This is a genomic window from Actinomycetota bacterium (genome assembly GCA_035640355.1).
Taxonomy (GTDB): domain Bacteria; phylum Actinomycetota; class UBA4738; order UBA4738; family HRBIN12; genus CALGFI01.
In genome coordinates this window covers 1-57,098 of sequence record DASQWI010000027.1, presented here as the reverse complement: position 1 = coordinate 57,098, position 57,098 = coordinate 1, and the positions used below count along the sequence as shown (strand labels likewise).

Below are 57,098 nucleotides of genomic sequence, written 5' to 3'. Positions count from 1 at the left end.
GCTTCTCTGCGGGCGGTCGCTCTTCCGTCCCATCGTTGCCCGCCGTCTCGCCCTTCGCGCGGCGGCCGCGTTTGAACGTAAAGAGGAGAAGCAACAAGGACAGTCCCAATCCAACCGCCGTTCCGATCCGGATGATGTTCAACACGTCGGCGTCGATCTGCACCTCTGACGTGACTTCCATGACGGCGAACGACGAAGCAAACGCCATCGCAAACAGGAAGGACAGGACCACCCATGGCCACCGTCGCGGGCGCCCGGCAACGTGTCCGAACATCGTTCCCCCCAAATTGATTGGTTCGAGGGTCGATATCGGCGCCGCGACGAGGCGCGCGTATCCGCCCTAAGGACCATTTATCGGTCTAGATGTATCGGTCGGCCCGTCGGCTTCAGTCGCCCGGTTGGCCGACAACGGACCGGTCAGACGAGTGTTGAGTTCCCGCCGAGGTGACAACGGCCCGAGATCACGAGCGCCGTCCCTCTGCCGAATCCGCGGCGATACGGAACGCGGCTGCGACGTTTGCGAGACTCTGCTTCTCGATGACGGCCTTTTTTCTGAAACGGCCGACGATCTTCGCCGTCGCCTGCAGCCGATCCAACGCTCTCCTCACATACGTCGGCGCGTACCCCACCAGCTGCTCTCCGGTCGTCAGCACCTTCTCCAGGAATGGGACGGGCACAGTTACCGTGCCGCCGTCCTCCGCCTCCGGGAGTATCAATGCGTAGATCCGATCGGCTTCGATCCTGGCGATCGTGGCGATGTCCAAACGCAGGCTCACAGGGGACCTCTCTTCCTTCCCTTCGCTCCTCTGCCGTGTTTCATTAGTCTCGGCGCGATGTCCGTCCGACCTGATCCGATGTCGTCGAGATGGTGGAGGCAACTGCGGTGAACGAGGTCCCGTCGGAGACGCGCGCCGGCTCCGGAGCAGCACAGGCGGCCCGGCGGTCCCCACTGAGCGAGATCCTTGTCCGAGGGTGGATCGGGGGGCTGATCCGTGGCGGGCTGGCCTTTGTGGCGATCGCGGCGGTGGGCCAGGCCGCGGCGTTCGCAGTGAGCGCCGTCGAGCAGCAGCAGCAGGTATCGGTCCCCAAACTGGGATGGCTCTACTTCGGGTGGTTCCACCATGCAGCCGTGAACGTTGCCATCACGACCGGCTTGAACTTCCCGGTTGAAGGTGCGCCCGGGGGCCCGTCCGGTGCAGCGGGACTCACCGGCGGGGTCGGGCTCGCGATGATGCTGGCCACCTTCCTCGCGATCGCGATCCTCTACAGAGGGGGCCGTGCCGTCGCGGATCGGGCGGGAGGCACCGGGGTGGCCCGCGTCTTCCACGGGATGAAGGTGGCGGTCGGATACGCCATCCCTCCGTTCGTGGTGTCCGGGCTACTGACCGTCGACGTCCCCATCCCGCAGAACTCCCTGGTGGCGGGCAGCCTTCAGATGGACTCGTGGAGCCTTTCCTGGCTCGTACTGCCACTGCTGCTCGGGGCGGCGGCAGGCGCTGCCGGCGGCCTGCGCTCGGGGCGTTTCGAGCTCATCTCGCATGAGCCCTGGGGGCGGAGGGCGGCGGGGGCCATCGCCGGCGGTCTGCGCATGTTCGTTCTCGGCCTGGTGCTGTCGTTCGTCGGTTTGGTCGTGCTGGCGGCGGTCCGCCCCAGCGCCGGCAGGGCCTACTTCGCAGCGATCTCCGGACCGCCTGCCGACCAGACCGCCGTGATCGTTGCGCATCATGCGCTCCTGCTCCCGAACCAATCCATGTGGGTGTTGGTCCCGGCGATGGGCGGCTGCGACGGTCTGTCGGGAGGAGGCGTCTCCGCGACCTTCCTCTGCTACTCGAAGTTCCCTACGTCGGTTTCCGTAAGTACCGACGGCTCGAATGGCGACGCGCTGACGGTACGGACCGACTTCGCGACGGCGCCAACCGGCTACTTCCTATTCCTCCTCGTTCCCGCGCTTTCGGTCGTGCTCGGAGGGCGGTACGGCGTCAGGAAGCGCGCCCGTCTCAGGTCCGAGTCCATCGCGATCGGGGCCGCGTCCGGCGTGGTCTTCGCGGTGCTCGTGTCGGTTGCCTCCTGGCTGGCATCGGTTTCGGTATCGCTTTCGTCTGCCACCGGCGGCATCCCAGGTAACTCATCGGTTCTGATCGGGCCGGGCGTTTTGATCGCGGGACTGCTCGCGCTCCTCTGGGGCGTCCTCGGCGGTGCGATCGGGGGATGGCTCGGAGGGAGGGAGTTCCCGCCCACGGAGCGGCTCACCACGCCCTCGAGCTTCGCAACCGAACGGTCGTAATCCTCAATCAGCGTCGGTCTGTCGGAATGCGGCGCCGCGTTGCTGCGTAGGCGTCGCGGGGGAGCGGAGCCAGAGACGGCCGTCGACCGATGGCTAGATGCTGACCGCATCGATCCGAGAACGCACTGCGCGGCTCAGGCGATCGAAGCACGATGCCGATGCTTTCGGCACCATGGATGCCGGCGTTCGCGTTCTCGTGGTCGGCGACGGCGACACGATTGCTCCGGGCCTAGCGCGTCACGTGAACGGCCGGTTCGACCTTTCCGTGGTCGGCTCGGCGGCCGACGTCGAGGCTGCGATCAGCCTCTGTACGACGAATCGTATCGATGTCGTGCTGGTGGATCTCGATTCCCTTGGTCGAGCAGGCGTCGACGCGATCCGGCGTCTGCGCTCGGAATGCCCGGAGGCGAAGGTGATCGCCCTGACCGCGAACGAAGCCACTGAGCTGATCGTGGAGGCGCTGACCGCCGGTGCGTCGGGGTACGCCCAGAAGTCAAACGGGATCGAGCGGCTCGCCGAGGTCATCGGGTACGCCGTCGGCGGCGAGGTGGTGATGCCGGAGGCGGACCTCGTCCACGTGCTGAACGAGCTCCATCGGACCCGAACTCGGTCGCAGGTGCAGGAGCGCGCGCTCGAGCGCCTCACGGCCCGCGAGATGGACATCCTCCGCGAGCTCGCGGCTGGTCGCGGAACAGGGGAGACCGCCGAGGTGCTTGGGATCAGCCCACTCACGGTCCAGAGCCACGTGAAGCACATTCTGGCCAAGCTCGGCGTTCACTCGAAAGTGGAGGCCGTCACGCTGGCCTGGCGCGAAGGGCTCGCACCGATCCCGCCCGGCCCAGTTGGAGCGGCTCGAGCGGAGCTCCGGGGAGGCTGAGGGGTCACCTGGGAACCGGTATGGCTCAGGGATCTCGGACGTCGCCGGATCGCCGATCGCCGTCGTTTCGCGTCGTGATCATCGACGACGACGTCGTCCTCCGACAGGTCGTCTCGATCGCTTGCGCCGCAACGGCAGGGCTCGAGGTCGTGGGCGAGGCGCAGGACGGCGAAGAGGGGCTCGCCCTCTGCGAGCGCGTCGCTCCCGATCTCGTGGTGCTGGACTTGACCCTGCCGAGGATGGGCGGGCTCGAAGTGGCAGCCCGCCTGCGCGAATCCCGGAGCCCGGCTCGCGTCTTGATATTCACGGCCCGAGAGGACGGTGAGACCGTCCTCGCGGCCATGCGGAGCGGTGTCCACGGGTTCCTGGCGAAGAGCGCCGCGATCGACGACGTGGCGTCGGCCATGCTTGTCGTCGCCCGCGGCGAACCCGTCTTCCCACCCGAGCACGAGCGGGCCGCCGTTCAGGAGCTCGGCCGGTTGGCACGTGCGGCACGAGCCGTTTCACCGACGCTCACTCGGCGCGAGATCACGATCCTGCAGCTGCTGGCCGACGGGCTCACGCTGCGGCAGGTGGGGACGAGCCTTGGGATCTCCCATCGCACCGTCGAGTCGCACGTCACCAAGCTGTATCGCAAGCTCGGGGTCAAGACGCGTGTGCAGGCGATGGCCCAGGGCGCGTCGCTCGGCCTCATCGAGTTCGGCCGCACGCGCTAAACCTCGCGGGTCGGCGCATCGACGGCGCAAGTGGTCGAAGAAGCCGCCGATACATCCGGGGAATGGCGAAGGGGACGGGACGAAAGTTGAGCGCGGAGCGCGTGCGACCGCGACTGGGTGTGGTCGTCGTGGAGCCGCTCGCCGTCGTGCGCTCCGGCCTGGGCAAGCTCATCGGCGACCGGCAGGAGATGGAGGTCCTTGCCGAAGCGGGCTCGGCCGACGACTGTCTCGAAGCCATGCGACGGGTCCGGCGCAGTCGGCCAGTCCTCCTGGTGGGCCTTGGACTTCCCGGCGAGCGCGACTCCCTGTGGTTGATCGGGACGCTCCGTGAGAGCTATCCAAAGGCCACGATCCTGGTATCGGGGGCGGGGGCGGATGCCGCGACGATCTCCCGGGCGATGTTCATGGGAGCCGATGGGTACCTGGACAAGAATGTCGATCCGGCCGAGTTCCTCCAGGCGATCCAGCGGGCAGCTCAGGGCGAGGTGGTTATGGCCGGCACGCCTGTTGACCGAATGGCGCCCATCGCCGACGGCATCGACAGCAGGCGACAGATCGCGCATCGGCTGACGACGCGCGAACAAGAGGTGTTGAGGGCCGCTGCACGTGGTTTGACCTCGCGCGAGATCGCACGCCACCTCGGCGTTCGCGAGAGGACCGTCACGACGCACCTCGGTCGCATCTACGGGAAGCTCGGCGTCAACAGTCGGGTTAGTGCGGTGATCGAGGCGGCCCGGTCGGGTCTCGTCGCGGTTGACCTCTCTGAAGGCGCATAAGGATTCGGTCAAGGTGACGGGGCAAGTCCCACGCACGGGGGATCGCCTCGCCCATAGGGCCTACAGTCAGCCTCGATTTCCCCTCTTTCGTACCTCCGTGCGCAACCTTTCCCCTGGAGAGTCGTTATCGGTACTGGTTGCCCCATTGAGGTGGGGGTCGAAGAGGACAGGCGCGGGGAAAGCGGTGTGCGGGAAGAGGTTTGACCCGCACGGGCCCGGGATATTAGGGTTTCGAAATTCCCCGCCTTGGATGGCTTTGTGCCGCGTGCGCCCCTAGGTGAGGCGGCTCGAGCCAGAAAGGAGTGGAGAGAAGGGAGACGCATGGAACTTGGAGTAAGGGTAGGAAAGCCGATTTGGAAAGAGAGGACAGCGTTATGAGTTTGACGAAGCGTCGAATCAGTCGACGCGCAATGGGAGTCGTAGTCGGGGCGTCTCTGCTCGTCCTTGGCTTTGAGGCTCCGGCCTTTGCGGCCGAGCCGACGGTGGGGACGTTCACGCCGACCAGCGGCCCCGCGACCGGAGGCTGTGTGCTTGTGCTCACGGGAACGGGCTTCGACGACTTTCCTGTGAGTGCCGGCTACACGGTGAACTTCCTGGACCCGGCGAACGTGGCCACCCCGGCGAATGATTTCTTGGTCATCGACGATGCCACGATGTGGGTCGAGACTCCGCCCCTCCTCGCGGGTACGGCTTTCACGATCGAAGTCACTACTCACGCGGGTGGGACCCCCGCCGAAACGACAGGCACGTTCCTTTCCACGAATGGCGCCGGTGCATGCGCCCCGACCATCGCATCGTTCGTGCCGAACTGTGGCGTGGCTGGCACCACGGTCGTGATCACAGGGACGAACCTGATTCAGCCTGGGTTCGTGGGAGCCGACGTCTTCTTCAACCCGTACGGGGCGGGACAATTGGCCACGCACACTGTCCCCGACGTGGATGATGTCACGTCGCTCAGTGTGATCGTGCCATCCGGCTCCGCCGATGGACCGATCTCGGTGGACACTGGAGTTACCGCCAATCCGGTCTTCAGCACCGAGTCCTTCCAGGTGCCGCCGCCGGATTGCACGGCCGGCCCGACTACGCACGCGAGGAGCGTCTCGCTCAGCCTGCGGAAGCACCTCATCGCCAAGGGCCGGGTGACGGTCGCGGACGACACGGCCGAGTGCATGGCAGGGGTTACGGTCAAGGTCCAGCGCAGGAAGAAGGGTGGCGGCTGGAAGAACGTCGCATCTGTCACCACGACTGACGCTGGGAAGTACAAGGCGTCGATCAAGGACAGGCCTGGCAAGTATCGGGCCCTGGCGCCTAAGCTCACGCTGGAAGATGACAGCGTCTGCTTGAAGGATGTCTCACCTCGCGTGAGGCACCGCCACTAGTCTCTCTCCGAGAGGCTCGCACAAGAGAAACGGCCCCCTCCGGGGGGCCGTTTCTTCTTGTTTGGCGGTGACCAGCTCAACCTCGTCTTCCTGTTCGGGGGACGGGAGGAGCAATCCGATGCGTGGCGTGGGAAAAGTTGACTCGCCAGGAGAGGTATGTAGAGTCCGCACCACTTCTAGCGGAAGGTGAGGATAGACCATGAGATTTGTCAAACGGCGCATGGGCCGGCGCGTGGCTGCGGTCGGCGTGGCGACGGCATTGCTCGTGCTCGGCCTCGAGACGCCAGCGTTCGCAGCCGCCCCGACCATCACGAATATCTCGCCGACGAGCGGCCCCGTGGGGTGTGTGGTCACCATCACGGGCACGAACTTCAACAACCCTAATGTGACCGACGTCGAATTCAACAACACCAACGCGGCGTCGTTCAGGATCGATTCGGGCACGTCGATCACCGCGGTGGTAGGTACCGGGACGACGACCGGTGCGGTCGAGGTCACGAACGCCGACGGGACCGACTCCGGCCCAACCTTCACGGTCGCTAACACGACCTGCCCGACGATCACATCGTTCACGCCGACGTCGGGACCTGTCGGGACGTCGGTCACCATTACGGGAACGAACTTCACGGGGGCGACCTCGGTCACGTTCAACAACGTGGCCGCAACGACGTTCACCGTGAACTCGGCGACGCAGATCACCGCCACCGTGCCTACGACCGCCACCAGCGGCCCGATCAGGGTAACCACTCCCGGTGGCACTGGGTCCAGTCTTACCAACTTCACGATAGCTGCCCCGACGATCACCTCGTTCGCGCCCACGTTTGGGGCCGTTGGGACATCGGTCAAGATCACGGGGACGAACTTCACGGGGGCGACCGCGGTCACGTTCAACAACGTCGCCGCCACGACATTCACCGTGAACTCGAACACGCAGATCACGGCCACCGTGCCTGCGACCGCAACCACCGGCCCGATCAAGGTGACGACCCCAGGTGGCTCAGTGACCAGTACGACCAACTTCACGGTGAGCACACCTCATACGAGAAGCGTCACGCTCAGTCTGAAGAAGCACCTCGTCGCTCGAGGGAAGGTCACCGTGGGAGACACGTTCACCGCGTGCGTGTCGGGCGTTCCCGTCAAGATCCAGCGAAGGAAGTCCGGCAACTGGAAGACCGTGGGCAGTACGACAACATCTGCGAGCGGGTCCTACAAGAAGAAGGTTAAGGACAAGGAGGGCAAGTACCGGGCGAAAGCTCCGAAGTTCACGCCGAACAGCGGTGTTGACGTCTGTTTGGTCGACACCTCACCCGCTCGGAAGCACAACCACTAGGCCCCAATCGGAGAGACTTCAGAGAAGAACCGGCCCCCTACGGGGCCGGTTCTCTTTGTTATTTCTCCGCGTGGCCCTCAGTCGCGCCGATGTGGACTGGTCTCGACCGCCTGGAAGACCGGAAGTACGGGGCTTAGGTCGCGCTCGTCCTCCGGCTCGGCGGACGATCCATCGAGTTTCGCCTTGTACCAGTCGGCGGCTCGGCGTGTCGCCTGTTCATACGCATTCCACAGCTCGTCTTCCGGCAACGCAGACCCCCCTGTCTCGTCTGGGGCGTCGTGGAGGTCTACGCTCGACTGGCCGGAGAACTGGGCACCCTCTCTCACCACCAAGAGCTTCGATCGGATCTTCCCCACCAGCCGGCCACCGGCGGCCAGCTCGGTCCTCGTTCGCGCACGGATATTGCCCCTGAGCTCTCCACCCATCACCACGTTCTCGGCCCGGATATCGGCCTCTACGTGGCTGTGAGAAGAGAGGATCACGTCGCCTCGCGCGGCGATCGTCCCCCTGGCCTCTCCGTCGATGCGGATCGACTCGGCTGACAACAGGGTTCCCTCCAGCTGGGTCCCACGTCCCACCACGGTCATCTGAGGGCCGAGGGTTTCCCTGATTCCGGGTTCGTCCGGCTCGTCCAGATCCTGTCCGTCCTGCGGGTCTCGTCGCCTCAACATCGCTCAGTCTCCTGACGTCGGGCTTTGCTCGTCTGCTCGGGCATCGTCCTTCCCGCTCTCACCCTTTAGGGAACGATCACGCCCTAAAGATTCGGGTCGCGTGGTCCGATGGCTCTGCCAAGCGGTATTGCAGCGTACGTGGTCGCGAGGACAGGGTGCGAATGGATCTAAACGAGGACCCCGGCGCGCACCGAGGTGCACCAAGTTTCGTGGGGACCCCCCGCCTGAAATTCGTCCCCCCGCCGGAGCTTCCAACTCCCGAGTACGCGACTCTCCAAGAGCGGGCGAAGGCGCTGGGGATCGACGCGCTCGTTTGGCTCGCCGCGGCCGTTCCGCTCGCAATCCTTTTTGGAGGCATCAGCTCGTCGAACGGGCTCCTCTGGATCAAGTTCAGCGGCCCTCCGATCCTCATGGCGACAGTCCTGTGGCTCGTCTACATGATGCTGATGGAAGTGAGGTACGGGGCCTCCATCGGCAAGCGTGCCAGGGGGCTCCGCGTGGTCATGGAAGACGGGAGCCAGGTGACCGCGGAAGCCACGCTGATCCGCAACCTGATGAGATTTCTGGACGCGTTTCCGTACGTCGTCCCCTACCTCGTTGGAGCGGTGGCTATCTCGAACTCATCGACCATGCAGCGACTGGGCGACCGGACCGCCGAGACCATCGTGGTGGTTGCCACGCCCGACAGCTCCGCGCCCTCGTCCTGAGCCCCCGGCGAGCCACGGGCTCGTTGAGAGGGAATCCAGCGAGCGGCATAGCCCCCGAGGCCCAGCCGATAGCCGCCTAGCCTCCCCGCCTGGCCCCAAAGGCTTTCCCGCTCTCACACACTCCGTCCACCGGGCGCTCGCGAGTCGTGGTCGAGGCTGTCCGCTCCCGGCCAACCCTTTCGAACGTCCTCCCCTGCCCGCATGGCCCGGAAGCCCGTCGGGGGACTCATTCTGAGGAAATGGACTATCGGCCGATGGCCGGAGCCGACCCCCGTCTGGAGGATAGGGAGGTTCAGCCCGGATAGCCGGCGATGGGCCGAGTTTCGCGGGGAGGAGGCGCATGACCAACCGAGGCACCGTGTTCGCGGATTCGGTCTCGGCCATGTTGAAGCTGGCGCAGTCTGACCCCGAGCAGGCCCGCGTCGCGCTCTTGGCCCGCGGAGACCAGGTGCTCGCGGCGCTGCGCGAGTCCCTGCTGCCTGCGGCGAAGGAGTCCGAGCGAGTCGTCGCCCTGATCGACCTCTACCTGCAGGCGACCTTCGAGATGCTGTTCGAGGCGGCGCGTTCTGACGACCGCATCGAGTTCGGCGAAGCCGAGATCAAGGCGTGGGAGGTGGCCGACGTCTTGGACAGAGGCGCCGAAGGAGCGAGGCACGGCGATCGTGACGCCTTGCTCGCGTCGATGCGCGCGGCAGAGTCGATCCTCGGCATCGCCGCCTGACCTGCGATTGCGCTTGAGCGCCTGAGGGCCGCCCGGGCACTCCGAGGTGGCTACCCGTCCTGGACGTCGGGGTTCGGTGGGGGGTCCTCCGGGATCACCGTCACGCCGTCGTCCTCGGATGGAGCCGGGGTCTCCGTCGACTCAACAGGTGCTCGAGCGAGGTCGTCCAGGGACGCCAACTGTGCGGTGAGGCCGTCGACGGCGGTCGCGACCGGGCGAAGGGCGTCGTCGATACCTCGGCCGATCTCCAGTGCTTGAATCTTGATTTCGTCCAGGGCGGCTTGCAGCGAGGCGATCATCGGCGCGGCTCGATCTCGCCATGACGTCATCGATTCGATGTCCCGCTCGATCCGCTCTCTCTCGACGTCGACGGCGCGGAGCTCCTCGTCCGCACGGACCCGAGTGGAATCAAGGATGTTCGCGACCGCCTGTTCGGCGACCTCGATCACTGCGGCCAGCTCGCTCGCGGTCTTCGGGGTGGGCCGCTCCTCCTCGCTCGGTTTGGCCGGCGCCGCGATTGGCGTTTCGCTCTCGATCAGCTCCCGATAGCCTTCGACGAGGTGTTCGAGTTCGGTCATGCGTTGCTGCTGGGCGATCACCGTTGCCTTGTACTCGGCAGCCTCGTCGAGGGCCCGTTGCAACGACTCATCGCTCCCCGGCACCTCGGCGGTCGCCAGGCGTTCCGCTTGCGCGTTGCGCAATTCCTCGAGCTCGTTGCGCAGGGGGAGAACCTCGGCTTCCAAGGACTCGCGCTGAGCAACTGATCCCTGGAGATCCGCGGTCAGCGACGTAGAGAGCTCCTGAGCGGCCGCGAGCTGGCTCTCGAGCTCCGCGAGCCGACCCTGCGTCTCGGCCAGCTGGGACGACACGCTCTCCAGCTGCTCCGTCACGCTGGCGTCCTTCGAGGCGCCGTCGAGCAGTTCTTCCTTCTCGGAGAGCACCTCCTCGACGCTCTCCGAGGTGTAACCGCCAAAGAGCCTGCGCTTGAGTTCGGCCATCATGCGTCCTTCGGGAGGGCCGTGGCCCTGGTTTAGGGATTATCGGCGCGACCCGCGGGCGGTTCAAACATTTTCGTGCCGGCCTGCTACCGGCCCACGAGCCCGAATTCCGGGGGAGCTGACGGCTATTCTGAGCTCGGCCCGGGTGCCGGAACAGGCGAGACGGAGGTGCCTTAAAAGCACCGGTCCGAAAGGACGTGTGGGTTCGAGTCCCACCCCGGGCACCGACCATCGCCGAGCGTCCGCTCCGGGTCCTCTCCGCCTAAGATCGGCCCGTGCGCCAGTCGGGAACGGTCGAGCTCGCCACCGCGAAGATCTACTACGAGGTCGAGGGAGCCGGCCGTCCGCTGCTGCTGATCCACGGTGGGCTGGGCAGCTTGCGAATGTGGGACGGCAACGTGCCAGCGTTCGCGACGCGCTACCAGGTCATCCGGTACGACACGCGCGGGTTCGGGCGCACCGAGACAGAGGACGTGGAATTCACGAACGGCGATGACGCCGTCGCGGTGCTCGACCATCTCGGCGCCGGATCCGCTTACGTCATCGGTCAGTCGCGTGGAGGAAGCATCGCGCTCGACATGGCGATCGATCGTCCCGACCGCGTCGACGCGTTGATCAGCGTCGCCGGCGGGATCAGCGGGTTCGAGTGGGAACCGCCCGCGGGAACCGAACCGCCACCCTGGGACGAGATGGAACGGCTATGGAACGACAAGGACTGGGACCGGCTCGCGGAACTGGAGACGCGAGTGTGGGTCGATGGCTGGGGGCAATCGAGCACGCGCGTCGACCCCGACGTCCGTCGCACAGTCCACGAATGGATCTTGACGACGTACAAGCAGGAAAAGGTCGAGGGGAAGCCGCAACGCCTCGACCCACCGGCTGTCGAGCGCCTCGATCAGGTGGACGTCCCAACGCTCGTGATGGTCGGAGCCGTCGACGCGCCGGCCGAGGTCGAGGCGGGGCACCATCTGGCCAGGTCGGTGACCGACGCACGGCTCGTGGAGTTCCCCAATGTTGCCCACATGATCCACCTGGAAGAGCCTGAGCGATTCAATAGCGTGGTGCTCGAGTTCCTCGACGAGGTCGAACGGCGCCGTCGGCCGCCGGGCTGAGATTCCGCTCGAAGAGCATGCTTCTCGATGACATCGCTCGGACGTCGACGGCGCTCGCCGCGACCTCGGGACGCCGGGCGAAGATCGACCTCATAGCCGATTGCCTACGACGGCTCCGACCGGACGAGGTTCCCGTCGCGGTTGCCTATCTATCGGGGCAGCTGCCGAACGGAACGATCGGCGTCGGATGGGCTTCACTCCGCGATCTTCCGGAGCCGGCGGCGACGCCGACCATCGAGCTGCTCGACGTCGACGCCGCGTTCGCACATGTCGCCGCGGCGACCGGCAAGGGCAGTCAAGCGGCGCGTCGCCGCGAGATTGCCGAGTTGTTCGCTCGTTCGACCGAGCCGGAACGGCGGTTCCTGGTAGGCCTGCTGCTCGGGGAGCTGCGGCAGGGCGCCCTCGAAGGGGTGATGGTCGAGGCCGTCGCCAGGGCGGCCAACGTACCCGTGTCCGAGGTCCGACGAGCGCTCATGGTTGCGGGAGATCTCGGGCCGGTGGCGGCGGCCGCGCTCGCCGACGGATCGGCAGGGCTTGCGGGTTTCCGGCTGGGCGTGATGCATCCCGTTCAACCGATGCTCGCGCAAACCGCGGACGGCATCGACGATGCGATGCGGCGTGTTCACCCGGCGGCCGTCGAGTGGAAGCTCGATGGGGCGCGTCTCCAGGTTCACGTGTTGGACCGCGAGGTCCGTGCGTTCACTCGGAACCTCGCCGACGCGACCGACCGGGTGCCGGAGGTCGTCGATGCCGTCGGACGCCTCGGTATGCGGTCGACGATCCTGGACGGCGAGGCGATCGCCCTCCGGTCGGATGGACGACCACATCGGTTCCAGGTCTCGATGAGCAGGTTCGCCAGCAGGCTCGACGTCGACCGGCAACGCGCGACGACGCCGCTGTCCACCTTCTTCTTCGACTGCCTGCACATCGACGGCGAGGATCTGATCGACCGGCCGGCGCGTGACCGGTTCGAGGTCCTCGATGCCCGGTTGCCGGCTGACGTTCGCGTGCCGAGGATCGTCGCGGAGACCGACGCGCAGGCCGAACCGTTCCTCGATGACGCGCTGGCCCACGGACACGAAGGCGTCATGGTCAAAGCACTCGACGCGCCTTACGAGGCCGGGCGCCGCGGCGCGGGCTGGCTGAAGGTGAAACGCGCCAACACGCTCGATCTCGTTGTGCTCGCCGCAGAGTGGGGCCACGGTCGCCGACGCGGGTGGCTGAGCAACTTGCATCTCGGCGCTCGGGATCCGGAATCCCGCGGGTTCGTGATCCTCGGCAAGACGTTCAAGGGAATGACGGACGAGATGCTCGCCTGGCAGACGGAGCGGTTCCTGACGATCGAGACGGGTCGCGACGACTACACCGTCTACGTGCGCCCCGAGGTCGTCGTCGAGGTCGCCTTCGACGGCCTCCAGACGAGCAGTCGATATCCCGGCGGCCTAGCTCTCCGGTTCGCGCGGGTGAAGGGCTATCGGCCCGACAAGCGGCCCGAAGACGCCGACACGATCGACACCGTTCGCGCCATCCACGACGGCCATCCCCGAGGCACGTGATGTCGACGACGAAACGAGCCGACAAGCCGACGCTCCTGACGCGCACGTTCCTCACGGTGGCCGCGGCCGAGCTCGCCTACTTCACCGCCGACGGCGTGCTGCTGCCGGCGCTGCCGCGCTACGTCGAGGGACCGCTCGGCGGCGGCAATGTCGCCGTGGGGCTCGTGGTCGGAGCTTTCAGCCTTACCGCGTTCTTTCTCCGGCCGTGGGCGGGTCGGCAAGCCGATCGTCGTGGACGCCGCATCTTGATGGTCGTCGGGGCGTCGATCTTCGCCCTGTCCGTCGCCGGCTACCTCTTCGCCACGTCAGTTCCGGCGCTGGTCGCGATGCGCCTTTTGACCGGCGCCGGTGAGGCGTTCTTCTTCGTCGGCGCCGTCAGCGCCAACCTCGATCTCGCCCCGCCGGAGCGCCGGGGGGAGGCGATGAGCTTCGCGTCGCTCGCGCTCTACCTCGGGATCGGTGTGGGTCCGCTCATCGGGGAGGCCGTGATCGGGTGGCTCGGTTTTCGCGCGGCCTGGCTCGTCGCGATCGGGCTGGCCGCCGTTGCCGCGGCGCTCGCGTCTCGCCTGCCATCGATGACGCCGGCACACGCGACGGCGCCAAGAAGACCGCGTCTGATCCATCCCGCTGGGCTCCTCCCGGGGTTCGTGCTGCTCACTGCGATCTGGGGGATGGCCGGGTTTCTGGCGTTCGTACCGCTCTACGCGCTGGACCTGGGGATGAGTGGGGCCGGCCTCGTCCTCGGGCTGTTCTCCGGGATCGTCGTCTTGATCCGGAGCGTCGGCGCACGGATCCCGGATCGACTCGGGGCGTCGCGCGCATCGCGGATCGCGCTGGTCCTCTCCTCTATCGGCCTGGCAATCGTGGGGCTTTGGCGAGAGCCCGCCGGGCTCGTGATCGGCGCGGCCGTGCTCGGGGTGGGCGTGGCACTGTTCACGCCGGCGCTGTTCGCGCTGGCGGCAAACTCAGTCGAGGCCGTTGAGCGCGGCGCGGTCATGGGTACGACGAGCGCATTCTTGGATCTGGCGTTCGGGCTCGGCCCCGCGACGCTCGGCTTCGTGGCGGCCGCGATCGGCCGGAGCGGAACCTTCCTGGCAGGTGCGGTGGTCGCCGCGGTCGGACTCGTGCTGGTGATCGCGACCGGCCTCGGCCGCCCAGTGCGCGGGGTTGCGCCGGATGAGCAACCTCGGGTCGCTGAAATCGAGGCGTAGCCCTCCTCCCGGCCGGGTAACCCTCCCACCCAGGAGGTGAGGCATGTCCGTCGGAATGCTGCTGTTGAGGATCGTGGTAGGGACGCTGTTCATCGGGCACGGGACACGAAAGCTGTTCGGCTGGTTCGGCGGGGACGGGCGCCAGGGTACGGCCGAGCTCGTCGGCTCGCTTCGGTACTACCCACCCAAGACCGTGGCGATCGTTCTCGGGCTTGCCGAGACCATCGGCGGTGCGCTCCTCTTGCTCGGTCTTCTGACGCCCGTCGGCACCTCGCTGATCGTGGGCGTGATGGTGAGCGCGATTCTGGTCGTGCACGCCCCCAAGGGCTTGTGGAACGCGGATGGAGGGGTGGAGCTTCCTCTCGTCTACATCGTCGCGTCCTTGGCAGCGGCGGTGGCCCCGGGCCGCTTCTCTCTCGACAACGCGCTGGGGATCGGCTGGAACGGCCGCGTCGCGGCCGTCGCGGCGCTCGGCGTGGGGATCATCGTTGCCGTGGGCCTCGCCGTTCGGCGGGACGTCGTCCGGCCCGAGCCGGCGACGGAGGAGCTGCCAACCCAGGAGCATCATCGGGCGGCGTAGTCAGCGTGCAAACACCTAGCGGGCGATGGACTCGATCAGGTCCGCCGCTTGAGCTTTTCCGTCGCGGCGGCGAATCTCCTGGCCCTCCTTGGCCATCCGCTCGCGCAGTGCGGTGTCGGCGAGCAGACGGTCGATCGCCTCGTGAAGCTCGCGGTCCTCGAACGCGTACGTATCCAGGCGCGCTCCGTAGGAGAGCTCGTCGACTCGCTGCGCGTTGTCGTACTGATCCCAGAAAAGGGGCAGGACGATCATCGGTTTCCCGAAGTGGAACGCCTCGGTAGTCGTGTTGTTCCCCCCGTGCGTGATGACGAGGTCGACGAGGGGCATGATCGAGGTCTGCGGGACGCGTGCTGCGCCCCACATGTTGTCGGCCAGCTCGATCTCGTCCGCCCGCGGTCCCATCGAGACGAGATAGCGATGCGGCGTCCTCGACAGGACATCGACGAGTCGACGCATCAGCTCCACATCGGCGGAGCCGAGTGAGCCGAGCGACAGGTAGACGAGGGCGCCGTCGCCGCTGGCTAGGGACTTTGGGACCTCGAACGGCTCCTCGGTCTCGCGCACGCTCGAATCAACGCGTCGCCACGTTTGCGTGAGCGGCTGAGATCGCCGGTAGTCGGCGAGCTCCGGATACAGGTACACGTTGAGCGCGGCCGACTCGTGGATGAACTCCAAGTCGGGAAGCGGGGGCGCTGCCTGTTCCCTCACCCAGGCGTCGAACGACGTCCACAGCTCGCGGTGCGTCCGTTCGTACTCGGCGCGGTACTCGTTCCATTCCGAGCGGTCCGCCTCGGGGTAGCCGCTGAAGGTCGGCGGCAGCGCCGGATCCTTCATCTCCAGCGGATTGCAGCTCATGATGCGGACCCACGGCGCGCCGCTGGTCATGAGCGCCGGGAAGCAACACACGTTGTCCTCGACGATCACGTCGGGCTTCGTGCGATCGATGATCGCACGAAGGCGGGACTCGCAGTACTTCGCGCCGTCGATCAGTGACTCCCACACCGGCCTGATGAACGTCTGGAGTTGCTCGATCGTTGGTTTGCGGAACTCCGGCGCGGTCTGGGTGATGAAGTCGGTCCAGAATTGGCCTGCCTCCTGTTCCTCGTCGGCGGGAGGTGCCAGGTCAACCAGGTCCTCCTCGAACCCCAGGGGCTCCAGCCGGCCCTTCCACGACGCCTCGGCGGCGAAGACGACGTGATGACCGCGCCGCTCGAGGACCTTGCCGATGCCAACGCAGTTGTTGGTCGGCCCGTAGGCGCTCTCGGGCATGAACAGGACGGTAAGCCGGTCACCCATAGCGGAGGACCAGCGTCCGCATCACCTCACCGGACGACGATGGTCCCGGTCATACCGGCGTGGATCGTGCACCTGTATCCGAAGGTGCCGGCACGGCGGAACCGGCGCGTGTAGCGTTCGCCGGGCTGGAGCGTCTCGTTCCACTGCCCGCCGTTGGAGGTCGTCGTGTGCGTCACGCTGGCGCGGTTGACCCATCGCACGCGATCTCCGCGCGCGATCCTAATGCGCCCCGGCTGGAAGACGTTCCCGTCGACCATCCGGACCCGGTGGGTCTCGATCGTCCCGAGCGGCTGCTCGGCGGCCGCCGTCGGCACGACGAGCGCGAACGCGAAAACGGCGATCACGGCGACACGGAGCAGGGTCTTCACGACTACACCACCTCCCGGCGTCGATTCACTGGTTACTACGGACGTCGGTGCCGACGCGATTCCGGGGGTCTCACACGAGCTTGGCGGTCAGGTCGATCTCCGAGACCGCACCGAGCGCCAGCGAGATCGGGCAGTTCTTCCTGGCCCCCTCGGCGATCTCCTGGAATCGGTCCTCATCGATTCCGGGGACGGACGCCTCGCTCGTGAGCTGAATACGTGTGATGGTGAACCCGGAGTCCCCCTTGTCCAGGTGAACGCGGGCAGTGGTGGCGATGTGCTCGGGCGTGAAGCCCGCGCTCCCCAGATCGCCGGACAGCTTCATGGAGAAGCACCCGGCGTGAGCGGCCGCGATCAGTTCCTCGGGGTTTGTCCCCGATCCTTCCTCGAATCGTGATGAGAAGGAGTACGCCCCGTCGAAGGCTCCCTCCCCGAACCGCATGTGCCCCGAGCCCTCACGCAGGGTCCCCGTCCACTCGGCGTCGGCTGTCCGAACCGGCATGACGCACCTCCCATCTGTGGGTCGAGAGTTCGACCCTACCGAAATGCGCCGCGCCGGTTAGAGCGAGGGCTGGCAGACCATCAACAGGAACTCGTGCGGGTCGACCGCGTCGGCCTCGAGCGTCGGGTCGACAGGGTCGCCTTCGTACGGGTGCCATTCGAAGTGGACGTGCGGCGCGCCGGTGTTGCCGGTGGCGCCGACGTACGCGACGACGTCTCCGGCCTCGACCGGTCCGAGCTGGCCGTAGGCGGAGTTGTGGGCCATGTAGACGTAGCCGTACTCACCGTAGACGTTGACGGCCATCCCCCCGAGTCTGTTCGGTGAGGCTTCGGCGATGCCGTCGAACGGCGCCACCACCGGCGTTCCCATCGGCGACATCATGTCGTTGCCCTGATGGATGTGGTCGCCTCCGCGCTTCTTCGACCGGTGAACCCAGATGCCGAAGTCGTCGGCGATCGCGTTCGGGCCCTGGATGGGGCAGACGGCGAACGGCCGGATGCTCGAGATGTGCTCGAGGATCTCGTCCTTCCGTTGTCGCAGCATCGCGCTCAGCTCTCGCGACCGCGCCAAGCGGTCGCGGAGCTCGGCGCGATCGACCTCGAGTTGCTGAAGCGCGAACTCTCGCGCTCGCTGGAGGCGTGCCATCTCGGTTCGCGCACGCGACAATCGCTCGGCGTTCTCGTTCACCTTGCGCGCGAGCACCTCGTCGCGACGGTTCATCTCCGTGAGGAACGACATCCGCGCTGCGGCATTTTGTGCCGACGACGCGGTGAGCAGGTACATGACCGGCGCGGCCGGCCCCTGGATGTAGACCTCGCGGTTGCGCTCGTCGAGCTGCTCTTGGAGCCGGAGCATCCTGGCTTCAAGTAGGTCGAGCTTGCTCTGGAGCACGGCCATGCGCTCGTCGGCTTCGTGGATCTGGTCCTGGCTCTGCGAGATGCTCGTGGCCAACCGGTTCATCTCTCGCTGAAAGATCCGGAGCTTCTTCTCGCGAGCCCGGATCTTCGTCTTGGTATCGCGAAGCTCGTGCCGCGCCTCGCGCAGCTCCTTGTCGTCGGCGCCCCACACGACGTTCGTTGACGCACCAAAAAGCAATACGGCCGCCAAGGCGGCCGCGACGAACCGACGTGCGTTGCGGGCGCGACGCATCGAGCGCGAACTGTACGGCGCTCTCCGGTCTCCGCGCTACGGCGAAACGCCCTAGGCCTCGAACGTTTGATCGTCGCCATCCGGTGGATCGACCATATGGGCGAAGGCACTGATGCGCCTGGGTGATACAGTCGCTCGTCCCGCCTGCTGGCGGGTGATTTCGGGGTCGACGGCGCAACTTTCCGGCTGCTCGGGGCGTTGCGTTATGGAGGCCTACCTTGGTCATTCGGCTCAACGACGTTCGCCGCGGCACAGGGGAGTACGACTCCCTAGACGACCGCATGCTCGTCCTGGACTTCCAGGCCGGTAACCCCGAGGCGTTCGTCGAGATCCACAAGCGCTATGGCGGGCTCGCTCGTCACGTTTGCCGACGCCTGCTGGCGAATCAGCACGACGCGGAGGAAGCCCTCCAGGAGACGATGATCCGCGTCTTCCAGGGCCTCTACCGGTTCAACGGTCGGTACAAGCTCCAGCCATGGATCTCCCGGATTGCGACCAACGTCTCGCTGGACATGATCCGCGCGAGAGCCCGGCGTCCGGTGCACGACGACAATGCCGTCGACGAGCACGATCACGTCGACCCGGCGGACCGGCCCGAGGAGGCCTTCGAGCGCTTGGTGCAGCGCGACCTGGTGCTCTCGGTGCTTTCCGATCTCCCCGACACGCACCGACACGCGCTGATCCTTCGCGAGCTCGAGGGCCGCTCCCATCGCGACATTGGTGCCGCCATGGGGATCAGCTCTTCGCAGGCGAAGGCGTTGATCCACCGGGCGAAGGGGAGCTTCCGAAGGCGGTGGATGCAGAAGGTGGCCGAGCGCGGCGGTCTCGCAGGCGTGGCCTTCCTCCCGCTGCTCTGGCTTGTGCGAGTGGCCGACACGGTCCGACGCGTGGCGGATCGCGCGGGACAGACCTTCCAGGCCGCGCAAACGGCGGTGCCAGAGGTGGTCACGTCCGCCGCGACCCAAAGCGTCGTTGCCACGACGAGCAGCAGTGGGTTCGGCGAGCGGGTGATCGCGGCCGGGATGACCCTGCTCGTAGCCGGAGGTGTGACGGTCGGGGCCACCGCCATCGCCAAGCACGATAGAGATGCCGATCGCCAGGGCGCCCGGGCCACGGCGTCGCCTGCTGTGGTTCAGCCGTCGCCACAGCCACCCAAGGTGATCGAGCCGAAGCCCGAGCGAGAGCGAGTGATCGAGAAGTCCACGCCAAAGGAAGCCCTGGTCCCGCCGTTGGTGATCGAGGCGGAGGAGGTGGTCGAGCCCAGCCCGACGGTTTCACCGCCGGTTACTTCCGAGACGCCTTCGCCGGTACCGACGGAGTCGCCGTCGCCGGAGCCGACGCAGGAACCATCTCCCGACCCCGTCCCAACGGTCCCGCCGCCGCCGGCCTGGAGCTTTGACACTGTCGGACTCGGAGCCGGCCAATTCGAGCGGACCTCGTCGAAGGTCACCGGCAGAGCGGGACAGCAGGTGGTCTTCTCGGAGACCGCCGTCGCGCCGCGATCGGATAGCGGCGGTTCACGGACGGAATGGGTGCATGTGGAGTACTGGGGCTCGATGATCGACTCGTCCGGCATGACGGGGCTGTGGCTATGGGTGGACGCGCCAGACGGCACCTATCGCTTCGACGGGAGGGGATTCCTTACCTCCGTAAGCGGCGCCAAGGGCGAGGGGGTCACGTATGAGTTCTCGGGGAGCTATGCACTGGCGGAACAACAAGATTCCTCAGTCGACCCCGCGACCACGGATACTCTTCCGCTCCACGGGGGAACGTTCGTACTGCGACTTCGGTTCTGGCTCGACGGAACGTCGTTGTACTCAGTAGGCATGAAGCTGTCGGAGGCCTGAACCGTCTCGATGCGTCGGCGGCGCTTCGTCGGAACCAGACGATCTCCGGCGGGGTCTATTGGGTCGCCCCACTTCTGTGACACTGGTTGCCCCGACTGGACGTTGGTTTGCCCCAACTGCAGGTGATGAATAGGGTTAGCGCCTCAGCTCGGCAGGGAGGGGGACGAGCGCATGTTCGATCGACGGTATCCCACTGAAGGTGAAACGAGACGCCGACTGGCTTCGATCCTCGTTCTATCCTCCGCGATCCTGCTGATCATGCTGGTGTTGGCGCCGCCGGCCTCGGCCGCGACGTGCGACAACACCCCGGCCTCCGATCTCGACGTTACGATGGCGGCAAGCGAGGCACTTACCTTCACTGTTGGGACCAGCAATGAGATCCGGGTCAACGGGAACGACACCGACAGCGCTCCTTGTGACGCCGCAATCGTTCTCGACACGGGCGATATCACGGCGATCGACATTGTCGGGACGAATGGCAACGACTCAGTAACCATCAGCCAGGCGGGAACCGCGTCCTGGCCCGATGCGATCAACTTCTCGTTTGACGGTGAGGGCGGAACCGACACGCTCACGATAACCGGCGACACGGCAGCCGATACCATCGTCTTCGGCAGCACCGCGATCAATCTCGACGCCACGGGGAGCAATGACATCACCGTGAGCGACACCGAGACGTTCGTCGTGAATGCCGGTGACGGGGGTGACACGGTTTCAGGTGCAGGTGCAGGCACGCCGACCACGGGTAGCGCCTTCGCTTCGGCCATGACGATCAACGGCCAGGCGGGAGGCGACAACCTCACGGGTGGCAACGGCAACGACACCATCAACGGCGGCACCGACACCAGCAATGACACGATGAACGGCGGGGCCGGTACCGACACGCTGACATACGCCGGGGTCACGAGCGCCGTCACCGTTACCCTCGGTACGACAACCGCTCAGAACACCGGAGGAGCGGGGACGGACACGATCTCGAACTTCGAGAACCTCACCGGCGGCTCCGGGGCGGACACACTGACCGGTTCCACCATCAACAACACCATCAGCGGCGGTGCGGGCAACGACACGGTCAACGGCGGCGCCGGTAACGACAGCCTCTCGGGCGGGGATGGCGACGACACCCTGATCGGCGGTGCCGGGAACGACACGATCAACGGCGACGCAGGGACCGACACCGTGAGCTACACAGGCTCGAACGCCGCCGTCACCGTGAACCTCTCGCTCGCGACGGCCCAAAACACGGTTGGCGCGGGCACCGACACCATCACGAACACGGAGAACGCTACCGGTGGCAACGGGAACGACACCCTTACCGGCACGACGGGAACGAACGTCCTGAACGGGGCCAACGGCAACGATGTCCTTACCGGCGGCGACGGCAACGACACGCTCACCGGCGGGAACGGCTCGGACACCGCGGCGTATGCGGGAGCTGCCGCCGCGGTGACCGTCGACGTGTCAGCCGGAACCGCTTCGGGTCAGGGCTCCGACACGCTGTCCGCGGTTGAGAGCGCGACGGGGTCGACGCACGACGACACGCTTGTCGGGAGCAGCGCTGCCAACACGCTTCGTGGTGGAGGCGGTAACGACAACCTCTCAGGAGCCGACGGCGACGACACGCTCGGCGGCGGAAGCGGGAACGACACCGCCAATGGCGGCACGGGTAACGACTCCGTCAGACTCGGGGCCGGCGACGATGCCTCCCGTGGCGGCGGAGGGAACGATGCCCTCCGAGGAGGCAGTGGCAACGACGCCCTGCGGGGCGGAGCCGCGAACGACACCCTCCGTGGGGGCGCCGGCAACGATCGCCTCAGGGGCGGTCCGGGCAACGACACCTGCAAGGACGGCCCGGGGAGAGACTCGGTCGCCGGCTGCGAGAACTGACCCAAAACGAACGGTGTGGGGATCGGCGTCGGTCTTCGGATCGAGGCCGATCCCTCACCCTTCGGCTACGTGAACCGTAGGCGGAGCAAGAACGCGTCCCGGTCGCCCGCGTAGTTCTGACCTTCGAAGGTTCCATGCGTGGTGCCCGTGACGTACAGCGACGTGGCATCGATCGCCGCACCGTACGCCTGGTCGAAGTCGATCGTCCCGAGCTGCATGGTCCAGATCGGAGCTCCTCCCTTCCGCATATAGCGGCTGGCGAACACGTCAGTCTCGCCGAGCAGGCCGGGGTCCGTCGTCAGGGCTCCGAGCGTCGATCCGACGACGTAGACGCCGCTTCGCACAGCAACGATCGCTGCGGCATCGTCGTCGGCCGCGGTCCCGAACTGGTCGCTCCACGTCGGGGAGCCGTTGGAATCCATCGCCTGAACGAACGCGTCCAGACCGCCCGAGGCCTCCTGGTCCGGGAATGTCCCGCTCGTGGATCCGCCCACGAACACCCGCCGCTTGAATCCTGCAACCGCTGTGGCGACGTCATTGCCGATCGTCCCGAACTGCTGCGTCCATGCCACTCGCCCGTCTGACCAATACGCGCGGACGAAGGCGTCCGAGTCCCCGACCGAGGAGCCGCCCTGCAGCGATGCGTCCGTCCATCCGGCCGTCACCGGATGGATGCCGCGGAGGCCGAGTGCGCGGATCTCGTCCGTCCCCGCGCTACCGAACTGGCGGATCCACACGCGGGTGCCGCTAGGCGAAAGCTTGGCTATCCACGCGTCCCGTCCCCTCGCCCCCGCTCCCGGTCTGACAACTCCGTCCGTCCAGCCGGCCACGTACACACCGGATGCGGGTGTAGCGGCGATCGCCGTCGCCTGCTCGTCGGCTCGCGTTCCGAATTGTGTGAGCCACTCGAGATGGCCGGACGAATCGAAGCTCGCCACGAACGCGTCGTCACGACCGCGGGCGGTCTCACCCGGCAGGCGTCCGTCGGTAAAGCCGCTCACGTACACCCGGTTGCCGGCCGCGCTCGCGGCGAGGGCCTGGTCGATCCCCGTCGACCCGAACAGTCGCGTCCAACGGACCTTGCCATCACTGTCGTACGCGCGGACGAAGGCGTCCGACAGGCGGCGGTAGGCCTGAGTGAGTTGGTAGTTGGTGAACCCGGCGACGTACGGACCGCCGCGCCCGGCCGTCGCCGCGTACCCGAGGTCGTACCGGCTGGTGCCGAACTGACGCGCCCACGCCAGCGAGGCCGACGAGTCGACCCCCCCACAGTGAATGCCTTCCACCAAGCATGTCTGGACGAGCTCGTCCAGGCGCTCCTGCTGCCACGTGTTCCAGAAGTCGGAGTGCATGGACCAGTAGGGACCGCTCGAGAGCGTGAGCCCCACCGACCCGTCCGCATTCGTCGGGTTCATGACCCCGTAGTGGATGCGTTGGCTGAGGCGAGGAAGGACGTGCGGGAACCCCGCTGGGCAGACTCCACCGACCTCATACGCCACGCTCCCCAACTCGAGACCGACGCCGTCCCAGCAGTTGGGGAGATTGACGATCGCGATGATCCCGTCCACGAACGCGTACTGCGACCACGGCGAGCAGTCATAGGGAGCGTCGCGACGGGGCGTCCTCACCTCACGGGTCTCCCCGCAGTACCACTGGACGTGCGGATTGTCACCGGCCGAAACGGCATCGCGGTTCCCGCCGATGACCTTCAACCCGGCTGGAATCGTCTCGGTGTGCTGTCCCGCGTTCCCCAGGTAGTAGATCCGCATGGCTTTCGGCTCGATCCGCTTGCCGTTCATGAATGCCGTTGGTGCCCAGTAGGGGGCGGTGTCGCTCGACGGCCGGCAGGTGGTCCGGCTGGACAGGAGCTCGCTGACCGTCGAAAACGCGTCGGCGGACCTGTTGCCGAAGAAATCGTGCGAGTGTGAGAGGCCGGGTTGGCCGGGGAACACGATCGGATCGTCCTGCAGGGTGTGTGTGTACCTGCAACGGACGACGAACTGCCCAACGCCCCCCGCCGCTTCGGCCTCGAACGGTGGCGTCACCAGGGATGCCAGCAGGAGGCTGCCAACGACGACGGCAGCGATGACGCCGACGCGTCGAGAGCGATCCACCGCGGAGGTGGGCCAGGGCACACGCTTCACGGCGGCCCATCCTAGCCGCCACCTGGTGGGCTGAGGCCTCCGCAGCAGGACGAGCATCGGCCTCGAATCCTCGCAACCTTTGGCCGTCTGAGCACGTTGTTTACTACAGAGAACACGCTCCGTGTTGCGTTTGCCAGGAGGCGAATGTCACGGCGCTGCCGGAAGGAGGGGGCCGGATGACTGTCGCCATTGCGCGGATCCCACGAGGGAGCAGGCGTTCCACGGCGCTCTCGACCGCTCTGTTGACCCTTAGCGTCCTGGTGGTTCCGATGGCCGGTGTTGCCGTGGCCAATCACGGCTCGCGAACGCTCCAGCTGACGCCGGAGACCGACGACAACCCCGTCGCCACTACCCACTCCGTAACCGCCACGTTGGACGCCGCGGCGGACGGGACCTCGGGCACGATCGAGATCGACTTCGAGGTGAACGGGCCAGGCGACCCGGATACGCCCGATGCCTACTCCCCGGCGACGCCCGACTTCACGTGCGACATCACCTCTGGGAACAGCAGCTGTTCCATCTCGTACTCGAGCACGGTCGTGGGCACGGATGAGATCGACGGCTGGATCGATCACGACAAGGACAACGCCACGCTCACCGGTGAGCTCGACCAGGCCGAGGGGCCCGACGCTGGGAACCCGTCCGTCGAGGAGCCGAGTGGCGGTGTCGACGCTCCTGGCGGCACGGCGGAGCCGGACACCACCGACGTCGTGACGAAGACGTGGGTCGCGGCTCTCCCCGCGAGCACAGTGTTGGACTGTGACGACGCGAGCGGCAACGACACGGAGACCAACCCCGTCACCGGATCGGGGTCGCGAGAGACCTACACGTGCACCGTCATCGACACGGCGCCCAATCCCGACGCGCCGGTCTCCGGGGCGAGGATCGACGCCGAGAACCTGAACGGCGCGAACGACCCCGACAACTCGGCGGCTGCGGGCACATCCGACTTCAACGACGCCTGCACGACGGGTGGGAACGGCAGGTGCACGGTCACCATCGCAGCGACGGAGTCGCAAGCCGGGGCCGCCGACATCTGCTTCTGGATCGACGAGGACGTCGACAACGTCTTCAACCCCGCCGGCGCGGAGAACGACGGCGGAGAGTGCGAGGAAGCGGTCGATGCGACCGAGAGCGACGACAAGACCGACACGGTCATCAAGACCTGGGGCAGTCTGGAGGCCCGGAACGTCGACGCCAGGCCCGAGGAGGCTACGAACGCTCCGGGAACTGTCCACCGTGTCACGGCCGTCGTCACCGACCGAGAAGGAGCCCCCGTTCAGGGCGTGAGCGTTACGTTCACCGAGAGCGGAGTCGGCACGTTCGTGGGCGGCGGATCGACGGTCACCGCGACGACCGACGACAACGGACGCGCCACCGCGGACACAACCACGCAGACGACCGAGACCGGGACCCAGACGATCACGGCCAGCCTGCCGACCACGGGAGGTGTGGACGAGTGCGAGCGGGCCGCTGGCGATCCGGCCGGCGCTCCCGCAGGTAACTGCAGCGACCAAGTCACCAAGACCTGGGACGTGTGTCCGGGTTTCGAGGGCGACAGCCGAAACCAGGTCATCGGGACTGCCGGGGACGACGAGCTTGTCGGGTCCGCGGGCCGGGACGTCATCTGCGGCCGCGGCGGGGACGACGTCATCCGCGCCCGCGGCGGTCGGGATCTGGTTCTGGGCGGTGCCGGTGATGATCGCATGAGAGGCGGTCGCGGCAACGACAAGCTCCGGGGTGGCAGACGGCCCGATACTGCGATCGGCGGTCGCGGTATCGACGTGTGTCGAAGTGCGCGGGTGAAGAGAGGCTGCGAACGATAAGCCGCAGGCGTGTCTGACCCTGCTGCTAGATTCGAGGCGTGGACGCCGCCGTGTGGACCGCGATCGGGCTACTCGCCGCTACGTCGCTTGGATCGTTGTTGTACCTGGGATCTCGGATCGACGCTCTCGGTTTCGCTCTCGGTTCCAGGGTCGACGGACTCGGCTCGAGGATCGACGGACTCAGCTCAGGGATCGACTCAAGGATCGACGGACTCAGCTCAACGATCGACGCACAGGCGGCACGACTGGACGCTCGGATCGATGCGCAGGGCACCGATTTGGGGCGTCGTTTGGACCGTCTCGAGGCGAACATGTCCGCCCTGACGACAGTCGTGAACACCTTGGCGACAGGGCTGAACGCCCATCGCGAGCGTCACGCCGGCTGATTCGGGCGTTCTACTGCTCGCCGGGATCCGCGCCGGGCAACACGAGCACCGCAGTCGTGACCCGTCGCTGTTGACCTTCGGACGGCCGGTTCACGACGTCGCCTTTGACCACCATCGTGCTCGAGCCGCCGCCGTCGAGGTTCAGCGCGTCGACGGCGCCGAGCTTCCGCATGGTATCCGCGAGCTCGCGAAGCGTTGAGCCGACCGACCATCTCGGCTGCCGGCCGTCGATCACTACCAGCAGGAGACGTTGGTTGGACGTCCATCCGATTGCCGTCCGGGGGTTGCGATTGCAGAACGTGGTAAAACACGGGTCGAAGGCGACCTGTCCGTCCTGAAGGAGCACGGGCAGTCCACCGATGACGTCGAACACGTCGTCCCACCCGAGTGCCCATCGAACTCGCATCGACGCGCCCGGCGTCATCGCGAGCAGCTGCGTCGCCTCGTCCGTGGCGGGCGCCGCCGAGAGCACCACACCGCCGCTTCGCGGCATCGCAGTTTCCGGACACCCAACCTCGTCGACGACGTGATCCACGAAGACGCCTCCCGGATCGGTAGCTGGCGACGTCTGCGGCAGCAGGCGAACCGAGCATGTGAACGGAGGCGGGGCCTCGAGCGAGCCACCCAGCGGGGAGAACGCCACGATCTCGCCCGGCGTCGGGCCCCCGTGATTCCACCGATCGATCCTCAATGTCTGTCCGGTGGTCTGGTTCGTCACCGTGACGTCCATTCGAGGCGTTCCCACGAACGCGTCCGTCTCGTCGCGTCGAAGGGCGAAGAACGCCGAGCCCGGTCCGGAGGTCTGCACGAGATCGCCGTCCTGCGCGAATGCGTGAACCATCCGGCCGACGTTGCGGACGCTGAAGTCACCGTTCGTCGCGGCCAGCGCGTCGTGCGCCCTGGCGATCCCGCTCGTCTCACGCCGCGCGGGCATCCTGGGCTTGGCGAGCGCCATGTCGACCGTGACGGCCTTCGATGGATCGATCTTCAGTACGAACGTCCGGCGCGGGACCTGCCGTTCGACGATCCGGGTGAACAGCACTCCCGGGGCGATCTTCTTCGTCCGGACGATCGGACGGAGCGACTGAAGGAGGTCTCGGTCACCGGCCTCGCCCGATGGGGACGCGGCCAGCGCGACCAGACAGGCCAGGGCCGTCGCCAGGAGCACCGAACGTCGGATGGTAGGTTTCACGGCCGGTCATCCTAGAGAGGTCTGATGCGTCGAACCACTCCCGTGCTCATCTTGCTCGTGGGCGTCCTGACGGCGGGGGACATCGCACCCGTTCGTGCTCAGATCACGCCCCAGGCGTCGGCGAACGGCCTGCTGGCATTCCGCTCGGACCGGGACGGGGACGCCGAGATATTCACCATGAGCGCAACCGGGGAGGGGCCGGTCAACCTCACCGACAACGAGGGGATCTCGGATTTGCAGCCCGAGTGGTCACCGGACGGGCGGCAGATCGCCTTCGTTCGACGCAAGCCTGAGACGGCCCGACCCGACCTGTTCGTCATGACCGCGGCCGGCAGAGGACGAACCCGCCTCACCAGGACGCCGGCACTGGAGCGTGACCCGTCGTGGTCGCCTGATGGAACGCGCATCGTCTACGCATCCCGGACAACGCCTGGCGCCCCCCTCCGCATCTTCGTGGCGAACGCGGACGGCTCCGCGCCCGATCAGCTCACGACGCAGGGGATTGGGTCCGCCGACCGATCGCCCGCCTGGTCGCCCGACGGCGCGAGGATCGCGTTCGTCTCCGATCGCGACGGCGGCTTTCCGGAGCTCTACCTGATGAACGCCGACGGCAGCGGCGTAAGACGGATAACAGTGAACTCCTTCGTCGACGGCAACCCGACCTGGTCGCCCGATGGCTTGAGCATCGCCGTCGAACGGTGCTGTCCGAACGGTTCGTCCGAGATCTACGCGATCGACGTCGCCACGCGGGTCGAGGTGAATCTCACGAACAGCCCTTCGCAGATGGACTTCGACCCCTCGTGGTCGCCCGACGCCACGACGATCGCGTTTGTCTCGTTCGTCGTGGGAGAGGGCAACGTCGACATCTGGTCGATGAACGCCGACGGCTCGAGCCCGGTGCGCCTGACGACTGACGCAGCCGTCGACCTGTCGCCGGACTGGCAGCCGCTACCGGTGTGAACGCTACGCGCCGGTGCGAGAGCTGACGGCTATTTCGAAGCGCCGCGGCGCTCTTTGGGGAACAGACGCGGGATGAAGTGGACGTCGTCGTACCGGTCCGAGGACCAGGGTGCAACGGGCGCCATGGTGAGGCGCGCCAGCCCCACGAGCGCGGAGTCGTAGTTCACCCGCCACCCTGCGAAGTCGCGCCAGCACTGATCACGGTCGGTTCGCACGCGTACGCCCCGGTTCGCCAGCCGGTCGTACACCTCGTCGAACTCCTCTCGCCTGATCGAGATCGGATCGTCCGGCCGAGGGTCGTGGTCGACGGGGATCTGGAAGAAGTCGGCGAGATGCCTGAGGCACAGGTATCCCGAGCGGATCATGTACTGCGGCTCGGGTATCCGGGGCGTGTCGATGGACGAGTCGTACAGCGACGCGGCGTCCAGGATCGCGCCCGCCGCGGTGATCCACGATTGGTCAGGGTGCGTCGAGCGGAAGAACGCCAGTGCGGGGAGCGCGCTGTGGCTCTCGTCGACGTCGGTGAACCAGTCCTCCCACTCCGCGAACAGATCGCGGAGGTTTTCCAGCCGGCCGACGATCCACGCGAGCTCGATCAGGTACACGCCCGTCGGCGGTTGGCCGGCTCGCACCTCGAGCTTGGCCACACCCCGCTCGCGGCGTTGGAACCCGCTGTACAGGCTGGGCAGGTAGGTGATGAACAGCGCGAGGAATACGAGGCCCGTCCCCGCCGCGACGAAGTCCAGCATCACGGCCGGCGCGCCCTCGCGGGTGGCGAATCCGAGGGTGAACATCGACGATCCCGCGATGGTGAACGCCTGGATCGGGCTGACACTCCCGAGCGCGTAGAACATCGCGGTGAACCCGATCAGGAGGATGGCGACCCACACGACCAGCAGCGTGATGAGAGCGACGGGTGCGTAGTACGCCATGACCCGATCGCGCATGGCGTAGTCCTGCCGCTCGCCGGCCCACGGCCGAAGGATCCTGCGAACCCCGATGAACACGGCCCTGCCGAGCGTGTTACGGAGCGCGCGAGGAACGAGGAACGTCCGGATGACCGAGCGGACCCCCCACACGACGACCGCTGCTCCCGCCAGGAACAGCAGCACGCGCAGAGCGATCAAGAGGCATCGAGCTCCGCGAGGATCCGCACGGTCTCGCACCCCACCCGGGCGAGTTGCTCCACGAGGTCGGCGTCCGTTCGGAACGACTCCTCCGGGACGAACTGCTCGTTCGTCGTTTCGAACACGTCATCGACCACGAGCGCGACGGCTCCGCCGCGGAGGCCCCAGATGCGGGTCAGCACCATGATCACGCCCGCCTCCATCTCGACGGCCAGAACGTTCGCTCGACGCGCGTCCTCGTAGAACTCGCGCCAGCCGGACTGCCAGTAGCCGCCGAAGGCCACTCCTTCTTGTGGCGCGTAGAACAGGTCCGTCGAGAGTGTCGTTCCGACGTGATGGCGAAGGTCGAGCTCGGTGGCGGCGCGGATCCCCGCGGCGACGACCTCCTGGTGCGCGACGGCCGGATACTCGTGCGGCGCGTACAGCCCCGACGCACCGTCGTATCGTGCGGCCGAATCGAAGATGGCGACGTCGCCGATCCGCGCGTGCGGCTGGATGGATCCCGCGGTACCGATACGGATGAACGTCGTGGCGCCGACGCGAGCCAGCTCCTCCAGCGCGATCGCAGTCGACGGTGCCCCGATGCCCGTCGAGGTGCACGAGATCGGCACGCCCCGATACACGCCGGTATAGGTCACGTACTCGCGGTTGCGGGCCACCTCTCGGGCGTCGTCCCACAGCGACGCGATCAGCGGAACCCGGCCGGGGTCGCCGGGAAGGAGTACGACCGGCGCGACGTCGCCCGGCGCGAGCTTGACGTGATACTGGGTCGTCAGCGGACTACCCATCTCGCTCGGCGAGAACGCGAACGATCTCCGAGCCGAGCCGCGCGAGGCGCTCGATCTCGTCGCCCCCGTGCTCGAACTGCGTCTGTGGTTCGAACCCGCCCTCGTCACCGCTCACCTTGAGCACGTTGTCGAGGACGACCGCGGCGCCGCCCGCTCGTAGGCCCCAGATCCGGGCCAGGACGAGGATGACGCTCGCTTCCATCTCGGCCGCGACGATGTTCAGCCGCTTGAGGTCATCGAAGTGCTCTCGCCATGACGACTGCCAGTAGTCGCCGAACGAGGACCCCGGTCGCGCGTGAAGCGCGTAGAACGTGTCGGCCGAACGCGTCGTGCCGACGTGGTACCGGTATCCGAGGCCAGCGGCCGCGTCGATCGCCGCACGCAGTACGTCGTGGCTGGCCACGGCGGGGTAGCCGAGCGGCGCGTACAGCCTCGACGTCCCGTCGTACCGGGCGGCCGAGTCGAAGATGGCGATGTCGCCGTTCGCCACGTCGTCCTGGAACGTGCCGCACGTGCCGATCCTGATGAACGTCGTCGCGCCGACGCGCGCCAGCTCTTCGATGGCGATCGCCGTCGAGGGGCACCCGATCCCTGTGGACGTGCAGCTGATCGGTACCCCTCGGTACACGCCTGTGTACGTCACGTACTCGCGGTTCCTGGCCACCTCGCGACCCTCGTCCCAGAACGAGGCGACGATCGGCACGCGCCCCGGATCTCCTGGGAGCAGGACGTACGGCGCTACATCACCCGGCGCCAGCTTCACGTGGTACTGGAGGGACACCGCGCCCTATGTAGCACGTTTCGGCTCGCGGCCCGCTACAGCTGCGCGGCGAGCTCCTCTGGCTCGGTCACCGGGAGCTTGCAGGTGAACCGCTCGCAGACGTACGCCGTCGGCCGGCCGTCGATCTGGGGCCGTTCGAGCAGGAGTGCGACCGCTTCGCGCGAGCGATCGTCTCGCGCGTCGGCCACGGCCAGCACGTGATTCGGCACGTACCGCCTCGAGGTGACCTCTGCCGCGAGCGAGCGTGTCTCCGACGATCCGGGGTCGCCGATCACTGCGACCTCGCGCACCGTGTCCAGATACAGGTCGAGCGCGCCCAGCGCGTGTCCGAAGCCAAGCGGCGCTCCGGCAATCCCGTCGCGGACCAGCCGGAGCGCCGACAAGCCGGCCCGCTCGTACTCGGGTTCGCCCGTCAAGTGGGTCAAGCGCTGGAGCACGTCGGCGGCGACAGAGTTCCCGCTGGGCACGGCGTTGTCGTACAGCTCCTTCGGCCGGATCACCAGATCCTCGGCGTCCGAGCCCGTCTGGAAGAAGCCGCCGCGCTCGGCGTCGTGGAACAGCCGGATGAGCTGCTCGGCGAGCGAGCGCGCCTCCTCGAAGAAGCGGAGGTCGAACGTCGTCTCGTACAGGGTGAGACACGCCTCGGCCATCAGCGCGTGGTCGTCCGCGTATCCGGGGCGTCCGCGTCGACCGTCCCGCCACGAGCGGAGCAGCCGTCCGTCCTGGTCGCGCATGTTCTCGAGGACGAAGTCGGCCGCGCGAACCGCGGCGTCGACGAACCGGGGCTCTCCGAACGCTCGCCCCGCCTCGGCAAGCGCCGAGATGGCCAGCCCGTTCCACGCCGCCAGCACCTTGTCGTCGGTTCCCGGCCGAACGCGCCGGTCACGGATCTCCAGCAGTGCTCCGCGCGCCAGTTCCACGTCCCGCTTCAACTCGGCCGGCTCGATCTCGAGCTCCTGCGCGACTGCCTCGACGGGCCGCGGGAACCACAGGACGTTCGTGCCCTCCCAGTTGCCGCTCGGCGTCGCGCCGAACGCCGTGGCCACGGCCTCGCCGCCGATCGCGACGAGCTCGTCCCACGACCAGACGAAGAACTTGCCCTCCACGCCCTCGCTGTCGGCGTCCTGGGACGAGAAGAACCCGCCGTCGGGATGTTGCATCTCGCGCAGCAGGTAGTCGACGGTGGACGAGGCGATCCGGCGGTAGCGATCCTCTCCAGTGACGAGCCAGGCGCGCACGTACACGCGGGCAAGGAGCGCGTTGTCGTACAGCATCTTCTCGAAGTGGGGGACGAGCCACCTGGCATCGGTCGAGTAGCGGTGGAACCCGCCGCCGAGCTGATCGTGGATCCCTCCGGCGGCCATGCGATCGAGGGTGATCCGCACGATGTCGAGGGCGTCCGGATCGCCGCGCAGGTGACGGCGGAGCAGGAAGTCGAGGGCCATCGGCTGCGGGAACTTCGGGGCGCCGCCGAACCCGCCCCACTGTGCGTCGAACGCTGACCGGAGCGCTCGGGATGCACTCGAGAGGAGCTCGTCGGTCAGCGTCTCTGGTGACTGGCCGATACTCGACGCCCGTGCGATGGCGTCCACCACTCGGCCGCTCTGCTCCTCGATCTCGTCGCGCCGGTTCGTCCACGTATCGGCGATGGCGGTCAGCACCTTGCGGAACGCCGGCATGCCGTGCCGGTCCTCATCGGGGAAGTACGTGCCCGCATAGAAGGGTTTGCCATCGGGTGTCAGGAATGCCGTCAGCGGCCACCCGCCGTGGCCCGTCAACGCCTGAACGGCATCCATGTAGATCGCGTCGAGATCGGGGCGCTCTTCGCGGTCGACCTTGATGGAGACGAAGTTGTCGTTCATGAGGTCGGCCGTTGAGCGGTCCTCGAAGGACTCGCGCTCCATCACGTGGCACCAGTGGCACGCCGCATAGCCGATCGACAGCAGGATCGGCTTGCCTTCGCGCCTGGCCCGCTCGAGCGCCTCCTCTCCCCACGGGTACCAATCCACGGGGTTGTCGGCGTGTTGAAGGAGGTAGGGACTCGTCTCTTCGGCCAGCCGATTCGGCACATTGCCAGTCTACGAACGAGCGCCGCTTCGGGAGCCGACAGCAGTCGCTCGAGGACCCATTGATACGCTCCTCGCGTGCCGGCCAGGGTGGCGTATCAAGGCGAATCGGGCGCGTTCAGCGAACGCGCGGTCCTCGTCCTGTTCCCGGACTCCGAACCGATGCCGTGCGACACGATCCGGCTCACCTTCTCCCGCGTGACGAGCGGCGAGGCGGACTTCGGCGTGGTGCCCGTCGAGAACTCCCAGGCCGGCTCGGTGAACGAGACGTACGACCTCCTGCTGCGCAGCAGCCTGGTCAAGGTGGTCGGTGAAGTGGTGATCCGCGTCGACCATGCGCTGCTGGCGCCGCCCGGAGCCCGCCTGGAGGGCATCAGGCGCGCGTACTCGCATTGGCAGGCGCTCGCGCAGTGCGAGGAGTTCCTGACGTCTCACCACATCGACCCGGTGCCCGTCCACGACACGGCCGGCGGGGCGCGGATGATCGCGGAGCGCAAGCGAACCGACGAAGCCGCGATCGCGAGCGTCGAAGCCGGGAGCCGTCTCCGACTCACGGTTCTGGCAGAACACATCCAGACCTATCCCGACAACTTCACGAAGTTCGGCGTCATCGGGACGAAGGACGCTGGGCTCGGCACGGCCGACAAGACGTCGCTCGTGATGACCGGCGACGACCGGCCCGGTTCGTTGTTTAGGGCGCTGAAACCGTTCGCCGATCGCTCCGTCAACCTCACCAAGCTCGAGTCGCGTCCGCGACGCGGTGCGCCGTTCGAGTACGTCTTCTACATCGACCTGGACGGGTCGGCGGAGGACGCGCACATCGCCGAGGCGCTCGACGAGGTCCGGTTGCACACGTCAATGCTCAAGGTGCTCGGATCGTACGCGTCGTCGAAAGGTCCCGTGTAGGAACGTGCGCGCGGAGCCGCCGATCCGCGCCGGCTATGAGCCTTCGGCGAGCTGTTGGAAGAACGCGAGTCCCTCGTCGAAGAACGGGAGGCCACGGATCTCCGCTGTTCTCCACACGACGAGTGCGATGCCGAGCGCGACGAGGCCGACCAGCTCGGCCACCTGCACGAGGCGCCGTTGCGATCTCGTGCCCCATCCCTCCGCGAACGTGCCGGCCGCCAACCCCGCGATGAGGCCGCCGAGATGGGCACGCCAGTCGATGCGCCCGCCGAACGCGAACGCGAGCAGGATGTTCAGCACGATCAGCATCCCCGCCCACCGCAGGTTCGCCTCGGCCATCGCCAGGTGCCGGCGCCGGTAGTTGAACGCGATGAACGCTCCGAAGATGCCGAAGATCGCGCCCGAAGCGCCGACGCCGACGGAGCTCTCCGGTCCGAACGCGTACGAGGCCACGCTTGCCAGGAAGCCGGACAGCACGTAGATCACCACCATGCGCGTGCGTCCGAGGTTCGACTCGACGATCGAGCCGAACAGCCACAGCGCATACGCGTTGAACGCGATGTGGAGCACTCCGGCGTGGAGGAACATCGCCGTGAACAAGCGCCAGTACTGACCGTCCGCGATCAGGAACGGCTGCATCGCGCCGAGATCGATCAGCCGGCCCGCGTTCGGACCCTCGAAGAGCGCGCGCGGGCCGCCCGTCAGGACCTCGATGACGAAGACGGCGGCGATCGCGTACAGGAGGGCCTTGGTGACGGTGACCCCGCCGCCGCGGAACGGTCGTCCCGGGCCGCGCCGGAACTCGCGGCGCGCCTGGGCGACGCATTCGGGGCACTGGTAGCCGACCGGGGCGGGGATCATGCACTGAGGGCAGATGGGGCGGCCGCAGCGAGTGCAGTGAACGCGCGTCTGCTCGTTCGGATGCCGGTAACAGACCTCGACGGTCGGCGCGGGCGGCTGGGGCGGCGTCGGCTCCACTCAGCCAATCCTACGGACGGTTCGCCCGAACGCTTTAGCCGCCTCTCTTCTTCGGGCTAGGTTCGCTCGCTACCGCTCGCTCACTTCTTGAGCCCCCGCACCCCCGCGGTGATGCGCCATCGGTCCTTCGTAGTGGACAGGACCGTGTGGGTCGATGTGGACGGTCGCCCCGCGCAGGCGGGGGATCGCGTGGAGAAGCTCGTGTTCGACCTCCTCGGCGATCATGTGCGCCTCCTGGACGGTGAGCTCAGGCCGGACCTGGATCTCGAGCTCCGCGTTCAGCGCATGCCCAGTCCACCTCGCCTTCGCCGACGTCACGCGCTCGACGCCCTTGACGGACGCGGCGACCGACTCCACGAGCGGAACGGTCGTCTCGTCGGTCCCGTCCAGGATGCGGCGGAACACCGTCTTGGTCGCGTTCCACAGCACGACCAGGATGGCGAGCGTGATGACGAGTCCGGCGATCGGGTCGGCGCGGTCGTACCCGAGCGCGACGCCGATCGCCCCGCCGAGCACGCCCAGCGACGTCAGCCCGTCCGCTCGAGCGTGGTGCCCGTCGGCGACGAGCGCCGCCGAGCCGATCCGCTTGCCGACCCGGATGCGGTACACCGCAACGAGCTCGTTGCCGGCGAACCCGACGATAGCGGCTGCCACCACCCAGGGCAGATGTGTGATCTCGCGCGGCTCGATCAGGCGGTTGACGGCTTCCCACGCCGCGAAGGCGGCCGAGGCCGCGATCACCAGCACGATCATGATGCCGGCCAGGTCCTCCGCCCGCTCGTAGCCGTACGAGTAGCGTTTGGTCGGCTTGCGCCGGCCCACGACGAACGCGACCCAGAGCGGTATCGCCGTGAGCGCGTCGGTGGCGTTGTGGATGGTGTCGGCGAAGAGGGCGATCGAACCGCTCAGCACGACGATGAACGCCTGAGCCCCGGCGGTCGCTCCGAGCGCGACGAGGGACATCTTGACGGCACGGATCCCTCGGTCGCTCCCGGCCAAGGCAACGTCCATCCCGCCGTGTGTGTGACCTCGTCCGCCGTGGTCGTCGTGCCGTTCGGCGTCTTCGGGCGCGCCCACGGCGGGATGGTATCCACGCCGTGCGCCAGCTACGCGTAGGCGTTTGTGGAGCCGACTCGATGGGGTCGGCTACGTCTTGATGCGGGGGAGCGCGTCGAGTGCGGCCGCGACCTCGTCCTCCCGCCACAGCGTCGCCCACCGATCCTCGATGATCCCGTCGGCGCCGATCAGGTAAAGCCACGGCTCGGTGAGGTCACCCTCGCGGAACAGCCAGTCGGCCGCCGCCTGATTGATCGTGTTCGCCTCGTGATCGCGCCAGATCTCGACGTGGATGAACTCGGCGCGGTCGTCGTACCGACGTGCCAGGTCCTCCACGACCTCGGTGACCGGTCCGCAGAACCGGCTCGGGCAGTAGACGGGCGTCGAGAAGATCGCCAGGGCGGGAACGCCGCGGCGGAGCGCGTCGGCGATCGTGGTCTGGTGTAACTCGGGGTCGGGGATCCTGCCGCCGTTCGCGGCGCGCGAGTCGATCGCCCCGGGCGGTGCATCGTCCGAATCGATGGTGAGGTTCCGCGTCGGCAGCGCCTCCTCACCCGGTGCGGGGTATTGCGGGTCGTCGAGAACGACGAAGCCCGCAGCCGCCCGGATCACGCCGAGCCCGTCCACGTCGGCGGTGACGTGCGCCTCCCAGACCCCGGCCCGGTCGAACGTCACGTCCTCTGCCTCGTAGACGCCGCGTGCCTGGGAGGGCAGCGTCACCGTCGGACCGCCCGTACCGGCAGGCGTCCCGGGGGTCGGGAGGTACACAGCGGTGCCGCCGGGACCCCGCTGCGGTTCGTCGTCCCCCGACCCCCGATAGACGAACGAGACGTCCACCGAGCCGAAGCTCACGAGGCGTTGGTCGTTCAACACGAGACCGAACGTGATCCGCTGGGGTGCGCCGACGTAGAGATCGGAGGTCGCCATCACGGCGTTCACGGCGGTCCCGGTCGCTCCGGTGGGCTGGGCGTCGCCGTTCGACGTGCAGGCCGTCGCGACGGCGCCGATCGCCAGCGCGACGATGAGCAGAGAACGGCGCATGCGATCCATCTTCCCCCGGCTTGACGGTTTCGTCAGGGCGGACACGCCGGCGCGTCGAGGCCGATGGCGTCGAGCGCGTCGCGCGTCGCGCCGATCAGGGTTTCGACGTCTCGCCGGAATCGACTCGGCAGATCATCGCGAGCGAGGGCCGCTTCGACGCGCTGCTTGGCCTCGAAGAGGGCCGCGGCCGAGGCGCGATCCCGCACGTCGGCCGTTGCCGCGATCGCATGCAGCGTCGCGTGCGACCGGTCCAGGAACGTCGCTCGGGCTTCGACCACGTCGGTTGCGTTCGTGAGGTCGCACAGGCCGAGCACCGCGGAGGTCGCCGCGTCGGGCGTGACGACCCCGAGCGAACCCGATGGCAGTGGTTCACCATCATCGCGGCCACGGTCGCCGCACGCGGCCGCGACGACGGCGAGCGCGAACGCAGCGGCCGTGAGCGTCCGCCGGCTCACCTCCGGCTATGCGGGGATCGCCCGACGCTCGCTTCGCTCGCCGTGTTCCCCCCGCCATCGGCGGTGGCGCCCTCCAGCCGGAGGAGGAATGCCTTTCGCCACTCCTGGCCGCCGTACTGGCCGATCCCGCCGCTCGTGGGTACCACGCGGTGACAGGGGACCACGATGGGGATCGGGTTCTCGTGGAGCGCGTTCCCCGCGGCGCGCGCCGCGCGAGGACTCCCAGCCAGCTTCGCCACCTGGCCATACGTCGACACCGACCCGAACGGGATCCGGGCGGTCACCTCGAGCACCTTGCGGAAGAAGCCGGGCGGGGTGAGCGTCCAGTCGACGCGCGTTCGCAGGCCGCGACCTCGACCCTCGAAGTACGCGTCGAGCTGCCGCCGGACGCCATCGGTCATGTTCGGAGAGGCGATCACGCGCGGCGAAAGCGTCGAGGCGAGCTCCTCGAGCACGACGTCCTCGGGCTCCTCGGGAAAGGCGAGGCGCACGAGTCCATTCCGCGTCGTCGCAACGAGCAGGCGTCCGACCGGCGTGTCCATCGTGGTGTAGCCGACGTCGACGAGGCCCGCCCGTCGCGCGCGACCGGCGAACTCAACCGCCGCTCGCCGAGACAGATCATCGAGCGCGGCGGTTTGGCGCACCGTTGACTCCTTTCTCTGGGAGTTCGGCTGCGGCTCATCTCCTCGCTGTGTGAGCCTCATACGAACGCCTCCTGCATCTCGCGCAGCTTCCGCCGTCCCTCGTACGCGTTCGCCCTTGCCGCCTCGACCGAGCATCCGAGGGCGTTCGCGACGTCCGCGTACGTCATGTCGAGCACGTAGCGGTGGATCACCGCCGCCCGCTGCATCGGGGGCAGCTCGCCGACCGAACGCCACAGCTCGGGTTCCCCGTCGGCGATCGGCGCCGCCGCTCGCTCGGGTACTTCCGGTACAGGCACCGCGCGCCGGCGGCTCGAACGCCAGTGGTCCATCGCCTTCCGTGTGGCAATCGTGATCAACCACCCCTTCAGGTTCGACATGTCCCCAAGCCGCGGGTACGCACGTAACGCCGACAGGAACGTCTCCTGGAAACAGTCGTCGGCCTCCTGCGGACCGACCGCTGCGACCAGGAACCGATACACGTCGAGCCGGTTCTCGTCGAGCAGCCGCTGAAACGGCGGGAGCTCCATTTGGGAGACGGAACGCTCGAGCGAGGCTCCACGTGAGATCCCCGGCTTCGCTGCGCCGGGCGACACGCCGTTCGATCTCACACGATCGGCCACGGATACGGTCGGCCCGGACCCGGCTCGGGGAACCGGCCGAGCATGATCAGATCGGCCAGCCGCTGCTCGACGGCCTTCACCTCTGCCATCGACAGAAGCGCCGCGAGCCGATCTCGAGCAGCACCGCTGTGGAGCCTCGGCTGGAGCGCGCGCAGGTCGGAGAGCATCGCCTCGGGAATCGGTTCATTCACGAAGTCCCAGATCACCGTTCGGAGCTTTGGCTCGTCGGAGAAGCAGACGCCATGGTCGACGACGAAGATGTCGTCCGTCTCTGCGAGCAAGCAATGTCCCGCCTTCCGGTCGGCGTTGTTCGCCACGATGTCGAATAGTGCTACACGCCGGAACTCGTCGGAGCGCTCCTCACGCATCGTGAAGTAGTGCTGGTTCGGATCGAAGGCCACGAACCGCTGCACAGAGCCGACGCCTTGCGGGCCGTCGCGGAGGATCGTCTGTGGCACGTTCGGCCATCCAAGAGTTTCGGCCAGCACGTATGCCGCGACTTCACGCTGGCACAGCGTGCCCTCGGCGAAGTCCCATAGCGGCGCCTCGCCGTCGCGCGGCTTGTACACGGCGAGCATCTCCTCGCCGCCCTCGCGCACCCGCGCCAGGAACGTGTAGTTCGACGCTTGGGGCAGGACGCTGAGCGTCACCAGCTCGCCGCGCTCGAGGAGCCCAATCACGTCGCGGTGTGGCTTCGAAGACACGCCCGGCGCGCTCATGCCCCCGCCCCTCCGCGGTGACCATTCATCGCCGGGCACACGTGCCCCTCCGGATCCATCGGGTTGCCGCAGAACTGGCAGCGCGGCCGGCCTCTGGCGGCGACTTCGGCACCGTGGCGGGAGAGGGCGAGCATCTGCTCGCGGGTCGCCCACATCCGAAGGCGCGCAGGTTCCGGCGCGTCGGGTGTCTCGAGCGCCTCGGCCTGCTCCTCGTCCGTCCCCGGGACGAGCTCCTCGAGCTCGAGCAGCATCAGGTCGCGTTCCTCGACGTAACCAATCGAGAGGCGACCGGCGCGCCACAGCGGCTCGAGGGGCGGCTCGAGCTCCAGCTCCCTATCGGCCGGACCCTCTCCGGTTTCCTTGTCCACGCTGGCCAGGATGTCGAGGATCGACGACGACAACAGCTCCACCTGCTCCTTCTCCACACCGATCGTTACGACGCGATCGCCCGTGCGGGCCTGTAAGAAGAAGGTGCGCTGGCCGGGCTCACCGACGGCGCCGGCGGTGATCCTGTCCACCGGATCGAGGTCCATCAACCTATCCTCGCAGCTGCCCCGCGCTTGGCCTGGTGCTTCGCCGCGGGCGCGTTCGACGGAGCGTCTCGAGCCCGCCGGTGTCGTTCGCTTTGACCAGCGTGACCTGGCCCTCGTGGATGGACACGACCGAGACCGAGCACGGATCGATGGCCAGTCGCTGCAGATGGTCGGCGTGCATCCCAACGAAATGGGCCACCAGCAGCTTGATCACGTCGGCATGCGTGACCACCACGATCGATTGGTTCGGATGGGCGGCGGCAAGCGCGTCGAGCTCGGAGGCGCCGCGCGCCTGCACCTCGAGCAGGGTCTCGCCGCCGGGGAACCGAACCGTCGACGGCGACCGCTGCACGATGCGCCACAGCCGCGTGCGGCGGAGCGACGAGATCGTTCGCCCGGTCCACTCGCCGTAGTCAACTTCGAGCAGTCCGCGGCGCGCGACGACGGTGAGCCCTCGTCGTCGCGCGAGTGGCGCGATCGTCTCGCGGCACCGCTCGAGCGGGCTCGTATAGATCGCGTCGATCGGAATGCCATCCAGCCGCTCGACGAGCCGAGCGGCCTCCTCGCGGCCGCGTGCGTTCAGGTGCACGCCGCGCGACCATCCCGTGAGTCGCTTTCCCGCAGCGTCCGTCGCCGCGTGACGGACGAGCAACAGCAGCGTCATCGATCGGCCGCGGGCAGGCGGACCTCGAATCGGGTCCCGCGACCGAGCTCGCTCTCCACCGAGACGCGGCCCGCGTGGTTCTCGACGACGTGCCGGACGATCGAAAGGCCGAGCCCGGTCCCCCCGGTCTCTCGCGAGCGTGCGCGGTCCACGCGATAGAAGCGCTCGAACACGCGGGGGAGGTCGCGCTGCGGAATGCCGACGCCGGTGTCGCTCACCGCGACCACCGCGTCACCGTCGTCTTCCCCCAGCTCGACCGAGATCCGCCCGCCCGGACGCGTATAGCGGATCGCGTTGTCGACGAGGTTGCGGACGAGCAGCGCGAGGTCGCGCGCGGTGCCGTGCACCTTGGGCGTCGATTGCGCCGTCATCGAGAGCTGAACGCCGGCCTCCGCGGCGCGCTCCTCGTAGCGTTCGATCTCGTCGCGCACGATCGCGTCGAGCGCGACGATCTCCTGCAGGTCGCTGCCCGCCTCGAGCCGGGATAGGTCGAGCAGGTCCGAGACGATCCGCGAAAGCCGGGCAGCCTCTCGTTCGAGCAGCGCGGCGAACCGCGGAATCACCGCGGGGTCGTCGCTCGCGGCGCTGTAGATCGTCTCCGCCGCAGCCTGGATCGACGCCACCGGCGTCTTGAGCTCGTGGGACGCGTTCGCCACGAAGTCTCGCCGAACGGCGTCGAGGCGCTTGGCCTCGGTCACGTCTCGGACCACGAGCAGGACGGCGCCGGCGCCGACCGGGATGGCCAAGCCGCGGAGCCAGCGGTCGGGACCGCCGGCCTGCGTCTCGGCCGCGACGGTCTCGCCGAGCTCCCCGGCTCGACGGCACGCGTCGCGCAGGGCGAGGGGAAGGACCTGGGCCGCGGCTCGCGGGATCGCGCCGAGGTGCCGTTCGGCACCGAGGTTCGCGTACACGGTGTCGCCCTCAGGGCCGAACAGCACGACCCCGTCGCGCATGGAGGACAGGACGAGATCCATCTGCTCGCGGTCGCGCGCCGCCGCCGCCGCCCGAACCTCTAGATCGGCGACCCGGCGATCCTTCTCGGCGGTCTCGGCGCGGCGTCGGTGTCGCTCCCGGGAGAGCGCCACGAGCGCGACGAGCGCAGCCGCGGTGGCCCCGATCGCGACGATCAGGACGGCGTCCACGAGCGCGATTGTAGGAGTGCCGGAGAAGCGTTCATCGTCCCGTCACGGAAGCTTCCCGCCACGTCCGAACGGGAACCACGAGGCGGCCACCCTGGATACGTAGGCTCGCCGCGTGACGTTGAACCTGCCGCGTGACTGTCCCGAGTGCGGCGCGATGGCGTCCGTACGCGACGGCCTATGCGACCTGTGCCTAACCGATGTGGAGGAGTACGCGCCGGCGGCGACGTCGCGTCGCCCAAACGCCTCCGGACCCGGGAGCCGACGAGACCTCCAGGCCGACGAGGAGCTGTGGTTCAGCGAGGCGTGGTTCTCCTAGTCGTTTTTCCAAGCACTGCGGTTGTCGCACGCCGTTCACGCTTCGTGGCTCGTTCACGCGTCGTTCATGTGAGAGCCGGGAGACGTTCACTGTCGGCCTCTAGCGTCGCCATGAGAGACCGACCATCGACGCCAAGGAGGGCAGATGGTGAAGCGGAGGAAGTGGGCCGTCGTGGCCTTGTTCGCGGCGCTGACGCTCGTGGCCGCCGCTTGCGGTGGCGGGGACGACGGCGACGGCGGTGGCGACGGACCGACCGGGCTCAATGGCGCCATCGTCGTGTCGGGCTCGTCGACGGTGGAGCCGATCTCCTCGCTCGTCGCGGAGATCTTCAACGAGACCAACCCGGACGTAGCCATCACGGTTGACGGGCCGGGCACCGGTGACGGGTTCGAGCTGTTCTGCAACGGCGAGACCGACATCAGCGACGCCTCGCGACCGATCGAGCAGGAAGAGGCCGACGCCTGCGAGGCGAACGGCATCCAGTACACGGAGCTCGAGGTCGCGTTCGACGGCATCACGGTGATGACCAACCCCGAGAACACGGCGGTGGAGTGCCTGAACAACGGTGATTTGTACGCCCTGTTCGGCCCCGAGTCGGAGGGGTTCAGCACGTGGAGCGACGCGAACGCGCTCGCGCAAAAGGTCGGCGGGAACGGCAACTTCCCGGACGAACCGCTCGAGATCACCGCCCCGGGCGAGGAGTCGGGAACGTACGACGCGTTCATCGAGCTGTCCGGGATTCCGGACATCGCCATCGAGCAGGGTATCGCCGAGGATGAGTCGGAGGCCCTGCGTCAGGACTACACGTCCTCGCCGAACGACAACGTGATCATCCAGGCGATGGCCGGCTCTCCGTCATCGCTCGGCTTCGTCGGGTTCGCGTTCGCCGAGGAGGCCGGCGATCAGGTACGTGAGATCAGCATCGATGGCGGCGACGGGTGCGTCTCGCCGTCCGCCGAAACCATCAGCGACGCCTCGTACCCGCTGTCGCGGTCGCTGTACATCTACGTGAACAACGAGAAGCTGGGGCAGAGTGAAGCGTTGCGCGCTTACGTCGACTACTACCTGACCGACGAGGCCCTGAACGAGCTGGTGTCGGAGGTGGGGTACATCCCGCTGCCGACGGACCGGATCGAAGCGACACGCGGCGTCTGGGCCGAAGCCGCCTGAGCCGAACGTCGTCGTCACGGGAGGGCCGGCCCCGATATCGGGGCCGGCCCTTCCACCACTAGACTCGAACGAGGGACTATGGCCGCGACGACCGTCACGCCCAGCGCCGACCTCCTGAGCGGCAGCGCCCGCCGTCGCCTCAAGGAGCGACTGGTCAAGGCGCTGTTCCAGGGTGCGGCACTGTTCTCGCTGATCGTGAGCGTGGCGATCGTCCTCGCCCTCATCGGCCAGGCGATCTCATGGCTGTTCGACATCGACCTGTCCTGGTTGTGGGCGGGCGTGTGGTCACCCCGCAGCAACCAGTTCGACATCCTCACCCTGTTCCTGGGAACGGTGCTCATCTCGGTCATCGCGATGGCCGTTGCCGCCCCGCTCGGGATCGGCGCCGCTCTGTACCTGTCGGAGTACGCGAACCCGCGCGTCCGGCGGACTCTGAAGCCGATCCTCGAGGTCCTCGCCGGCATCCCAAGCGTGGTCCTGGGCTACTTCGCGCTCACGGTGATCCAGCCGGACCTCGTACAGCTGATCTTCGACGACGTGGGTGCGTTCTCGTACCTCGCCGCGGGGATCGCCGTGGGCATCCTGACGATCCCGTTGATCGCGTCGGTTGCCGAGGACGCGATGTACGCCGTGCCGCACGCGCTCCGAGAGGCGGCTTACGGGATCGGGGCTCGGCGGCGCACGGTGGCGATCCGTGTCGTCATCCCGGCGGCCGTGTCGGGCATCGTCGCCGCGCTGATCCTGGGCATCTCCCGGGCGATCGGCGAGACGATGGTCGTCGCGATCGCCGCGGGGGCGACCGGGAGCGCCCAGCGAACGTTCAACCCGCTCGACGGAGGGCAGACGATGACCGGCGCGATCGCGTCGCTCGCCATCGGCTCTGACCGCGCGCAGGGCTCCGACCTCGCCTTCCCCTCTCTGTACTTCGTCGGACTGCTGCTGTTCGTCCTCACCTTCGCGCTGAACGTCGCGAGCGAGCGCTTCGTGCGGCGGTTTCGGAAGAACTACTGATGTCGACGATCGCGGCGACCGAGAGCACGCGCCGGACTGTCGAGCTCGCCCTGCGAGGGCGACGGGTCGACGTGCGGGGCCGGACGTTCCAAGCGTTGCTGTTGCTGACGCTCCTCATCTCGCTCGGCGTCCTCCTCGTCCTGCTGTGGACGACGTGGAACACCGCTCAGCCGGTCCTTACCGAACGCGGAGGGGACTTCGTCCGGAGCGACGTGTCGAGCCTCGCCAGCCGCGCCGGCGTGTGGCAGGGGATCGTGGGGTCGCTGATCCTCACCGGGTTCGTCGTCGTCGTTGCGCTGCCGCTCGGCGTGGCGGCGGCCATCTACCTGCAGGAGTACGCGCACGACACTGCGCTGAACCGCCTGCTGATCGCGAACATCCGCAACCTCGCCGGCGTCCCGTCGGTCGTCTACGGGATCCTCGGGCTGGTCGTGTTCGCGCAGGCGCTGCGCGGGATCACCGGCGGCCTGAGCTACATCTCCGGAGGGATGACCCTCGCCGTCCTGGTCATCCCCATCGTCATCCTGGTGACCATGGAGGCCCTGCGGGCCGTTCCGGCGAGCATCCGCGAGGCCGCGTACGGTGTTGGCGCGACACGATGGGAGGTCGTGCGCAGCCACGTGCTGCCGTACGCGGCGCCGGGCGTGTTCACCGGGGCGATCCTGTCGCTGGCCCGTGCGTTCGGCGAGACTGCGCCGCTCCTGTTGGTCGGCGCCGTGACCGGATACATCAGCACCGGCGGCGACCGGGGCTTGCTCGAGACGCTTCAGGGCCGCTTCACTGCGCTTCCGACGCTGATCTTCTCGTTCTCGCGGCAGATCGGCGACGACTGGCGCGCGAACGCAGCCGCGGCGATCCTCGTGCTGCTCGTTGTGATCCTCGCCGTGAACGCGGTAGCCATCGTGTTGAGGAACCGGTATGAGCGAAAGTGGTGACCCCATGAACGTGAGGGACGAGGTCGACGTGACCGACGGACGTCGGGACGCCCCCGTGGACGAGGGCCCGCGGCTCGTCGTCCGCGAGGCTCGTGAGGAATCCCAAACCGACCGCGAGGCCATCTTCGACGTGAGAGATCTGGCCGTCTACTACGGTGACTTCCGCGCCATCCGCGACGTCACGCTGCCCATCTGGGAGAACGAGATCACCGCGCTGATCGGACCGTCTGGGTGCGGGAAGACGACGTTCATCCGATGTTTGAACCGGATGAACGACCTGATCGAGGGCGCGCGGGTCGAGGGCACGCTCCTGTACCACGGCGTGGATCTGTACGACGAGCGCGTCGATCCGGTCGAGGTCCGGAGGCGGATCGGCATGGTCTTCCAGAAGCCGAACCCGTTCCCCAAGTCGATCTACGACAACATCTCATTCGGTCCGAGGATCGCCGGGTTCAGGGGGAACATGGACGAGCTCGTCGAGGAGTCGCTCCAGCGGGCGGCGCTCTGGGACGAGGTGAAGGACAAGCTGAAGGAGTCTGGGCTCGCCCTGTCGGGCGGACAACAGCAGCGGCTGTGCATCGCCAGGGCGATCGCGACGAAGCCCGACGTGATCCTCATGGACGAGCCCTGCTCGGCCCTCGATCCGATCGCCACGCAGCGGATCGAGGACCTCATGCAGGAGCTCGTATCCGAATACACGATCGTCATCGTCACTCACAACATGCAGCAGGCGGCCCGCGTGTCCGACCGCACGGCGTTCTTCACCGTCGAGGTCGACCAGAAGACGGGTCAGCGGACCGGGAGGATCGTCGAGTACGACAAGACCGAGACGATCTTCACCAACCCGAGCAACAAGCGAACGGAGGACTACGTCACCGGGAGGTTCGGATGACGCGCCCGCACTTCCACGAGGAGCTCGAACGGGTGGAGCTCGAGCTGCTCACGCTTGGTGAGCTCGCCGGCGAGGCCGTCCGCAAGTCCGTCGACGCCGTCGCGCGACACGAAGACGCGATCGCCCAGGAGGTCATCGCCGGCGACGACGAGGTCGACCGTCTCTACATGGATATCGAGCAGGGGATCGTCTCGTTGCTCGCGCTCCAGGCGCCCGTGGCGGCCGATCTCCGGCTCATCCTCGCCATCGTCCACTCGAGCCTCCACCTCGAGCGCATCGGCGATCAGGCCGTCAACATCGCCAAGATCTACACGGTCACCAAGGACCTACCGAGCAACGCGACGATCGTGCAGCAGCTCACCGAGATGGGCGACATCGTCGTCGACATGGTGCGGACGGCGATGGACGCGTTGCGTCGGCGCGACAAGGAGCTGTGCGAGACCCTCCCGAAGATGGACGATCCGGTGGACCGCCTGAACCGGAACATGCACTTCGAGGTGGCCAAACTCGCCGACGATCGCGGCGCGCTCGACTGGGGCATGCATATGAACCTCGTCGCCCGAGCGTTGGAGCGTGTCGGCGACAACGCCGTCGACATCGGGGAGCAGGTTTCGTTCCTCATTACAGGAGAGTTCCGTGAGTTCACAGACGCGTCCCATCCAGGTGGCGTCGTCGCCGACGGTCGCTGACGCGGCGAAGATCCTCGTTGTCGAGGACGAGGAATCGCTCGCGGACTCCGTTCGCTACAACCTGGAGCGCGAGGGATACGCGGTCTCCGTCGCCACCGACGGCCGTCGCGCGCTGGAACGGTTCAGAGCCGTTGGGCCAGCGCTTGTGATCCTCGACCTGATGCTGCCGGAGGTCTCGGGGCTCGACCTGTGCCGGATGATGCGTGCGGAGTCGGACGTGCCGATCATCATGGTGACGGCGAAGGACTCCGAGGCCGACAAGGTCACCGGGCTCGAGCTGGGAGCCGACGACTACGTCACCAAACCGTTCTCCATGCGCGAGCTCGTCTCGCGCGTTCGGGCGAATCTTCGGCGGACCAAGCCACTGGCGGTGGCCGAGCCGGTCGACGAGGTCATCTCGGGCGGTCCGGTGCGAATGGACGTCGGCCGGCACGAGGTGTCCGTCCGCGGCGAATCGGTCGCGCTGCCTCCGAAGGAGTTCGAGCTGCTCGAGACGTTTCTGCGGCGCCGAGGTCGCCTGCTCACGCGCGAGTTCTTGATCGACGAGGTGTGGGGGCCCGACTATTTCGGCGATACGCGGACGCTCGACGTCCATGTGAAACGGTTGCGCCGCAAACTCGAAGACGACCCCCACCACCCGCGATACCTGCTCACCGTGCGTGGCCTTGGTTACAAGTTCGTCGATTGACGTCGAGTCGCTTTGAGGCCTGCCGACCCTGCGACTAGGATGACCATCCCTTCCCATGGATGCTTCGCGCCTTCTCGCAGTTCATGAACCCCGATTCATCAACCGGGAGCTCTCCTGGCTGGAGTTCGACGCGCGCGTTCTCGAGCTCGCGCAGGACGCCTCGCTTCAGCTGCTCGAGCGGATCAAGTTCCTCGCCATCTTCGCCAGCAACATGGACGAGTTCTTCCAGATCCGCGTGGCGGGTTTGCAGGAGCAGGTCGAGGCACGCGTCGTCAAGACATCGCCCGATGGGCTGACGCCCGCCGAACAGCTCGACGGTATCCGCCTTCGCGCGCAGGAGCTCATGGCGGCGGCCGCATCGTTGTTCATCGTGGAGCTCGTTCCCGCCCTCGAGAAGGAGAGGATCAGGATCGTTCGCTCGCTCGAGGGTCTGGATCCCTCCGACCTCGACTTCCTTGATCGCGAGTTCGGCGAGCGCATCTTTCCGGTGTTGACTCCGCTGTCGGTCGACCCGGCGCACCCATTCCCGTACATTTCGGACCTTTCGCTGAACCTCGCGGCGATCGTTCGCGATCCGACGACCACCGTTCGCCGATTCGCGCGAGTGAAGGTCCCCCCGCTGCTCCCCAGGTTCATCGTGCTGCCCGACGGCGAACGGTTCATCCCACTCGAGGTAGTGATCGAGTCACATCTCGAGCGTCTGTTTCCGGGGATGGAGATCGTCTCGTTCCACGCGTTCCGGGTGACGCGGGACGCCGACGTCGAGGTCGAGGAGGACGAGGCCGAGGACCTGCTCGAGGCGATCCAGTCGGTCCTTAGGCGGAGGCGTCGCGGCGCGAGCCCGGTCCGGCTCGAGGTGGACGAGACGATGTCGCCGGAGGTCCTCGAGCTGCTCCGTCGCGAGCTCGACCTGCAAGAGTCCGAGGTCTACGTGCTGCCCGGGCCGCTCGACCTGGCGGCGTTGATGTCGTTGTACTCGCTCGACCGGCCCGACCTGAAGCAGCAGCCGTGGACGCCCGTGACCCAGCCTCGGCTGGCGGACGCTGACGGGACGCCGGATCTTTTCGCCGTGATCCGAGACGGCGACGTGCTCGTCCACCACCCGTACGACTCGTTCACGACGTCGGTGGAGGCGTTCGTCGGGCAGGCCGCACGCGACAGGGACGTCCTGGCGATCAAGCAGACGTTGTATCGAACGTCCACGCAGGAGAGCGCGATCATTCGCGCCCTGATCCGCGCGGCGGAGCTCGGGAAGCAGGTCGTCGCGCTCGTCGAGCTGAAGGCCCGTTTCGATGAGGAGGCCAACATCAGCTACGCGCGTGAGCTCGAGAAGGCGGGCGTCCACGTCGTGTACGGCGTCGTCGGGTTGAAGACGCACGCCAAGGTTTCGCTCGTGGTTCGGCGTGAAGCGGGCGGCATCCGCCGCTACGCACACGTGGGGACCGGCAACTACAACCCGGTGACAGCCACGCTCTACGAGGACATCGGATTGCTCACGGCCGATCCCGAGATCGGCGCCGACCTCACCGACCTGTTCAACCTGCTCACGGGCTACTCGCGACAACAGCACTACCGAACCGTGCTGGTCGCGCCGGACTTCCTTCGCCCGCGGATCCGTGAGCTCATCCAAGAACAGGCGCGCGAGGGCGGACGGATCGTCCTGAAGATGAACGCGCTCGTCGACCCCGACGTGATCGAGGCGCTCTACGAGGCAGCGCAGGCCGGTGCCCGGATCGACCTGATCGTCCGTGGCATCTGCTGCCTGCGTCCCGGCGTGCCCGGATTGTCGGAGAACATCCGAGTCCGGTCGCTCGTCGGCCGGTACCTCGAGCACTCGCGCATCTTCCGGTTCGGTGAGGGCGAGGACGCGATCCACTACATCGGGTCGGCCGACCTGATGCAGAGGAACCTCGATCAGCGCGTCGAGGCCGTGGTGCCGGTGCCGGATCCGGCCCTGTGTGCTCGGCTGGACGAGATGCTCGACGTGCTGCTGCAGGACGACACGCTGTCGTGGACGCTCGGCCGTGACGGGGTCTGGTCCAAGGTTCCTACGGAGCGAGGGGCCAATGCGCAGCAGGGGTTCCAAGAGATGGCCGTAGAACGGGCGCGCCTGGCGTGACCTCGAACCCAACTCCACCCCGCGTCGTGACGTCGAACACCGCGCGCGTCGACGGCGCCGGGATGGCTGACTCAGGCTCGGATTCGGCTACAACCCCTCGGCCCGGCGGGACACCGGCGGTGGCCGTTCTCGCGCCGTTGCCCGAGGAGACGGTTTCCTCTGACCAGATGCTGGTGGGGGAGGCGGTACGGCAGGCGATGGGCGCGCTGGTCGAACGGCTCGTGGAGCGAGAAGCGGGCGTCCGGCAGGGCGATGACGCCGAGGACGTGCATCAGGCGCGCGTCGCCGTCCGCCGGCTGCGTTCGGTCCTTCGAACGTTCGGCGACGTTCTCGAGCCGGAGTGGGCGACGGCGCTTCGAGACGAGCTTCGGTGGCTGGGCCGCTTGCTCGGGGACGTGCGCGACGCCGAGGTCCTTCGCGACCGTCTCCACGCTCAGGCGGGATGGATCGCCGCGGAGGACCGGCCGGCCGTCAAGCGGCTGATCCGCAGACTCAGCGCGCGCCGCGATCTCGCGCGAGCGCGCTTGATCGAGCAGATGACGACCGACCGGTACCGCTCGCTCGTCGACGCGCTCGATGACGGCGCGCGTGAGCCGGCCCTGCTGCCGGAGGTCGCGGCGGTGCCGGCGGACGTCGCGCTTCGCCCCGGACTGCAGAAGTTGTGGAAGCACCTCGATGCCGCGATCGAAGACGTCGTGACCGAGGGGGCGACGGACGGGGCTCTCCACGTCGTTCGGATCCGTTCGAAACGCGTTCGGTACGCGGCCGAGGCCGTGACGCCGGTGTTCGGCAAGCCGGCCCGTCGGTTCGCGAAGGCCGCGTCGGCGCTGCAGGACGTCCTTGGTGAGCATCAGGATGCCGTCGTCGCGGGAGGATGGCTCCGCCGGGCCGCGGCGACGACCCCCGACGTAGCGTTCGTCGCCGGCGAGCTCGTCGCGCTCGAGGCGCGCGCGGCGCGCTCGGCTCGGGAGAAATGGCCGGCCGCCTGGAGAAGGCTGTCCCGCAAGAAGTTACGCTTCTGGTCGTGACGGCCGGGAATGGCTCGAGGGGCGAGCCCACTGGTTCGGGGCCACAGTCCTCGAACGCCAAGGAGATCGTCCACGCAGCCGGCGGCATCGTCGTCGACGGCAACGGGGCGGACCAACGCATCGCGATCGTTCATCGCCCCAAGTACGACGACTGGACGTTACCCAAGGGCAAGCTCCAAAACGGCGAGTCCGAAACCGACGCCGCGCTCCGAGAGGTTGAGGAGGAAACCGGTTTTCGCTGCAGGCTCGGTGCCGATGTCGGAACGGTGACGTACGCCGATCGATACGGCCGCCCGAAGATCGTCCGGTACTGGACGATGACGCCGGAGGGCGGAGCGTTCGCGCCGAGCAACGAGGTCGACGCGCTGCGGTGGGAACGGCCACGAGAGGCCGTCGACCGCCTCACGTACGCACACGACCGGGAACTCCTTCGCTCGGTCGTTCTGGCCGAGCCGAGAGCGCCCGTGTATCTGGTCCGGCACGCAAAGGCGGGCAGGCGGGACCGGTGGCATCCACCCGACCAAGATCGACCCATCACGCCCCGAGGCAGGAAGCAGGCGCGCCGCCTCGTCGAGCGATTCGAAGGGCTCGACGTGGCGCGGATCGTCTCGAGCCCATTCGTTCGGTGCGTCCAAACGGTCGAGCCACTGGCCCAAGCGCGAGGCATTCGCGTCGTGACCGCCCACGAGCTTGCCGAGGGTGTGGACGTCGAACGCACGGTCGGCCTGGTCCGTTCGCTCGACGGCCGACCGACCGTCCTGTGTGGCCACGGCCGCGAGATCGAGGCGCTCATCGACTCGTTCGAACACGACGGCGCGACGGTCGAGGGCAAACGCGGGCTCGCCAAGGGCTCGGTGTGGGTGCTCGACCGCATGGGCGGACGGGTCGTCGCGGCTCGATACCTCCCCGCGTCGTGATCTACCGCGGCGCCGAGGTCCAGCTCGCGATCTGGGTGACCGTTCGAAAGCCGATTCGCTTGTAGACGGCGGCGCCCGCGCCGGCGGGCTCGGCCAGCAGGAACGTCTGCTCCGCGCCTGCCCTCCGCGCTTCACTCACGGCGCGTCGCGTGAGCGCCGTGGCGAACCCCCGCCGCCGAGCGCTCGGATCGGTCGTGACGTGGTCGATGAACCCCACGCCGTCGAGGACGAGCAGTGCCGTTAAAGCCACGATCGCCCCTCGCTCGCGACCGACGAACCAGCGACGACCGGCCGGGGCCAGCACGTCCCGTTCGACCTCCCGGAGCTGCGTCGCAACGTCCTCTCCAGTGATGCCGAACCATTCGAGCGAGCGTTCGTAGACCGTCCAGAATCTCTCCTCGAGATCGCTTTCCTCGATCCGTGGATCGGAGTCGTCGCCCGGACGGTCGTTCACCATGACCAGGTCCCATCCGATCCGGTCGCCGCGAGAGCTCGCCTGGACCAACAGCTCGGTCTGCCACTCGGGTCGGAACGTCACCACGTGCGCCCGCCGCATCCCGTCCTCCAGCAGGACGCGATCGAGCTCCGTTAGACCAACGGGGCTTTCCGTCTCGACGCGCGCGTAGTTCACCTCGTGCAGCGCCGGGAACCGGCTGTTGCGGACGACGGCTCCCCACCACGTCGGTTCGACCTGGGCGAACAGCGCGTCGTATGCGCGCCAGTACCGCAGCAGCGTGTCGAGATCCGCGTCGTTCACCACGCCGTCATCGTCGCACCGAGCGACCACAGCCGGTCCAGGCACCGCCCTGGGTTACGCTCGACCACGTGATCAGGAGCCGCGTCTACCGCGACGGCCACCTCGAGGAGGAGGCACCGTTCGATCCCGCCGAGCTAGAGAAGGTTCGGCAGGACGGTCGGCATCGGTTGTGGATCGACGTCGTCGACCCGAGCGACGAAGAGCTCTCCACGCTGCAGCGCCTGCTGGATCTGCATGAGCTTTCCGTCGAGGACAGTCGCCGGTGGGGACAGCGGGCCAAGGTGGAGTTCTATCCGGGCTACGTGTTCGTCGTCCTGCACGCGCTCTCGCTCGACGCAGACGACGAGCTCATCGATTCCGAGGTGCACCTCGTCGCCGAGGAGAACCTCTATCTCCTGACGATCCGGCGAGCGCCGCTGTTCACCTTCGATGGGGCGATCGACCGAGCGCGCGCGACGTCCGATCTCAGGGATGAGGGGATCGGCTACCCGCTGTACCTCATCCTCGACGAGGTCGTGGACGACTACCTGATCGTCGTCGACCGGCTCGAGGATCTGGCGGACGACGTCGAGGAACGTGTCTTCGGGGAGGACCAGGACGAGGGTCTGCAGCGCCAACTGTTCGACCTCAAACGGCTGGTCATCCATTTCCGTCGGCTGGCCGCGCCGACCCGCCACGTTCTGGACGAGCTGGCCGATCACGGCGGGATCGTCACGCAACGCCTTACGCCGTACTACCGCGACGTGCAGGACCACGTGACTCGGACGATCGAGCTCGCGGAGAACGTCGGCGAGATGCTCAGGTCGTCGCTCGAGGCTCTCCTCGCGCAAGCGTCGAACCGGTTGAACGTCGTGGTGAAGCAGCTGACCGGGTGGGCCGCGATCATCCTGATCCCCACGCTCATCGCGGGCATCTACGGCATGAACTTCGAGCACATGCCCGAGCTGGAGTGGTTGTTCGGCTATCCCTTCGCCCTCGCGTTGATGGCCATCTCCGCATTCGTCCTGTACCGCGTGTTCCGCCGTCGCGACTGGCTGTAGCGGTGTGTCGGGCGCTGAAGGTCCTGTGCGTCGCCGAAACTCCCACCGCGCTGGCCGAGCTGAAACGGGCGGCCGTCTCGGCCGAGTGGGAGCTCACGCCCGGAGCGACCGACGAGGCGGATGCTCTCGCACAGGTGCACGAGGAACGACCGCACGTGCTCGTGCTCTTCGGCCCGTTCGGCGGACTGGCCCGCGCCGCGCTCGATGCCTACCCCTCGATCAGGATCGTGGCAGACCGACCGCTGCCGATCCCGAGCGTGGTCGTGTCCGCGCCCGACGAGGTACGCGCCGCCGTGCTCGCCCGTCCTGCGGGCGGTCCCGTTCGGTAGCCCGCCGGTACGATGAGGTCGTGCTCACCAAGGTCCTGCTCGCCGCCCCTCGCGGCTACTGCGCGGGCGTCGAACGCGCCGTCGAGGCCGTCGAACGCGCCCTTCAACAGCACGGGGCGCCCGTCTACGTTCGAAAGCAGATCGTGCACAACGCGCACGTGGTCCACGACCTCGAGAACAAGGGCGCGGTCTTCGTCGACGAGGAGTCCTCGGTTCCCGAGGGCGCCGTCGTCGTGCTCTCGGCCCACGGCGTCGCTCCGGAGGTACACCAGAACGCCGCGGCCCGCCGGCTGACGGTCCTCGACGCGACGTGTCCGCTCGTGACCAAGGTGCACCTCGAGGCACGCCGGTTCGCGAAGAAAGACCGAACCATCGTGCTGATCGGTCACGCCGGCCACGAGGAGGTCGTCGGAACGACCGGACAGGCGCCCGATCGAACGGTCCTCGTGCAGGATGTCGCCGAGGCGAGGGCGCTCCGCGTCGCCGATCCAGGCAACCTCGCGTATCTCACGCAGACCACGCTGTCGGTCGACGAGACGAATGAGATCGTGGACGCACTCCGCGATCGGTTCCCCTCGATCGAGGGTCCGCCTCGCGAGGACATCTGCTACGCGACCCAGAACCGGCAGGACGCGGTGAAGGAGCTCGCGCGTCGAGCCGACGTCGTGTTCGTCATCGGCTCGGACAACTCGTCGAACTCCAAGCGACTCGCCGAGGTCGCGCGCGAGCAGGGAACGCCCGCGCACCTGGTCGATGACGAGACCGAGGTCGATGAGGCGTGGCTCGACGGTGCCGATGTCGTCGGGATCACGTCGGGCGCGAGCGCACCCGAGTGGCTCGTCGATCGGATGCTGTCGTGGCTCGCTTCACGCGGCGCGAACGAGGTCGAGGAGCTTCGTCTGACGGAGGAGCACGTTCGGTTCTCCGACGTTCGCGTCGATCGCTAACGAACGCGGCTAGCACAACTCGGAGAGCTCCGAGGGGTCGTCTTCGTCAGGAAGTGGGCGCCGGCGCGGGGACACGGCACAGGCGATCGAGCTCTTCGGCGCCTTCCTCGGGACCCACGGCGATCAGCCGGTCGCCCGCGCGGAGCTGGAACTGCCCGCGGGGCCGATAGATCCATCGCGGCCCCCGCTGCACGGCAAGGACGAACATCCCGGTCTCGGCTTCCAGGCGAAGATCGCGGAGCGTCCGGCCGTCCGCCGCGGACCTCGCCTCGACCACGGTCTGCGCGCCGGTCTCCTCGGTCTCCTCCAGCGCCAGCTGCACAACCGGGTGCAGCGGTTCGCCCCGCTCGACGTACCACGTCATGTCGCGCGCGGCGTCGGACATCGACTCGCTGGCGCTCCCCAGCCTGAGAAGTCCCCGGAGGGCGTCGGGGTCTCGCGCCTCATAGGCCGAGCGCAGGACCCACGACTCGAGCTCGTCGTGCAAGGCGTCGCTCCGGGATTCGAGCGTTCCGACCTCGGCGGCGAGCGAGCGGTTGTTGAACAGGAGCGAGGAATAGGCGAGCCCCACCGCCGCCTCCGACAGGTCCTTCAGCTCGATCAGGATGTCGACCGCGCGATCGAGGTCGGACAGCGGCGGGACGTCGTCGTCCGGCGGCTCCGGAAGCGGTGGAGCGCCGGCGAGATCACGCACGCCGTTCACGCCCTCCTCCGGTCCTCGGATCAGGAGCACGTCTCCGTCGGCGATCACGTCGTCGGGACCCGGGTCGAACTGCCACTCGATGCCGCTCCGGATGGCCATCACCCACATGCCGGTCTCGCTCGCGAGCGAGAGCTCGCGCAGCGAACGTCCGACCATCGGCGCGTCTTCGCGAACGCGGACGCGAGCGGTCATCTCGTCGGCGTGGCGGAGGTCGCGGCGAAGCGCGTCGGGGATGCCGAGCTGAGCCTCCACGACGCGGGCGATGTCGGACGCGGCGTCGCCGATCTTCTCCACGGCATCGGCGATCCACAGGACCGCGGCCATGCCCTCGGCGTCTTCGGGGCTCCGCGCGGCGAGCATCGCCACCATCCGGAGCCGGTGGAGGTTGCCGCTCATGCGCTCCTCGAGGCGTTCGACCTCGCGAGCGAGCTTCTGCTCGTTGAAGAACACCGCCGCGTACGCCAGGTCGACCATCAGCTCGGAGGCATCCTTCGCCTCGACGAGCAGGTCCTTCACACTCTTCGGTTCTTCATCCATTGGCGCCGACTCCCAATACTCCCATAGCGAGCAGAACGGCGGCGATGCCGACCAGGTCGAGCAGGCTGGTGATCGTCGGTACGCCGTGGTTGTCCGGGTCGAGCCCGAACCGGGTGGTCACCACGGCCATGTAGTAACCGGCAAGGAGCAGGATGGGCAGCACGATGACGCCGGCGAGCAGGGCGCCGGCGACGATCGTTCCCGCGCCGGGATGCAACACGCCGGCGCGATCCGCGAGGCCCGTCAGCCGTTCGAGCGCCGCGGCGACGGCGCCGATGACCGTGAACACGACGATGCCGAACCCGAAGACGATGGCGGCGTCGAGGATCGCCGGCGGTTCCGGACGGCCCCGCGGGCTGATCAGACCGATCTGAAGCTTCGACGTGAGGCGCGACGAGAGGATCCCGCCGAGCGCGCCAGCCTGTGAGACGAACGGAGGGATCAGGATCAGGAACGCGGGAACGATCTCCAGCGTCGGCAGCCGCGCCTGCAGGAGCGCACCGGCGAAGATGTCGAGCAACGGCGTCAACGCGACCACGGCGACCATCTCGACGAGCACCCTCCGCGTCGCCGACGTGGTGACCACCGCACGGATCAACGCCACGATTACCGCGAGCGTGCAGATGGCGGCGACGGACGCGTTGACGGTGTCGTTCCGGGGGATGAACGTCGCGAGGAACAGCGCCGGTAGCGCGACCATGTCGCCGATGGCCGTGACCAACGGCGTCGCCACCGCGTCGAGGTCCCAGCCGCGCCGGAACGACAGCACGGCGATCACCACCGTCGCGAACAGGATGACGGCGGAGGCGAGGATGCCGCCCACGACCGAGATCGTGACGAGATCCCAGAACGAGATCGTCCGTTCGCCGAACGCGGACGCAACGAGCTTCGCGACCGCAGCGAGATAGAAGGACGCCGCGACACTCGAGATCAGGCCGACCTCTACGTTCCGGCCGAGGAGCGAGTCGCGGCGAAGGGTCGGCTCGAACAGACCGGCGTGGATGCCCGTTCCGAGGCGGGCCGCCATC

59 protein-coding genes and 1 tRNA gene (1 of these 60 running past the window's edge) are annotated in these 57,098 nt (G+C 67.5%); 32 read left to right on the top strand and 28 right to left on the bottom strand.

The window, feature by feature from the left end:
• Together VFA08_13690 and VFA08_13685 are read right to left on the bottom strand one after the other, a co-directional pair.
• Positions 1–232 carry the beginning of a hypothetical protein gene (locus VFA08_13690; GenBank protein HYZ14640.1) on the bottom strand. It extends 407 nt beyond the left edge of the window, so only the first 232 of its 639 coding nucleotides appear in the window; its start codon is at positions 230–232; its stop codon lies off the left edge, out of view.
• Positions 233–461: 229 nt separating this feature from the next.
• The gene (locus VFA08_13685; GenBank protein HYZ14639.1) at positions 462–776 is read right to left on the bottom strand and encodes a hypothetical protein; all 315 of its coding nucleotides are present in this window, start codon (positions 774–776) and stop codon (positions 462–464) included.
• A 107-nt stretch (positions 777–883) separates the two neighbouring features.
• Between VFA08_13685 and VFA08_13680 the strand changes: the two genes are divergently transcribed.
• The 5 genes from VFA08_13680 (at position 884) to VFA08_13660 (ending at position 6,032) form a co-directional block, all read left to right on the top strand.
• The gene (locus VFA08_13680; protein HYZ14638.1) at positions 884–2,284 is read left to right on the top strand and encodes a hypothetical protein; all 1,401 of its coding nucleotides are present in this window, start codon (positions 884–886) and stop codon (positions 2,282–2,284) included.
• A gap of 97 nt (positions 2,285–2,381) precedes the next feature.
• Positions 2,382–3,161 carry a response regulator transcription factor gene (locus VFA08_13675; GenBank protein ID HYZ14637.1) on the top strand — a complete coding sequence of 260 codons (780 nt, stop codon included), beginning with the start codon at positions 2,382–2,384 and terminating at the stop codon, positions 3,159–3,161.
• Positions 3,162–3,235: 74 nt separating this feature from the next.
• Complete coding sequence (locus tag VFA08_13670; protein HYZ14636.1) at positions 3,236–3,877, top strand: response regulator transcription factor; 642 nt, start codon at positions 3,236–3,238, stop codon at positions 3,875–3,877.
• Between the two features lie 62 nt (positions 3,878–3,939).
• The gene (locus tag VFA08_13665; protein HYZ14635.1) at positions 3,940–4,653 is read left to right on the top strand and encodes a response regulator transcription factor; all 714 of its coding nucleotides are present in this window, start codon (positions 3,940–3,942) and stop codon (positions 4,651–4,653) included.
• Between the two features lie 302 nt (positions 4,654–4,955).
• Positions 4,956–6,032 carry an IPT/TIG domain-containing protein gene (locus tag VFA08_13660; protein HYZ14634.1) on the top strand — a complete coding sequence of 359 codons (1,077 nt, stop codon included), beginning with the start codon at positions 4,956–4,958 and terminating at the stop codon, positions 6,030–6,032.
• Here the strand turns inward: VFA08_13660 and VFA08_13655 are convergent.
• Positions 6,006–7,055 carry a hypothetical protein gene (locus VFA08_13655; protein HYZ14633.1) on the bottom strand — a complete coding sequence of 350 codons (1,050 nt, stop codon included), beginning with the start codon at positions 7,053–7,055 and terminating at the stop codon, positions 6,006–6,008. The genes VFA08_13660 and VFA08_13655 overlap by 27 nt on opposite strands.
• Before the next feature lies 1 nt (position 7,056).
• Here VFA08_13655 and VFA08_13650 point away from each other — a divergent pair, with 1 nt between their 5' ends.
• Positions 7,057–7,362 carry a hypothetical protein gene (locus VFA08_13650; protein HYZ14632.1) on the top strand — a complete coding sequence of 102 codons (306 nt, stop codon included), beginning with the start codon at positions 7,057–7,059 and terminating at the stop codon, positions 7,360–7,362.
• Between the two features lie 77 nt (positions 7,363–7,439).
• Here VFA08_13650 and VFA08_13645 read toward each other — a convergent pair whose 3' ends face one another.
• A complete protein-coding gene (locus VFA08_13645) occupies positions 7,440–8,033 on the bottom strand; it encodes a polymer-forming cytoskeletal protein (GenBank protein HYZ14631.1) in 594 nt (197 codons plus the stop codon).
• Positions 8,034–8,242: 209 nt separating this feature from the next.
• Here VFA08_13645 and VFA08_13640 point away from each other — a divergent pair, with 209 nt between their 5' ends.
• Together VFA08_13640 and VFA08_13635 are read left to right on the top strand one after the other, a co-directional pair.
• The gene (locus tag VFA08_13640) at positions 8,243–8,740 is read left to right on the top strand and encodes an RDD family protein (protein HYZ14630.1); all 498 of its coding nucleotides are present in this window, start codon (positions 8,243–8,245) and stop codon (positions 8,738–8,740) included.
• A 340-nt stretch (positions 8,741–9,080) separates the two neighbouring features.
• A complete protein-coding gene (locus tag VFA08_13635; GenBank protein ID HYZ14629.1) occupies positions 9,081–9,461 on the top strand; it encodes a hypothetical protein in 381 nt (126 codons plus the stop codon).
• 50 nt (positions 9,462–9,511) lie between these two features.
• Here VFA08_13635 and VFA08_13630 read toward each other — a convergent pair whose 3' ends face one another.
• Entirely contained in the window at positions 9,512–10,459 is a 948-nt protein-coding gene (locus VFA08_13630) for a hypothetical protein (protein HYZ14628.1), read from the bottom strand.
• A gap of 139 nt (positions 10,460–10,598) precedes the next feature.
• Between VFA08_13630 and VFA08_13625 the strand changes: the two genes are divergently transcribed.
• The 5 genes from VFA08_13625 to VFA08_13605 all read left to right on the top strand — a co-directional run bounded on the left by VFA08_13625 (position 10,599) and on the right by VFA08_13605 (position 14,918).
• Positions 10,599–10,683: transfer RNA gene (locus VFA08_13625), tRNA-Leu, on the top strand.
• A 51-nt stretch (positions 10,684–10,734) separates the two neighbouring features.
• On the top strand, positions 10,735–11,571 hold the full coding sequence (locus tag VFA08_13620) for an alpha/beta hydrolase (protein ID HYZ14627.1): 837 nt from the start codon (positions 10,735–10,737) through the stop codon (positions 11,569–11,571).
• A 17-nt stretch (positions 11,572–11,588) separates the two neighbouring features.
• Positions 11,589–13,127: an ATP-dependent DNA ligase gene (locus VFA08_13615; protein HYZ14626.1), complete on the top strand. Its 1,539-nt coding sequence runs from the start codon at positions 11,589–11,591 to the stop codon at positions 13,125–13,127.
• Positions 13,127–14,338, top strand: coding sequence for an MFS transporter (locus tag VFA08_13610; protein ID HYZ14625.1), 1,212 nt, complete (start codon positions 13,127–13,129; stop codon positions 14,336–14,338). Before VFA08_13615 ends, VFA08_13610 begins: the two co-directional genes overlap by 1 nt.
• A 43-nt stretch (positions 14,339–14,381) precedes the next feature.
• On the top strand, positions 14,382–14,918 hold the full coding sequence (locus VFA08_13605; GenBank protein ID HYZ14624.1) for a DoxX family protein: 537 nt from the start codon (positions 14,382–14,384) through the stop codon (positions 14,916–14,918).
• 15 nt (positions 14,919–14,933) lie between these two features.
• Here VFA08_13605 and VFA08_13600 read toward each other — a convergent pair whose 3' ends face one another.
• From VFA08_13600 to VFA08_13585, 4 genes are all read right to left on the bottom strand, one after another.
• Positions 14,934–16,214, bottom strand: a complete 1,281-nt coding sequence (locus tag VFA08_13600; protein HYZ14623.1) for a nucleotide disphospho-sugar-binding domain-containing protein — start codon at positions 16,212–16,214, stop codon at positions 14,934–14,936.
• Between the two features lie 26 nt (positions 16,215–16,240).
• Entirely contained in the window at positions 16,241–16,582 is a 342-nt protein-coding gene (locus VFA08_13595) for a plastocyanin/azurin family copper-binding protein (protein HYZ14622.1), read from the bottom strand.
• 70 nt (positions 16,583–16,652) lie between these two features.
• On the bottom strand, positions 16,653–17,081 hold the full coding sequence (locus VFA08_13590) for an OsmC family protein (GenBank protein ID HYZ14621.1): 429 nt from the start codon (positions 17,079–17,081) through the stop codon (positions 16,653–16,655).
• A 57-nt stretch (positions 17,082–17,138) separates the two neighbouring features.
• The gene (locus tag VFA08_13585; protein HYZ14620.1) at positions 17,139–18,230 is read right to left on the bottom strand and encodes a peptidoglycan DD-metalloendopeptidase family protein; all 1,092 of its coding nucleotides are present in this window, start codon (positions 18,228–18,230) and stop codon (positions 17,139–17,141) included.
• A 218-nt stretch (positions 18,231–18,448) separates the two neighbouring features.
• On the opposite strand from VFA08_13585, the gene VFA08_13580 reads away from it, so the two are divergent.
• The gene (locus tag VFA08_13580; GenBank protein ID HYZ14619.1) at positions 18,449–20,077 is read left to right on the top strand and encodes a sigma-70 family RNA polymerase sigma factor; all 1,629 of its coding nucleotides are present in this window, start codon (positions 18,449–18,451) and stop codon (positions 20,075–20,077) included.
• 171 nt (positions 20,078–20,248) lie between these two features.
• Entirely contained in the window at positions 20,249–21,964 is a 1,716-nt protein-coding gene (locus tag VFA08_13575) for a calcium-binding protein (protein HYZ14618.1), read from the top strand.
• Positions 21,965–22,029: 65 nt separating this feature from the next.
• Here VFA08_13575 and VFA08_13570 read toward each other — a convergent pair whose 3' ends face one another.
• Positions 22,030–24,108, bottom strand: a complete 2,079-nt coding sequence (locus tag VFA08_13570; protein HYZ14617.1) for a DUF1996 domain-containing protein — start codon at positions 24,106–24,108, stop codon at positions 22,030–22,032.
• 176 nt (positions 24,109–24,284) lie between these two features.
• On the opposite strand from VFA08_13570, the gene VFA08_13565 reads away from it, so the two are divergent.
• The gene (locus VFA08_13565) at positions 24,285–25,934 is read left to right on the top strand and encodes a hypothetical protein (GenBank protein ID HYZ14616.1); all 1,650 of its coding nucleotides are present in this window, start codon (positions 24,285–24,287) and stop codon (positions 25,932–25,934) included.
• 38 nt (positions 25,935–25,972) lie between these two features.
• Complete coding sequence (locus tag VFA08_13560; protein HYZ14615.1) at positions 25,973–26,320, top strand: hypothetical protein; 348 nt, start codon at positions 25,973–25,975, stop codon at positions 26,318–26,320.
• 10 nt (positions 26,321–26,330) lie between these two features.
• On the opposite strand, the gene VFA08_13555 is transcribed toward VFA08_13560, so the two are convergent.
• A complete protein-coding gene (locus tag VFA08_13555; protein ID HYZ14614.1) occupies positions 26,331–27,512 on the bottom strand; it encodes a phosphodiester glycosidase family protein in 1,182 nt (393 codons plus the stop codon).
• 24 nt (positions 27,513–27,536) lie between these two features.
• Between VFA08_13555 and VFA08_13550 the strand changes: the two genes are divergently transcribed.
• Positions 27,537–28,472: a hypothetical protein gene (locus VFA08_13550; GenBank protein HYZ14613.1), complete on the top strand. Its 936-nt coding sequence runs from the start codon at positions 27,537–27,539 to the stop codon at positions 28,470–28,472.
• A gap of 29 nt (positions 28,473–28,501) precedes the next feature.
• Here the strand turns inward: VFA08_13550 and VFA08_13545 are convergent, their stop codons facing one another.
• Genes VFA08_13545 through VFA08_13530 form a run of 4 tightly spaced genes read right to left on the bottom strand, consistent with a single transcriptional unit; the run spans position 28,502 to position 33,237 of the window.
• A complete protein-coding gene (locus VFA08_13545) occupies positions 28,502–29,599 on the bottom strand; it encodes a hypothetical protein (protein HYZ14612.1) in 1,098 nt (365 codons plus the stop codon).
• On the bottom strand, positions 29,596–30,387 hold the full coding sequence (locus VFA08_13540) for a nucleoside phosphorylase (GenBank protein ID HYZ14611.1): 792 nt from the start codon (positions 30,385–30,387) through the stop codon (positions 29,596–29,598). Before VFA08_13540 ends, VFA08_13545 begins: the two co-directional genes overlap by 4 nt.
• Positions 30,380–31,168, bottom strand: a complete 789-nt coding sequence (locus VFA08_13535; GenBank protein ID HYZ14610.1) for a nucleoside phosphorylase — start codon at positions 31,166–31,168, stop codon at positions 30,380–30,382. The genes VFA08_13540 and VFA08_13535 overlap by 8 nt, the downstream gene beginning before the upstream one ends.
• A gap of 35 nt (positions 31,169–31,203) precedes the next feature.
• Positions 31,204–33,237, bottom strand: coding sequence for a thioredoxin domain-containing protein (locus VFA08_13530; protein ID HYZ14609.1), 2,034 nt, complete (start codon positions 33,235–33,237; stop codon positions 31,204–31,206).
• A gap of 75 nt (positions 33,238–33,312) precedes the next feature.
• Here VFA08_13530 and pheA point away from each other — a divergent pair, with 75 nt between their 5' ends.
• A complete protein-coding gene (pheA, locus tag VFA08_13525; GenBank protein ID HYZ14608.1) occupies positions 33,313–34,140 on the top strand; it encodes a prephenate dehydratase in 828 nt (275 codons plus the stop codon).
• A gap of 33 nt (positions 34,141–34,173) precedes the next feature.
• Here pheA and VFA08_13520 read toward each other — a convergent pair whose 3' ends face one another.
• The 10 genes from VFA08_13520 to VFA08_13475 form a co-directional block, all read right to left on the bottom strand.
• Entirely contained in the window at positions 34,174–35,118 is a 945-nt protein-coding gene (locus VFA08_13520; protein HYZ14607.1) for a rhomboid family intramembrane serine protease, read from the bottom strand.
• A gap of 69 nt (positions 35,119–35,187) precedes the next feature.
• Positions 35,188–36,195, bottom strand: coding sequence for a cation diffusion facilitator family transporter (locus VFA08_13515; protein ID HYZ14606.1), 1,008 nt, complete (start codon positions 36,193–36,195; stop codon positions 35,188–35,190).
• A 69-nt stretch (positions 36,196–36,264) separates the two neighbouring features.
• A complete protein-coding gene (locus VFA08_13510) occupies positions 36,265–37,215 on the bottom strand; it encodes a hypothetical protein (GenBank protein HYZ14605.1) in 951 nt (316 codons plus the stop codon).
• 32 nt (positions 37,216–37,247) lie between these two features.
• Positions 37,248–37,670 carry a hypothetical protein gene (locus VFA08_13505; protein HYZ14604.1) on the bottom strand — a complete coding sequence of 141 codons (423 nt, stop codon included), beginning with the start codon at positions 37,668–37,670 and terminating at the stop codon, positions 37,248–37,250.
• Positions 37,667–38,314, bottom strand: coding sequence for a methylated-DNA--[protein]-cysteine S-methyltransferase (locus VFA08_13500; protein ID HYZ14603.1), 648 nt, complete (start codon positions 38,312–38,314; stop codon positions 37,667–37,669). The genes VFA08_13505 and VFA08_13500 overlap by 4 nt, the downstream gene beginning before the upstream one ends.
• A 56-nt stretch (positions 38,315–38,370) precedes the next feature.
• Positions 38,371–38,934 carry an RNA polymerase sigma factor gene (locus VFA08_13495; GenBank protein HYZ14602.1) on the bottom strand — a complete coding sequence of 188 codons (564 nt, stop codon included), beginning with the start codon at positions 38,932–38,934 and terminating at the stop codon, positions 38,371–38,373.
• On the bottom strand, positions 38,919–39,653 hold the full coding sequence (locus tag VFA08_13490; GenBank protein HYZ14601.1) for an SCO1664 family protein: 735 nt from the start codon (positions 39,651–39,653) through the stop codon (positions 38,919–38,921). The genes VFA08_13495 and VFA08_13490 overlap by 16 nt, the downstream gene beginning before the upstream one ends.
• Complete coding sequence (locus tag VFA08_13485) at positions 39,650–40,186, bottom strand: DUF3090 family protein (protein HYZ14600.1); 537 nt, start codon at positions 40,184–40,186, stop codon at positions 39,650–39,652. Before VFA08_13485 ends, VFA08_13490 begins: the two co-directional genes overlap by 4 nt.
• Before the next feature lie 4 nt (positions 40,187–40,190).
• A complete protein-coding gene (locus tag VFA08_13480; GenBank protein HYZ14599.1) occupies positions 40,191–40,850 on the bottom strand; it encodes an MSMEG_4193 family putative phosphomutase in 660 nt (219 codons plus the stop codon).
• Positions 40,847–41,992 (bottom strand): ATP-binding protein, encoded by a 1,146-nt coding sequence (locus tag VFA08_13475; protein HYZ14598.1) that lies wholly within the window; start codon positions 41,990–41,992, stop codon positions 40,847–40,849. Before VFA08_13475 ends, VFA08_13480 begins: the two co-directional genes overlap by 4 nt.
• 112 nt (positions 41,993–42,104) lie before the next feature.
• Between VFA08_13475 and VFA08_13470 the strand changes: the two genes are divergently transcribed.
• The 10 genes from VFA08_13470 to VFA08_13425 all read left to right on the top strand — a co-directional run bounded on the left by VFA08_13470 (position 42,105) and on the right by VFA08_13425 (position 51,757).
• A complete protein-coding gene (locus VFA08_13470) occupies positions 42,105–42,308 on the top strand; it encodes a hypothetical protein (protein HYZ14597.1) in 204 nt (67 codons plus the stop codon).
• Positions 42,309–42,455: 147 nt separating this feature from the next.
• Complete coding sequence (locus VFA08_13465; protein ID HYZ14596.1) at positions 42,456–43,478, top strand: PstS family phosphate ABC transporter substrate-binding protein; 1,023 nt, start codon at positions 42,456–42,458, stop codon at positions 43,476–43,478.
• 78 nt (positions 43,479–43,556) lie between these two features.
• Complete coding sequence (gene pstC, locus VFA08_13460; GenBank protein HYZ14595.1) at positions 43,557–44,489, top strand: phosphate ABC transporter permease subunit PstC; 933 nt, start codon at positions 43,557–43,559, stop codon at positions 44,487–44,489.
• Entirely contained in the window at positions 44,489–45,424 is a 936-nt protein-coding gene (gene pstA / locus VFA08_13455; protein HYZ14594.1) for a phosphate ABC transporter permease PstA, read from the top strand. Before pstC ends, pstA begins: the two co-directional genes overlap by 1 nt.
• 4 nt (positions 45,425–45,428) lie before the next feature.
• Entirely contained in the window at positions 45,429–46,316 is an 888-nt protein-coding gene (gene pstB / locus VFA08_13450; protein HYZ14593.1) for a phosphate ABC transporter ATP-binding protein PstB, read from the top strand.
• Complete coding sequence (gene phoU, locus VFA08_13445; GenBank protein ID HYZ14592.1) at positions 46,313–47,005, top strand: phosphate signaling complex protein PhoU; 693 nt, start codon at positions 46,313–46,315, stop codon at positions 47,003–47,005. Before pstB ends, phoU begins: the two co-directional genes overlap by 4 nt.
• Complete coding sequence (locus VFA08_13440) at positions 46,953–47,693, top strand: response regulator transcription factor (GenBank protein ID HYZ14591.1); 741 nt, start codon at positions 46,953–46,955, stop codon at positions 47,691–47,693. Before phoU ends, VFA08_13440 begins: the two co-directional genes overlap by 53 nt.
• 55 nt (positions 47,694–47,748) lie before the next feature.
• Positions 47,749–49,812 carry a polyphosphate kinase 1 gene (ppk1, locus tag VFA08_13435; protein HYZ14590.1) on the top strand — a complete coding sequence of 688 codons (2,064 nt, stop codon included), beginning with the start codon at positions 47,749–47,751 and terminating at the stop codon, positions 49,810–49,812.
• 119 nt (positions 49,813–49,931) lie between these two features.
• On the top strand, positions 49,932–50,840 hold the full coding sequence (locus VFA08_13430; protein HYZ14589.1) for a CHAD domain-containing protein: 909 nt from the start codon (positions 49,932–49,934) through the stop codon (positions 50,838–50,840).
• The gene (locus VFA08_13425; GenBank protein HYZ14588.1) at positions 50,837–51,757 is read left to right on the top strand and encodes an NUDIX hydrolase; all 921 of its coding nucleotides are present in this window, start codon (positions 50,837–50,839) and stop codon (positions 51,755–51,757) included. The genes VFA08_13430 and VFA08_13425 overlap by 4 nt, the downstream gene beginning before the upstream one ends.
• A 1-nt stretch (position 51,758) precedes the next feature.
• On the opposite strand, the gene VFA08_13420 is transcribed toward VFA08_13425, so the two are convergent.
• A complete protein-coding gene (locus VFA08_13420; GenBank protein HYZ14587.1) occupies positions 51,759–52,514 on the bottom strand; it encodes a GNAT family N-acetyltransferase in 756 nt (251 codons plus the stop codon).
• 68 nt (positions 52,515–52,582) lie between these two features.
• On the opposite strand from VFA08_13420, the gene corA reads away from it, so the two are divergent.
• The 3 genes from corA to VFA08_13405 are packed head-to-tail and all read left to right on the top strand — an operon-like array spanning position 52,583 to position 54,830.
• Positions 52,583–53,554, top strand: coding sequence for a magnesium/cobalt transporter CorA (gene corA, locus VFA08_13415; GenBank protein ID HYZ14586.1), 972 nt, complete (start codon positions 52,583–52,585; stop codon positions 53,552–53,554).
• A gap of 2 nt (positions 53,555–53,556) precedes the next feature.
• Positions 53,557–53,883 (top strand): hypothetical protein, encoded by a 327-nt coding sequence (locus tag VFA08_13410; GenBank protein ID HYZ14585.1) that lies wholly within the window; start codon positions 53,557–53,559, stop codon positions 53,881–53,883.
• Between the two features lie 20 nt (positions 53,884–53,903).
• Positions 53,904–54,830, top strand: a complete 927-nt coding sequence (locus VFA08_13405) for a 4-hydroxy-3-methylbut-2-enyl diphosphate reductase (protein HYZ14584.1) — start codon at positions 53,904–53,906, stop codon at positions 54,828–54,830.
• A 46-nt stretch (positions 54,831–54,876) separates the two neighbouring features.
• Here the strand turns inward: VFA08_13405 and VFA08_13400 are convergent, their stop codons facing one another.
• Both VFA08_13400 and VFA08_13395 read right to left on the bottom strand, forming a co-directional pair.
• Positions 54,877–56,070, bottom strand: coding sequence for a TrkA C-terminal domain-containing protein (locus VFA08_13400; protein ID HYZ14583.1), 1,194 nt, complete (start codon positions 56,068–56,070; stop codon positions 54,877–54,879).
• The coding region (locus VFA08_13395) for a magnesium transporter (protein ID HYZ14582.1) at positions 56,063–57,098 on the bottom strand (1,036 nt) is incomplete at its 5' end. The genes VFA08_13395 and VFA08_13400, both read right to left, overlap by 8 nt.

Excerpts from the sequence above, each read along its gene's own strand:
- VFA08_13675 (HYZ14637.1), top strand. The coding sequence starts at position 2,382 with ATGCTGACCGCATCGATCCGAGAACGCACTGCGCGGCTCAGGCGATCG.
- VFA08_13665 (HYZ14635.1), top strand. The coding sequence starts at position 3,940 with ATGGCGAAGGGGACGGGACGAAAGTTGAGCGCGGAGCGCGTGCGACCG.
- VFA08_13645 (HYZ14631.1), bottom strand. The coding sequence starts at position 8,033 with ATGTTGAGGCGACGAGACCCGCAGGACGGACAGGATCTGGACGAGCCG.
- VFA08_13635 (HYZ14629.1), top strand. The coding sequence starts at position 9,081 with ATGACCAACCGAGGCACCGTGTTCGCGGATTCGGTCTCGGCCATGTTG.
- VFA08_13630 (HYZ14628.1), bottom strand. The coding sequence starts at position 10,459 with ATGGCCGAACTCAAGCGCAGGCTCTTTGGCGGTTACACCTCGGAGAGC.
- VFA08_13615 (HYZ14626.1), top strand. The coding sequence starts at position 11,589 with ATGCTTCTCGATGACATCGCTCGGACGTCGACGGCGCTCGCCGCGACC.
- VFA08_13610 (HYZ14625.1), top strand. The coding sequence starts at position 13,127 with ATGTCGACGACGAAACGAGCCGACAAGCCGACGCTCCTGACGCGCACG.
- VFA08_13605 (HYZ14624.1), top strand. The coding sequence starts at position 14,382 with ATGTCCGTCGGAATGCTGCTGTTGAGGATCGTGGTAGGGACGCTGTTC.
- VFA08_13600 (HYZ14623.1), bottom strand. The coding sequence starts at position 16,214 with ATGGGTGACCGGCTTACCGTCCTGTTCATGCCCGAGAGCGCCTACGGG.
- VFA08_13590 (HYZ14621.1), bottom strand. The coding sequence starts at position 17,081 with ATGCCGGTTCGGACAGCCGACGCCGAGTGGACGGGGACCCTGCGTGAG.
- VFA08_13585 (HYZ14620.1), bottom strand. The coding sequence starts at position 18,230 with ATGCGTCGCGCCCGCAACGCACGTCGGTTCGTCGCGGCCGCCTTGGCG.
- VFA08_13575 (HYZ14618.1), top strand. The coding sequence starts at position 20,249 with ATGTTCGATCGACGGTATCCCACTGAAGGTGAAACGAGACGCCGACTG.
- VFA08_13565 (HYZ14616.1), top strand. The coding sequence starts at position 24,285 with ATGACTGTCGCCATTGCGCGGATCCCACGAGGGAGCAGGCGTTCCACG.
- VFA08_13550 (HYZ14613.1), top strand. The coding sequence starts at position 27,537 with ATGCGTCGAACCACTCCCGTGCTCATCTTGCTCGTGGGCGTCCTGACG.
- VFA08_13540 (HYZ14611.1), bottom strand. The coding sequence starts at position 30,387 with ATGGGTAGTCCGCTGACGACCCAGTATCACGTCAAGCTCGCGCCGGGC.
- VFA08_13510 (HYZ14605.1), bottom strand. The coding sequence starts at position 37,215 with ATGCGCCGTTCTCTGCTCATCGTCGCGCTGGCGATCGGCGCCGTCGCG.
- VFA08_13490 (HYZ14601.1), bottom strand. The coding sequence starts at position 39,653 with ATGAGCGCGCCGGGCGTGTCTTCGAAGCCACACCGCGACGTGATTGGG.
- VFA08_13485 (HYZ14600.1), bottom strand. The coding sequence starts at position 40,186 with ATGGACCTCGATCCGGTGGACAGGATCACCGCCGGCGCCGTCGGTGAG.
- VFA08_13480 (HYZ14599.1), bottom strand. The coding sequence starts at position 40,850 with ATGACGCTGCTGTTGCTCGTCCGTCACGCGGCGACGGACGCTGCGGGA.
- pstC (HYZ14595.1), top strand. The coding sequence starts at position 43,557 with ATGGCCGCGACGACCGTCACGCCCAGCGCCGACCTCCTGAGCGGCAGC.
- pstA (HYZ14594.1), top strand. The coding sequence starts at position 44,489 with ATGTCGACGATCGCGGCGACCGAGAGCACGCGCCGGACTGTCGAGCTC.
- pstB (HYZ14593.1), top strand. The coding sequence starts at position 45,429 with ATGAACGTGAGGGACGAGGTCGACGTGACCGACGGACGTCGGGACGCC.
- phoU (HYZ14592.1), top strand. The coding sequence starts at position 46,313 with ATGACGCGCCCGCACTTCCACGAGGAGCTCGAACGGGTGGAGCTCGAG.
- ppk1 (HYZ14590.1), top strand. The coding sequence starts at position 47,749 with ATGGATGCTTCGCGCCTTCTCGCAGTTCATGAACCCCGATTCATCAAC.
- VFA08_13400 (HYZ14583.1), bottom strand. The coding sequence starts at position 56,070 with ATGGATGAAGAACCGAAGAGTGTGAAGGACCTGCTCGTCGAGGCGAAG.